The organism is Trichocoleus desertorum AS-A10 (assembly GCF_039962155.1).
Lineage (GTDB): Bacteria > Cyanobacteriota > Cyanobacteriia > FACHB-46 > FACHB-46 > Trichocoleus.
The window spans coordinates 115,343-173,013 of the sequence record NZ_JAMPKN010000006.1; the positions used below are offsets into that span (position 1 = coordinate 115,343).

General features: G+C 48.9%; 52 protein-coding genes (2 of these 52 running past the window's edge). 28 read left to right on the forward strand and 24 right to left on the reverse strand.

Features of this window, described 5'->3' with window-relative positions:
- From NDA01_RS11270 to ispF, 3 genes are all read right to left on the reverse strand, one after another.
- Positions 1-1,215, reverse strand: partial view of an ABC transporter substrate-binding protein gene (locus NDA01_RS11270; RefSeq protein ID WP_348228010.1) — the 5' portion only. It extends 567 nt beyond the left edge of the window; the window shows 1,215 of its 1,782 coding nt (coding positions 1-1,215); the start codon lies at positions 1,213-1,215; its stop codon lies off the left edge, out of view.
- Between the two features lie 123 nt (positions 1,216-1,338).
- The gene (locus NDA01_RS11275) at positions 1,339-1,752 is read right to left on the reverse strand and encodes a peptide chain release factor 1 (protein WP_348228011.1); all 414 of its coding nucleotides are present in this window, start codon (positions 1,750-1,752) and stop codon (positions 1,339-1,341) included.
- Between the two features lie 36 nt (positions 1,753-1,788).
- The gene (ispF, locus tag NDA01_RS11280) at positions 1,789-2,271 is read right to left on the reverse strand and encodes a 2-C-methyl-D-erythritol 2,4-cyclodiphosphate synthase (protein WP_190560923.1); all 483 of its coding nucleotides are present in this window, start codon (positions 2,269-2,271) and stop codon (positions 1,789-1,791) included.
- 220 nt (positions 2,272-2,491) lie between these two features.
- On the opposite strand from ispF, the gene NDA01_RS11285 reads away from it, so the two are divergent.
- The 3 genes from NDA01_RS11285 to NDA01_RS11295 all read left to right on the forward strand — a co-directional run bounded on the left by NDA01_RS11285 (position 2,492) and on the right by NDA01_RS11295 (position 4,680).
- Positions 2,492-2,689: a hypothetical protein gene (locus tag NDA01_RS11285; protein ID WP_348228012.1), complete on the forward strand. Its 198-nt coding sequence runs from the start codon at positions 2,492-2,494 to the stop codon at positions 2,687-2,689.
- A gap of 35 nt (positions 2,690-2,724) precedes the next feature.
- Positions 2,725-3,021 carry a cytotoxic translational repressor of toxin-antitoxin stability system gene (locus NDA01_RS11290; protein WP_199295808.1) on the forward strand — a complete coding sequence of 99 codons (297 nt, stop codon included), beginning with the start codon at positions 2,725-2,727 and terminating at the stop codon, positions 3,019-3,021.
- A gap of 72 nt (positions 3,022-3,093) precedes the next feature.
- Positions 3,094-4,680 (forward strand): glucose-6-phosphate isomerase, encoded by a 1,587-nt coding sequence (locus tag NDA01_RS11295; RefSeq protein ID WP_348228013.1) that lies wholly within the window; start codon positions 3,094-3,096, stop codon positions 4,678-4,680.
- Positions 4,681-4,927: 247 nt separating this feature from the next.
- Here the strand turns inward: NDA01_RS11295 and NDA01_RS11300 are convergent, their stop codons facing one another.
- Both NDA01_RS11300 and NDA01_RS11305 read right to left on the reverse strand, forming a co-directional pair.
- On the reverse strand, positions 4,928-5,392 hold the full coding sequence (locus NDA01_RS11300) for a CAAD domain-containing protein (protein ID WP_190439356.1): 465 nt from the start codon (positions 5,390-5,392) through the stop codon (positions 4,928-4,930).
- Positions 5,393-6,036: 644 nt separating this feature from the next.
- A complete protein-coding gene (locus NDA01_RS11305; protein ID WP_190439354.1) occupies positions 6,037-6,495 on the reverse strand; it encodes a hypothetical protein in 459 nt (152 codons plus the stop codon).
- A gap of 527 nt (positions 6,496-7,022) precedes the next feature.
- Here NDA01_RS11305 and cobS point away from each other — a divergent pair.
- Positions 7,023-7,802, forward strand: a complete 780-nt coding sequence (gene cobS / locus NDA01_RS11310; protein ID WP_348228014.1) for an adenosylcobinamide-GDP ribazoletransferase — start codon at positions 7,023-7,025, stop codon at positions 7,800-7,802.
- On the opposite strand, the gene NDA01_RS11315 is transcribed toward cobS, so the two are convergent.
- From NDA01_RS11315 to NDA01_RS11340, 6 genes are all read right to left on the reverse strand, one after another.
- Positions 7,803-9,800, reverse strand: coding sequence for a sensor histidine kinase (locus NDA01_RS11315; RefSeq protein WP_348228015.1), 1,998 nt, complete (start codon positions 9,798-9,800; stop codon positions 7,803-7,805).
- On the reverse strand, positions 9,731-10,612 hold the full coding sequence (locus tag NDA01_RS11320) for a transporter substrate-binding domain-containing protein (protein WP_348228016.1): 882 nt from the start codon (positions 10,610-10,612) through the stop codon (positions 9,731-9,733). Before NDA01_RS11320 ends, NDA01_RS11315 begins: the two co-directional genes overlap by 70 nt.
- Positions 10,613-10,682: 70 nt before the next feature.
- Entirely contained in the window at positions 10,683-10,991 is a 309-nt protein-coding gene (locus NDA01_RS11325) for a hypothetical protein (protein WP_348228017.1), read from the reverse strand.
- Between the two features lie 51 nt (positions 10,992-11,042).
- Positions 11,043-14,042, reverse strand: coding sequence for a DNA polymerase I (gene polA, locus NDA01_RS11330; RefSeq protein WP_348228018.1), 3,000 nt, complete (start codon positions 14,040-14,042; stop codon positions 11,043-11,045).
- Positions 14,043-14,080: 38 nt separating this feature from the next.
- Positions 14,081-15,025 (reverse strand): cation diffusion facilitator family transporter, encoded by a 945-nt coding sequence (locus NDA01_RS11335; RefSeq protein WP_348228019.1) that lies wholly within the window; start codon positions 15,023-15,025, stop codon positions 14,081-14,083.
- A gap of 88 nt (positions 15,026-15,113) precedes the next feature.
- Entirely contained in the window at positions 15,114-16,325 is a 1,212-nt protein-coding gene (locus NDA01_RS11340) for a chromate transporter (RefSeq protein WP_348228020.1), read from the reverse strand.
- A gap of 188 nt (positions 16,326-16,513) precedes the next feature.
- Between NDA01_RS11340 and NDA01_RS11345 the strand changes: the two genes are divergently transcribed.
- Positions 16,514-17,386 (forward strand): Cof-type HAD-IIB family hydrolase, encoded by an 873-nt coding sequence (locus tag NDA01_RS11345; protein ID WP_348228021.1) that lies wholly within the window; start codon positions 16,514-16,516, stop codon positions 17,384-17,386.
- Positions 17,387-17,654: 268 nt separating this feature from the next.
- Here NDA01_RS11345 and NDA01_RS11350 read toward each other — a convergent pair whose 3' ends face one another.
- Positions 17,655-18,518: a DALR anticodon-binding domain-containing protein gene (locus tag NDA01_RS11350; protein WP_348228022.1), complete on the reverse strand. Its 864-nt coding sequence runs from the start codon at positions 18,516-18,518 to the stop codon at positions 17,655-17,657.
- A 459-nt stretch (positions 18,519-18,977) separates the two neighbouring features.
- On the opposite strand from NDA01_RS11350, the gene NDA01_RS11355 reads away from it, so the two are divergent.
- Complete coding sequence (locus NDA01_RS11355; RefSeq protein ID WP_190439334.1) at positions 18,978-19,661, forward strand: Crp/Fnr family transcriptional regulator; 684 nt, start codon at positions 18,978-18,980, stop codon at positions 19,659-19,661.
- A gap of 117 nt (positions 19,662-19,778) precedes the next feature.
- On the opposite strand, the gene NDA01_RS11360 is transcribed toward NDA01_RS11355, so the two are convergent.
- From NDA01_RS11360 to NDA01_RS11380, 5 genes are all read right to left on the reverse strand, one after another.
- Positions 19,779-22,469, reverse strand: a complete 2,691-nt coding sequence (locus tag NDA01_RS11360) for a PAS domain S-box protein (RefSeq protein ID WP_348228023.1) — start codon at positions 22,467-22,469, stop codon at positions 19,779-19,781.
- A gap of 573 nt (positions 22,470-23,042) precedes the next feature.
- Positions 23,043-24,461, reverse strand: coding sequence for an ABC transporter substrate-binding protein (locus NDA01_RS11365; RefSeq protein WP_348228024.1), 1,419 nt, complete (start codon positions 24,459-24,461; stop codon positions 23,043-23,045).
- A gap of 6 nt (positions 24,462-24,467) precedes the next feature.
- Positions 24,468-25,544: a PstS family phosphate ABC transporter substrate-binding protein gene (locus tag NDA01_RS11370; RefSeq protein ID WP_348228025.1), complete on the reverse strand. Its 1,077-nt coding sequence runs from the start codon at positions 25,542-25,544 to the stop codon at positions 24,468-24,470.
- 9 nt (positions 25,545-25,553) lie between these two features.
- Entirely contained in the window at positions 25,554-26,987 is a 1,434-nt protein-coding gene (locus NDA01_RS11375) for a protein kinase domain-containing protein (protein WP_348228026.1), read from the reverse strand.
- A 25-nt stretch (positions 26,988-27,012) separates the two neighbouring features.
- Positions 27,013-28,020: a LysR family transcriptional regulator gene (locus tag NDA01_RS11380; RefSeq protein WP_190552188.1), complete on the reverse strand. Its 1,008-nt coding sequence runs from the start codon at positions 28,018-28,020 to the stop codon at positions 27,013-27,015.
- Between the two features lie 247 nt (positions 28,021-28,267).
- Between NDA01_RS11380 and NDA01_RS11385 the strand changes: the two genes are divergently transcribed.
- From NDA01_RS11385 to NDA01_RS11445, 13 genes are all read left to right on the forward strand, one after another.
- Positions 28,268-29,221: a hypothetical protein gene (locus NDA01_RS11385; protein ID WP_348228027.1), complete on the forward strand. Its 954-nt coding sequence runs from the start codon at positions 28,268-28,270 to the stop codon at positions 29,219-29,221.
- A gap of 29 nt (positions 29,222-29,250) precedes the next feature.
- The gene (locus tag NDA01_RS11390; protein ID WP_190439315.1) at positions 29,251-29,733 is read left to right on the forward strand and encodes a 2Fe-2S iron-sulfur cluster-binding protein; all 483 of its coding nucleotides are present in this window, start codon (positions 29,251-29,253) and stop codon (positions 29,731-29,733) included.
- A gap of 174 nt (positions 29,734-29,907) precedes the next feature.
- Positions 29,908-30,390: a globin family protein gene (locus NDA01_RS11395; protein WP_348228028.1), complete on the forward strand. Its 483-nt coding sequence runs from the start codon at positions 29,908-29,910 to the stop codon at positions 30,388-30,390.
- A gap of 367 nt (positions 30,391-30,757) precedes the next feature.
- Positions 30,758-31,441 (forward strand): V4R domain-containing protein, encoded by a 684-nt coding sequence (locus NDA01_RS11400; protein ID WP_190552182.1) that lies wholly within the window; start codon positions 30,758-30,760, stop codon positions 31,439-31,441.
- Entirely contained in the window at positions 31,438-31,758 is a 321-nt protein-coding gene (locus tag NDA01_RS11405; protein WP_348228029.1) for a hypothetical protein, read from the forward strand. Before NDA01_RS11400 ends, NDA01_RS11405 begins: the two co-directional genes overlap by 4 nt.
- A 113-nt stretch (positions 31,759-31,871) precedes the next feature.
- Positions 31,872-32,342: a globin family protein gene (locus NDA01_RS11410; RefSeq protein ID WP_190560957.1), complete on the forward strand. Its 471-nt coding sequence runs from the start codon at positions 31,872-31,874 to the stop codon at positions 32,340-32,342.
- Between the two features lie 90 nt (positions 32,343-32,432).
- On the forward strand, positions 32,433-33,089 hold the full coding sequence (locus tag NDA01_RS11415; RefSeq protein WP_190439303.1) for a V4R domain-containing protein: 657 nt from the start codon (positions 32,433-32,435) through the stop codon (positions 33,087-33,089).
- Positions 33,090-33,102: 13 nt separating this feature from the next.
- On the forward strand, positions 33,103-35,100 hold the full coding sequence (locus NDA01_RS11420) for a serine/threonine-protein kinase (protein ID WP_348228030.1): 1,998 nt from the start codon (positions 33,103-33,105) through the stop codon (positions 35,098-35,100).
- A 106-nt stretch (positions 35,101-35,206) separates the two neighbouring features.
- The gene (locus NDA01_RS11425) at positions 35,207-35,920 is read left to right on the forward strand and encodes an NnrU family protein (RefSeq protein ID WP_348228031.1); all 714 of its coding nucleotides are present in this window, start codon (positions 35,207-35,209) and stop codon (positions 35,918-35,920) included.
- A gap of 41 nt (positions 35,921-35,961) precedes the next feature.
- Positions 35,962-36,321, forward strand: a complete 360-nt coding sequence (locus NDA01_RS11430) for a thioredoxin family protein (RefSeq protein ID WP_190552172.1) — start codon at positions 35,962-35,964, stop codon at positions 36,319-36,321.
- 377 nt (positions 36,322-36,698) lie between these two features.
- Positions 36,699-38,783 carry an NAD(P)H-quinone oxidoreductase subunit 5 gene (locus tag NDA01_RS11435; RefSeq protein ID WP_348228032.1) on the forward strand — a complete coding sequence of 695 codons (2,085 nt, stop codon included), beginning with the start codon at positions 36,699-36,701 and terminating at the stop codon, positions 38,781-38,783.
- A gap of 80 nt (positions 38,784-38,863) precedes the next feature.
- A complete protein-coding gene (locus NDA01_RS11440; RefSeq protein WP_431193383.1) occupies positions 38,864-40,477 on the forward strand; it encodes an NAD(P)H-quinone oxidoreductase subunit 4 in 1,614 nt (537 codons plus the stop codon).
- A gap of 200 nt (positions 40,478-40,677) precedes the next feature.
- Entirely contained in the window at positions 40,678-42,438 is a 1,761-nt protein-coding gene (locus NDA01_RS11445; RefSeq protein ID WP_348228034.1) for a hypothetical protein, read from the forward strand.
- Between the two features lie 188 nt (positions 42,439-42,626).
- On the opposite strand, the gene NDA01_RS11450 is transcribed toward NDA01_RS11445, so the two are convergent.
- A complete protein-coding gene (locus NDA01_RS11450; RefSeq protein WP_348228035.1) occupies positions 42,627-42,860 on the reverse strand; it encodes a helix-turn-helix transcriptional regulator in 234 nt (77 codons plus the stop codon).
- 237 nt (positions 42,861-43,097) lie between these two features.
- Here NDA01_RS11450 and NDA01_RS11455 point away from each other — a divergent pair, with 237 nt between their 5' ends.
- From NDA01_RS11455 to NDA01_RS11465, 3 genes are all read left to right on the forward strand, one after another.
- The gene (locus NDA01_RS11455) at positions 43,098-43,394 is read left to right on the forward strand and encodes a hypothetical protein (protein WP_348228036.1); all 297 of its coding nucleotides are present in this window, start codon (positions 43,098-43,100) and stop codon (positions 43,392-43,394) included.
- Positions 43,395-43,473: 79 nt separating this feature from the next.
- Positions 43,474-43,758 (forward strand): hypothetical protein, encoded by a 285-nt coding sequence (locus tag NDA01_RS11460; RefSeq protein ID WP_190439278.1) that lies wholly within the window; start codon positions 43,474-43,476, stop codon positions 43,756-43,758.
- Positions 43,759-43,961: 203 nt separating this feature from the next.
- Complete coding sequence (locus NDA01_RS11465) at positions 43,962-44,744, forward strand: class I SAM-dependent methyltransferase (protein ID WP_190552162.1); 783 nt, start codon at positions 43,962-43,964, stop codon at positions 44,742-44,744.
- A 21-nt stretch (positions 44,745-44,765) separates the two neighbouring features.
- Here NDA01_RS11465 and NDA01_RS11470 read toward each other — a convergent pair whose 3' ends face one another.
- From NDA01_RS11470 to NDA01_RS11485, 4 genes are read right to left on the reverse strand one after another with little or no spacing between them, the layout of a single operon-like run.
- The gene (locus NDA01_RS11470) at positions 44,766-45,851 is read right to left on the reverse strand and encodes an ABC transporter ATP-binding protein (RefSeq protein ID WP_348228037.1); all 1,086 of its coding nucleotides are present in this window, start codon (positions 45,849-45,851) and stop codon (positions 44,766-44,768) included.
- Positions 45,852-45,864: 13 nt separating this feature from the next.
- Positions 45,865-46,767, reverse strand: coding sequence for a carbohydrate ABC transporter permease (locus NDA01_RS11475; RefSeq protein ID WP_348228038.1), 903 nt, complete (start codon positions 46,765-46,767; stop codon positions 45,865-45,867).
- Positions 46,764-47,678: a carbohydrate ABC transporter permease gene (locus NDA01_RS11480; protein ID WP_348228039.1), complete on the reverse strand. Its 915-nt coding sequence runs from the start codon at positions 47,676-47,678 to the stop codon at positions 46,764-46,766. Before NDA01_RS11480 ends, NDA01_RS11475 begins: the two co-directional genes overlap by 4 nt.
- A gap of 22 nt (positions 47,679-47,700) precedes the next feature.
- Entirely contained in the window at positions 47,701-49,011 is a 1,311-nt protein-coding gene (locus NDA01_RS11485; RefSeq protein ID WP_348228040.1) for an ABC transporter substrate-binding protein, read from the reverse strand.
- Between the two features lie 152 nt (positions 49,012-49,163).
- Here NDA01_RS11485 and NDA01_RS11490 point away from each other — a divergent pair, with 152 nt between their 5' ends.
- The 6 genes from NDA01_RS11490 (at position 49,164) to NDA01_RS11515 (ending at position 55,740) form a co-directional block, all read left to right on the forward strand.
- A complete protein-coding gene (locus NDA01_RS11490) occupies positions 49,164-49,943 on the forward strand; it encodes a sulfite exporter TauE/SafE family protein (protein WP_190439263.1) in 780 nt (259 codons plus the stop codon).
- A 90-nt stretch (positions 49,944-50,033) separates the two neighbouring features.
- A complete protein-coding gene (locus NDA01_RS11495; RefSeq protein WP_348228041.1) occupies positions 50,034-51,086 on the forward strand; it encodes an ABC transporter substrate-binding protein in 1,053 nt (350 codons plus the stop codon).
- A gap of 83 nt (positions 51,087-51,169) precedes the next feature.
- Entirely contained in the window at positions 51,170-52,045 is an 876-nt protein-coding gene (locus tag NDA01_RS11500) for an ABC transporter ATP-binding protein (RefSeq protein WP_348228042.1), read from the forward strand.
- 185 nt (positions 52,046-52,230) lie between these two features.
- Complete coding sequence (locus NDA01_RS11505; RefSeq protein ID WP_348228043.1) at positions 52,231-53,031, forward strand: ABC transporter permease; 801 nt, start codon at positions 52,231-52,233, stop codon at positions 53,029-53,031.
- 15 nt (positions 53,032-53,046) lie between these two features.
- A complete protein-coding gene (locus NDA01_RS11510) occupies positions 53,047-54,384 on the forward strand; it encodes a cytosine deaminase (RefSeq protein WP_348228044.1) in 1,338 nt (445 codons plus the stop codon).
- Positions 54,385-55,740, forward strand: a complete 1,356-nt coding sequence (locus NDA01_RS11515) for an FAD-binding oxidoreductase (RefSeq protein ID WP_348228045.1) — start codon at positions 54,385-54,387, stop codon at positions 55,738-55,740.
- Positions 55,741-56,235: 495 nt separating this feature from the next.
- Here the strand turns inward: NDA01_RS11515 and NDA01_RS11520 are convergent, their stop codons facing one another.
- Both NDA01_RS11520 and NDA01_RS11525 read right to left on the reverse strand, forming a co-directional pair.
- Complete coding sequence (locus NDA01_RS11520) at positions 56,236-56,997, reverse strand: hypothetical protein (protein ID WP_348228046.1); 762 nt, start codon at positions 56,995-56,997, stop codon at positions 56,236-56,238.
- A gap of 543 nt (positions 56,998-57,540) precedes the next feature.
- Positions 57,541-57,671: the 3' portion of a trypsin-like serine protease gene (locus tag NDA01_RS11525; RefSeq protein WP_348228047.1), read on the reverse strand. It continues 1,201 nt past the right edge of the window; the window shows 131 of its 1,332 coding nt (coding positions 1,202-1,332); its start codon lies off the right edge, out of view; its stop codon occupies positions 57,541-57,543.

Here is a 57,671-nt window from a genome sequence, read left to right on the forward strand (position 1 = left end):
GTATTTGAACCCCGCCCCTCGCAATAACTGTTTGGCTTTTTCGGGATTGTAGTTATAAACCTTCAACCCTTCCTCAGCCGAGAGATAGTAGGGGCTTTGCAAGGAGATGGGAGAGTTCTGCGGCTGACCGATTCCCCGAAAGGTGTTGTTGATCATGGTTTGGCGATCGAGCGCATAGGCAACTGCCTGCCGAAATGCCAGGGTATTAAACCACTTGGACCTAATCGGGTCTACAATCGGGCGACCATCTGCCCGCCGAGCTTTATTGAGATTAAAAGAAATAAAGTTGGTGCCTGCTGCGGGACCGCCATTGTAAATTGTGAACTTGCCACGCTTTTCTTCTCCCTTCAGCAGCGAGAAATTTTCGGGCTGAACTCCTAAAGCATCTAAGCCCCCAGAGCGAAACTGAAGCAGTGAGGTATCGGTAGACTCAACAATCTGCCAAATAAAGCGCTCAATATAGGGCAGCGCGTTGCCCTGAGCATCCTTACGCCAGTAATGAGGGTTGCGCTGAAAAATCACTCGCTGACTAGGAACATAGCCTGCCAGCATATAAGGACCATTGGCAATAATCTTGCTGGGATCTGTATCCACGCCCCAAGTCGATAAGAACTTTGGATTACCATCTGAACCTAGGGTTTTGACAGAATCAATCAGAGCGTGACGAGGCAGAATCGGTAAACCAGTGATGCGGAGGAACGGCGCAAACGGTTCTGGTACTGTAAATTCAATCTGGCGATCGCTCAGCTTGCGAACCGTTGGTAAAGCGCCACTCTCGCCTATTCGCAGAACATCCCTCGTATCAGTGGGGATTTTTTCGTTGAAGTAGAGGTCGTTGTAAGTAAACGTAATGTCGTCTGCTGTCAGAGGTGCTCCATCCGACCACTTCAAGCCCTCACGGAGCGTAAAGACAATCCGCCGCTTATCCTCCGAAATCTCCCAGGATTCCGCCAGAGCTGGCTCAATTTCACTGTTGCCGTTTTCGGTGACCAACCCTTCGTAGATGTAGGTGAAAACGTTAGGAGCTTCTTGGTTGAGGGGATAGTTAAAGGTTTTGGGGTCACTGAGGGTGCTGACCACAATCTGAGGCACCTGAGCTGCTTCAGTCTTAAAGTTGGTGGGGTTGCAAGCACTTAGAGCGATCGCTAACATAGCGACCAAGGCAACTAAACCCCAACGACGCAGCGGTACAGTCAAAAAAGCAGCAGAGAACATGTTGCACGAACATCAAGCTTCTTTGCCATCATAGATCCCAATTTCTCTGAAGTAGGTAGGTAAAGCCAAAAGTCAGATTTTCTGGCTGAAGTCTGCTTGAGGCTATCTAATGATGTCGCTGGTTTAGCGCCAGTAAGGGCGACCTCGCCAAAATACTCCCACAATGAAGCCCATAAACAGGGTTTCTCCAGGATTGACTAGGATGGCTGGCAACGGAATGAAGGAGCGAACCACTGATCCCAAAATCAAACACAGCACTAATGCCCACAGCACGCCAGCGTTGATGGATACTTGCTGCCATTTTGTTTCTAATAAAAAAACCGCTAACCCTCCAATGCCAATGCCAGCAGCCACCTGCATAATCACTACCCAAGGTGGACTAAATAAAGCGTTTAAGACCGCTCTGAGCAAACCCACTTGGGTGTAACCCATTCCTAAGGCCACTTCTATCACTGCCACGATCGCTAAAGTGGCAAGTGTCAGTAAGGCGAGCGATCGCCAAGGCAAAAACTTTAAGCGGCGCAATGGATCGAACATGTTTAAAAGGGCAGCTAATTGCCTCGATTCTACTTGCTACGTTGCTTGCTGCAATAGTACGACTGCATAAGAGGAAATCCCTTCCTCTCGGCCTTCTGGGCCTAACTTCTCGTTGGTTGTGGCTTTGATGCCCACTTGATTGGGGTTGAGTTCTAAAACAGTGGCAAGGCGATCGCGCATGGCTGAGATGTGGGGTTTGAGCTTGGGCCGTTCCGCCACAATCACCGAGTCAATGTTGCCAATCTGCCAACCTTCGTTCCGAATTAATTGATGCACTTGCTCTAGCAGCTTCAGGCTGTCGGCTCCCGCCCATTGGGGATCGGATGGGGGAAAGTAGAGGCCAATGTCGCCCAAGCTCAGGGCCCCTAGCATGGCATCCATAATGGCGTGGGTCAGCACATCGGCATCACTATGGCCCAGTAAGCCGAGTTCGTGGGGAATGTTGACACCACCCAGAATCAGGTTCCGTCCCTCTACGAGGCGGTGAATGTCGTAGCCGTTTCCAATGCGAATATTCATGAACTCTGCGATCGCTGCATTAAGCAATCTGCATCATCTCGGTGTCTTCAGTCAACAAGTGTTGCCAACAGGTGTTGTTAAAAATGCTTGGCATCAAGGTTTGGGACGAACAACATCTCTCAGGGTAGTTTCGCCATTAAATTGAGCCAATGCAGTATTGTGTGTTGTAAAAGTGGCGGCGCGATCGCTCGCTACTCGGTAACTACAGCAGATTTGAAGTATGAATCCTCTGAGAAGTAGGGTACATCGCTTAATTGATCAACTGTCGGATGAGGAGATAGAAAGTATATGGCCAGTATTAGAAGCGCTTTATTACGATTTTTATATGCTCCGGGCGATCGAAGAATCGAAGCAAATCCTGCAACCCGGTGACACGCTCACTCGTGAAGAAGCGTTGCGATCGCTGCCTTTGCTGTGAAAAACGTTGTAATCCAATGCTGTGGCAGTGCCAACATGCGTGAATTACCACTAAAGAGTAGATTGCATAAACCTTTGAAGCTGGAAATTCGTTACGAGAGGTCTTTTCTCTTAGACCTAAAAGAGCTAGAGCCGACTGTGTATCAGCAGGTGTGCCAATTTGTCTTTGTGGAGTTTTTACAGATAACGCAATTACAAGACTTGCCAGAACTTCGACAAATGGGTTCTAGAGCAATTTTCTATCGGTTCACCCTCGATCATCATTTCGTCGGCATCGAAGTCACAGGTCAAATTATTAAGTTTCTGCGTATCCTTCCAAAGCCGAATGTTTAGAGGACTCAGACAGACTCTAAACTCCATCGGTAAACTGATGAATGGTAAAGACAATAGGTGGAAATACTGTTTATGGATGCCGCTGCACTTTGGCAACGTTACCAAGACTGGCTTTACTACCACGAGGGCTTGGGATTTTATCTAGATATCAGCCGCATGCGGTTTGATGATGCCTTCGTCGCAGCACTACAGCCTAAGTTTGAGCGGGCCTTTCGGGACATGGCTGAGCTAGAAAAAGGCGCGATCGCCAACCCGGATGAAAATCGCATGGTGGGGCATTATTGGCTTCGCGACCCCGACTTAGCTCCCACAGCGGAACTCAAACAAGATATTGTAGAAACGCTAGGGCAGATTGAAGCGTTTACTCAAAAAGTTCATAGCGGGGCCATTCGTCCCCCCCAAGCTGAAAAGTTCACCGATGTCCTTTCCATCGGGATCGGGGGTTCGGCATTAGGGCCGCAGTTTGTTGCCGCAGCACTAGCACCAGATTTTCCGCCCCTCAACCTTCACTTCATTGACAACACTGATCCCGCAGGCATCGATCGCGTCTTGACTCAGCTTCAAGATCGGCTCTCTAGCACGCTGGTAATTACGATTTCCAAGTCTGGCGGTACTCCAGAAACACGTAATGGCATGCTGGAAGTGCAAAAAGCCTACAGCGATCAAGGGCTCAACTTTCCGCAATATGCGATCGCCATTACAGGGCAAGATAGCAGCTTAGATAAACTCGCCAAGTCAGAAGAGTGGTTAGCCACTTTTCCCATGCACGACTGGGTCGGTGGACGCACCTCCGAGCTTTCGTCAGTCGGCTTGCTACCTGCGGCCCTGCAAGGAATTGATATCCGCACGATGCTAGAGGGTGCGAAAGAGATGGATGCTGCGACTCGGATTTCCAACCTCAAAAGCAATCCAGCCGCTCTCCTAGCTCTAGCGTGGTATTACGCCGGGAATGGCCGAGGTGAAAAAGACATGGTGGTGCTGCCCTACAAAGACAGCCTGCTGCTGTTTAGTCGCTACCTGCAACAGCTAGTCATGGAATCTCTTGGCAAAGAGAAAGACTTAAACGGCCAAGTGGTACATCAGGGGATTGCCGTTTATGGCAATAAAGGCTCGACCGATCAACATGCCTATGTGCAACAGTTGCGCGAAGGCGTGGCCAATTTCTTCGTCACCTTTATCGAAGTACTACGCGATCGCCAAGGCCCTTCTGTAGAAGTTGAGCCCGGCGTTACTTCAGGTGACTACCTCTCTGGTTTGCTGCAAGGCACTCGCCGCGCCCTCTACGAAAACCAGCGGGACTCCATCACCGTTACTATTCCCCAAGTTGATCCCTACAATGTTGGAGCTTTGATTGCTCTGTACGAAAGAGCTGTGGGTTTCTACGGCTTTCTCGTCAACGTCAACGCTTACCACCAGCCCGGTGTAGAAGCAGGCAAAAAAGCTGCCGCTTCCGTACTTGACCTGCAAAAACAAGTGGTCAAGGCGTTGCAACAATCTGGTCAACCTCTGTCTTTACAGGCGATCGCTGAGAAAGCAGGTGCCCCAGACCAAATCGAGTCCATCTACAAAATCGTCCGCCACCTAGCCGCCAACCAACGCACCGTCACCCTCCACGGCAACCCTGCCCAACCTAACCAACTAGCCGTCTCAGCTCTCTAACCCCTTAACTTAATCGTTCAACTCTTTTCCTTATAGCGCCCGTTCTCGCGTCCCTGACCTGATATAGCAATCCTAAATAGGGTGGATGGAGGGGTGTGCTTCTCCAACCCGTCAATTTCATAAATCATTTAGGATTGCCACATAAAAAAGCCCACTATTAAAGTTAGTGGGCTTTTTAGCTAAATCAATGGATAAATCTTTGAAGTTAAACTAGCAGACCAAGCAGATTCAACACTGCTCAGGCTACCTATTTCTGACCGCCGACAACTTGTTGTTTCAGCACATCAATTTCTTGAGATAGCTCTTGGCGATTCTCAACCTTCAATAGATATCTGTAAACAAACCAAGCTGAGTAGCCAATTCCAACTAGTTCAAAAGTAGGAGCTAGAAGAGGGATATCGTTGATGGCGTCTAAAATCGCTAGGGTGATCTTGACAGTAACAATGCCCCCAAATAGAAGGCCTAAGTTAATCAGAAGGCGTTGATTCTGATTAAAGAAATCCGATAGCAGGTCGGGCAACTGTCCTAAATAGTAAGAAACGCGATCGCCAATTTGTGACCATTGCTCAGAAGACTGAGACTGCTGATGAGGTTGAACAACGAGCGGGGCAGGTTCAGTAGAAGTTACTTCAATGTCTGCTCTACCTTCTACGTCAGCAAACTCAGGGGTGCTGGAATCAGTATAATCAGATGTTTTCAGTTCGGGATTCATATGAATATCTCGAGAACGACAACCTGGGTAATATAGCTTTGGGAAGCTCCAACTAACGGCAGACAGTAGCAGAGTTAGAGAACTGTTTTTGCTAGTTTTCAAACATATCTGACACTAAAGCAGAGCTTCACAAATTGCAAGATAGTTAACAACTGCGACTTCAAAATTTGTTAAGTAAAGTTTCAGTTAAACGATTGCTTACAGCATCCCATAAGACTAGAATCAGAAATTTCTGCCTGAATCTGTCTTAGGTTGGGTTGTTTGGGAAGATGACTCGATTGGCGCTAAGTGACGGTATCACGGGTGATGGGCGCATCCAGCGTGATGATTTGGCCGCAGCGAGTAAGTCTGCTACGCGAGTAAGCTCGATGAATCTTGGAGCTGAGCGCCAGAATTAAAGCAACTGCATACTCTGCGATCGCATCAGGAAAGCAAGCAAGCGCTCGGACTATTGTTAAGCTAAGTTTCTCCGCACTGGTACATCTACATGGTTAAAGCCAGCACTATATGGAGCGATGATTGCCGCTCATGACCATGTAGATCGTTGGCAGTTGCTAGAAATGCTTGGTTCTAGATGCTTGGTCTAGATTTTGCTATTGAAGAACCGTAACCTTCATCCAGCAAGACCTAACAGTGAATAGAACTTAAAACGAAAAGTTTTCTTCATCGTCAATTCTGACATCCCAGTTAGCAGACAGTACCTCGGCCACGACTGCTTCTAGGGCAGCTGCATTTAAGGTGCGGGTAGTTTGCTCTTGCAAAGGATTGGAGACTGGAATCAACCGGAGCTGTCTTGAATCTTGAATTAAATCAAAACAAGGTTCCTGTTCAGCTGATTTCTTAAGTTCTAAATAATCGAAGCTACAAACGTTTAGATACAGGGCGTGATTGGCGACTAAGGTTGATTGTTGAGGGTCGGCAAAAACCTCTAACACGCACCCTTCCCCTTCGCTGAGGAGATTGTCATCTTGGGTGTAGATATAGCGAACTCGGCCCAAGTCAGCTAACAGCCGCTGCATGTCTTGTTTACTCACAATGATGCCAGTGTCAACAATGCAGGGCGCTGGCAACCTCATATCTCTAGGCAGGGGATCATGACTCATGGGAAACAGCCTCAAATGGGCCTTATAGCGGGATGCAGTGATCAAATTTGACGGTAGAACTTGGCAAGGACGGGGCAACCAAGGCTGGTTAACCAAAGTCAGAGAAGTTCTCAAGAGGCGCTAATGGGACGACTTCAGGACAGCTAACCCCTGAGAGGGTAATCGCTGGATGTAGAAAATGGTTGTGTACGAAACAATCTTAGCTCAAGATTTTCGGTTCGCTACTAACAAAATTTCAGGGGATGGACTGGTCTGACCTAGTTTAGCAACACCCTCTTGAGTGATTGATTAATATATTTCACTTTAATAAATCTATGCCTGTTTTAAGGCTGAGACTGGACCAGTTATGAATTCGGTCTCTGACCTAGCTGCACCGGGTAGATGGCGTTAAGGAATCTGTCACAGAGGCAAGATTTAGGCTGTTCTTTAATTGTGCTTGGTCTAGTAAGGTATGAGTTCGGTCAAAAGGCTGAAAATCTGCTCTCAAGCATCAGCTATCTGATTGGGACCATTGAAGGGTAAGGGCTATGGCACAAGTAAAGCAGAGCGAGAAAGCTATGGGAATTGGTTCTAGAGTCGCAGCGGCGATCGCCTTCTATACCTGTTTACCTGTTCCTCCAACTTGGGCGTTGGAGTTTCAAGGAGTAGCTCGTCTCGCACCTTACATAGGGTTGCTAATCGGAGGGCTGTTGGGTGCGTTTGATCTGGGGCTACAGGCGATCGCGATGCCCGTTTTGACTCGCAGTGCCTTGATTGTGGCAGCTTGGATGGCCGTGACAGGTGGCTTGCATTTAGATGGAGCGATGGACACCGCCGACGGTTTGGCTGTTTTAGACCCAGAACGTCGGTTGGAGGTAATGGCGGATAGTCGCTCTGGAGCTTTTGGGGTAATGGCGGCGATCGCGCTCCTCTTGCTCAAAACCGCAGCTTTGAATGACCTAGAAGGGGAGCGATGGCTGGCTTTAATAATGGCGGCGGGCTGGGGCCGTTGGGGACAACTCGTGGCGATCGCTCGTTACCCTTACCTCAAACCCACGGGGAAAGGAGCTTTTCATAAGGAAGCCATTCGTTCGCTCTGGGAGGCAGTACCTAGTTTGTTTTTGTTGTTGGGTCTTAGCGGGTTGCAAATTGTACTCAATCCAGCTCACTGGCCTGTTGCTTTGGGTATGGCTGCGGGGGGCATTGCGATCGCTTGGCTAACTGGCACATGGTTCAACCACAAGCTCGGCGGTCATACGGGTGATACGTACGGAGCCACCGTGGAGTGGACAGAAGCTGGTTTATTATGCTTACTGGCTGGACTCTAACTAATTTTGAGTAACGCCTTGAGTGACTAAGCTAGCAGCTTGTTTGATCGGAATCTCAACCCAGAATTTAGTACCTTCTCCTAAAAACGATTCACACCAAATTTGCCCTTGATGCTTCGCTGTGACGATTTGGTAGCTGATCGACATGCCCATGCCTGTGCCCTTGCCAACAGATTTGGTCGTAAAGAAGGGATCAAAAATTCGCTGCTGCACCTCTGGAGTCATTCCTAAACCATTATCAGCAATACAAACGGCAATACGATCTCTGCTCTGCTGGTGCGTAGTGATCCGAATCGTGCTGGGGGATTGCTGTAGGGTCGCTGCGTGGCTTTGGTTCTCCCGCTCTTCCAGAGCATCCAAAGCATTGCTAAGAATGTTCATAAATACCTGATTGAGCTGGCCCGCATAGCATTCTACGAGGGGCAGCGGGCTATATTCCTTAATGATTTCTATCGCAGGACGCTGAGAATTTGCCTTGCAGCGGTGTTGCAAAATCAATAGCGTGCTGTCAATGCCTTCATGAATATCCACATGCTTGACTTCTGCTTGATCGAGGCGAGAAAAATTTCTGAGGGAGAGGACAATCTGCTGAATCCGGTTAGCCCCCATACGCATTGAGGTAAGAATTTTTAGCAGGTCTTCAGCCAAAAAATCGATATCAATCGTGTCTGCACAGTCGCTCACCTCTGGGTGCGGATGAGGGTAGTGTTTTTGATAAAGCTGAAGCAGTTGGAGCAAGTCTCGCGCATACTCGTTGGCATGGCTAATATTGCCAGAGATGAAGTTGACAGGGTTATTGATTTCATGAGCCACTCCAGCAACCAAACTGCCTAGAGCCGACATTTTCTCGTTTTGCACGAGTCGGAGTTGCGATTGTTGGAGTTGGTCTAAGGTGGTGGAGAGCTTGGCGGTGCGTTCGGCGACCCGTTGCTCTAGAAGTTCGTTGGATTTTTTTAGTTGGCCTTGTTCGCGAGCCTGTACCTGCCAGAGCACGACAATCATGGCTCCGGTCAACCCTACAATCACTAGGGCAATTACATCTAGCGATCGCAGTTGTGACTCAATACTTTCGCGTGGAATCACCAGTGCCACTGACCAATTGGCTTCTTTGAGGGGGAGGTAAGCGACATATTTCCAGGTGCCATCAATGGGCAATAGCTTGATTCCCTCTTGTTGGCTCACCATTTGTTGAGCGATCGCGGCTAAGCTTTTGTCCGCTGACTTTAGCAGGTTGGCAGAGGGCTGCTCCGATGTAAACATCAGCTCTGAGTTGGGATGTGCGATGACTTGTCCTTTTGAGTCAAGCGCAAAGGCATAGCTATCGTCGCCATAGTTAAGGCTATCAACCACATAAGCAATGCGATCGAGCCGTACTAAATTATGAATTTCTCCAATGGGAGGACTGGTCGTATCCAACCCTCGTCGGATCGGAGTCGCCACTGAGATGGTGGGAATTTTGGCGGCTCGACTGATGAGGGGATCACTGACATTGGTCTGTCCTGCCATTGCCTTTTGGAAGTACTCGCGATCTTTGACATTTGCAGGTTTGCCGCCGATCACTTGGCGCTGACCGTCAGCCTTAGCGATCGCAATGGCATAAACATCGTTAAAGCGCAAAACTTCAGTTTTCAAGTACGGTTCGGCGATCGCCCAATCCATTGATTTGACGACTGTCGTATTGGCCAGCGTCTCTATATGAACCTTTAAAGTTGCCAGCCAGCGATCGATCTCGTCTACACCCTGCTCTACTTCCAAAAAAGCGTTTTGCTGCAAACTCTCCAACATCACATGGCGGACAAGCTGGTAGCTGTAATAGGCTCCTAAACTCACAATCAGGGTTGTGCCGCCAATTACAAGATTCATTAAATAACGTTGGGGCTTAAAGTATTTTCTAAAAATTTTCATTGTGCGCGGCAGCAGAGAATTGCTTATGACAGAGGGCGATCGCCGGGAAGAAGCGGTTGAGTCGGTAAATTGGCAAAGGTAATCTTGAACCACTTTTCCTGGAGGCGTTTAAGCTCTCCTTGGGTACGCAAATCACCCAAGAAACGGTTGAGGAGGTCGAGTAGATCTTGATTGCCTTTTTTCACCGCCCAGGCTGCATAAGATTTACGGCTGACTCGCTCACCTAACTCAAAAATGGCGGGTTTTTCGCTGACCAATACCGACAGCGAGACAATGTTGTGGAGGACTGCATCCAGTTGCTGGTTCAGCAAATCTTGATAAGCCTGGGCGAAGCCGCGATACTGCTTAACTTGACCCAGGGTGCCGCCCTGCTGCTTCAGTTGAGCGGCAAGGTCAGGGATGGCTGCTAGAGAAACTCCCCCTTGCTGGACTCCCAAAACTTTGCCTGAGAGATCTGCGAGTGTTTTGATGGTGAGATCATCTTTGCGTTTGATGTAAGCAATGGTGGATTCGGCGATCGGCATGGTGAAGTCTAAAGTCTTAGCGCGATCGTCAGTGATACCCACTGCAGTTAGGGCTAAGTCATACTTACCGTCCGCTACTCCCGGCAGAATGCCCTGCCAAGGCAGAATTTCTTGGCGAATCTCAAATGCAACGGTTTTTCTAAGCTGTGCTAGTAACTCGTGATCGAAACCAATCGGCTTTTCATTGACCAAAAACTCGAAAGGAGGATAGTCATCCTCAGTGGCAACTAGTAAATGTCCTCGTTGCTTGATTTGGGTCAGCAAAGCATTGCTAGCTTTGAGGGTTGAGCCGCTTTGTGGCGATTGAATACAACCATGAGCCGCTGAGGTCAGTAGCATTCCTGCGCCAGCTTGAAGGAAAAATCGTCTCCGAATGGTCATACCTTCAAAGCCACAGCAACATCCTTTATCAAGGTTCCCTAGGGCTGCTTGTGACGCTCATCACTTTATTTTATAGAACCAGGATTTTGAGCACTCCTGCCAAAACTGTCATCGTATCAACAGGATTTATCGCTCCTAAGTCAATCTTTTGATTCAGTTGAGGTACTGCATGAACCTGTAAATATTCCCAATCCAACTCAATGTCTTGAAGATCGTTAGAGTTAGCAATCTCCATTCTGTTCTCCCGCAGCAGGATGCGATATTTATAAGGCCACAGTGGTAAACCAACTTTGTGTTGCATCAAGAAATACATGTCCTGCTTGATGTTTTGCCACCACATGAGGCCACCCAAAGTAGTAATTGGTTTCCGGAAGGCCACGCTAACGCTCCTTGAGTGGGAAATGAGGAATTGCTAATTCAAACTAACTTGCTATTTGGTTTCCATCCAGTTCTTACCTGCATTAATTTCCACTAGAAGCGGCACGCTGAGTTGAACAGCAGTTTCCATAGTGGATTTAATTTGAGGTTTTAGTGACTCCCATTCTTCTGGAGGTAGTTCAAAGATCAGTTCGTCGTGGACTTGTAGTAACAGATTGGCTTGATGAGAGCGGAGAATCTCGTGCAGTTTTGCCATCGCGATTTTGATGATGTCGGCGCTGGAGCCTTGGATTGGGGCGTTGGCCGCAGCTCGCAGCAAACCTGCATCGTACTGACCGGGACGCAAGCCATCAAGATCAATCTCTTCTGGCTTCCGACCACGCAACTTCAATAAATTGTCATTCGTAAAGTTGAAATAGCGCCGACGACCAAAAATGGTTTCAACATAACCTCGCGCGATCGCCTGTTGTTGCATGGTTTGCAAATAGGCAAAAACTTTCGGGTAGCGTTGGTTAAAGCGATCGATAAAGAGCTTGGCTTCTGAGGCTTTTACGCCGGACTCACGGGCAAACCGTTGCGCTCCCATGCCGTAGATGACGCCGAAGTTGATGATCTTACCCAAGCGGCGTTCTTCGGAGGTGATGGTATCTTTTTCCAACAACAACCGGGCTGTGAGGGTATGGACATCTTCATTGTTGCGGTAGGTTTCAACTAGAACAGGTTCTTGGCTGAGATGGGCCAGAATCCGCAACTCAATTTGGGAGTAATCAGCCGCCGCGAGGAGCCAGCCTTCCTCTGGAATAAAGGCTTTGCGAATTTGCCGACTAAAGGCAGTCCGAATTGGAATGTTTTGCAGGTTGGGGTTGGAGGAAGAAAGTCGGCCTGTGGTGGTGCCTGTTTGGTTGAAGTTGGTATGGACTCGATGCGTGTCGGGCCGCACTAGATTGGGCAGCGCATCGACATAGGTAGACTTGAGCTTGGACAGAGTCCGAGACTCCAACATGGCATCGACGACAGGGTGATCACCTTGCAGCTTTTCTAATGTGGCGGCATCCGTGGAGTAGCCTGTTTTAGTTTTGCGGGATTTTTTGCGATCGAGACCGAGCTTTTCGAATAGCAGCTCACTCAGTTGCTTCGGTGATCCAAGGTTGAATTTCTCACCCGCAGCTTCGTAAGCTCGGGCCTCGATCAAAGCTAGCTCTTTTTCCAGCGATCGCGAAAACTCCCGCAAATATTCCTGGTCGATGCGAACCCCACAATATTCCATCTCGGCTAACACGGGTTCCAGGGGCTGTTCGATCTCTAGCAGCAAACGGTGTATTTCTGGAACGGGTGCTAACTCGTCTCTCAGCTTGGCGACCAAATGGAACGTAGTATAGACATCCATGCCACAGTAGTTGGCGACGCTCGCAATATCAATATCTGCGATCGTTTGGCCTTTGGGAACCAGCTCGGTATAGCTTTGTGGTGTGATGCCCAGATAGCGGCGGCTTAAGTCGGTCAAATTATGGCTGTTGTCTGGGTCGAGCACGTAGCTAGCCAGCATGGAATCAAACACTACACCCGCTAGCTCAATGCCTTGGCAACGGAACACCAGGCGATCAAATTTAGCGTTTTGTAGGGCTTTTGGGTATTTAGTGCTTTCTAGGAAGGGTCGTAATGCTTCTAAAACGGTGGCTTTATCCAGGTTGGCACCCGTTTTGTGCCCCACGGGCAGATAAGCCATGTCACTTTCACCCGCTCCCCAGCAGCAACCGATTCCCACTAGTTCAGCGTCGCGTGGCTCTAGGTCACTGGTTTCAGTATCCCAAGCCACAGGGGTCGCTGGATCGGTCAAGGCTTGTAGCCGCTGTACCAGTTCGGCTAACTGCTCTGACGATTGAATGATTTGGGGGTGGATTAGGGCAGGGCCTTGCTTTTGCTGCTGAGCTGCATCGGTTTCCTCGGCACTGAAGAAAGCCAGATCCTCGCTTTCAAAGTCTGAGAGAAACGGGTTATTAGGAGTTCCTGTAGCGATCGCTGATGCAGCCTTGGCTCCGTCGGTTTCCGAGAAGTCGGGGGTGGCATCATTGTCAGCCTCTGCGCCACCAAAGAGTTTTTGCAGTTGTAGCGTCTTCTTCATCAGAGACTGAAACTCTAGTTTTTCGAGCAATGGCACCACTGCTTCGCGATCGAACCCCTTGAGTTGGCAGTCTTCTAAGCTAATTTCCAAAGGCACATCCAGATGGATTTGGGCCATCCATTGCGAGTGCCGCGCCTCTTCCCGTCCTGCTTCCAGCTTTTGCTTTACGGCTCCCTTGATTTCGTCTAAGGAGGCATAGATCTGTTCTAAAGAGCCATACGTACTCAGCAACTGCACCGCAGTTTTCGCGCCAATGCCCTTTACCCCTGGGATGTTGTCGGAAGAGTCTCCACAGAGGGCTTTGTAATCGACAACTTGGCTAGGTAAGACGCCCAATTTGGCTTGCACTTGCTCAGCGCCAAATTCGTTGGGGTGGCCAGTGGTGCCGCGGGCGAAAGGATTGCCCAGATGCAGCACCTTGATTTTTTGATCGGGATTAATCAGTTGGAATAAGTCTTGGTCGCCACTCAAAATTTTGACAGGGTACCCCGCCGCACTGGCTCGCCGCGCTAATGTGCCAATCACATCGTCGGCTTCATAACCGGGAGCAGTGACTACGGGCAAGTTGAGGGCTTGGAGCAATTCCTTCAGGTTTTGCAAATCGGGCTTAAAATCTTCTGGCGTTTCCGGACGACCTGCCTTGTAGGTTTCGTCGGCATCGTGGCGAAACGTGGGCGCACTCAGGTCAAAGGCGATCGCCACATAATCTGGCTGCTCAGATTCCATGACTTCTAGCAACGCTTTGAGAAAGCCATAACTCACGCTCGTGGGAATGCCAGTGGACGTGCGTAACCCGCCATCTCGCCCTTTGGCGAAAGCAAAATACGAGCGAAAAGCTAAAGAGTGACCATCAATCAGGATCACTTTGGGGTGCTTTTCTGGGAGGGAATTGTGAGTAGACAAATCAGGAGCAGAAGTAGATTGAGCCATAGATCCCATTCTAGCGAGTTCCGCTCCTTACCCGATTCTCACCTGGGTTTGTCGTTGGGGTTGTTGGCCCCTAAAGAGTCGTAGGAATTTTCTGCCGATGATTGATCAGTATCTATATGAATAATGGTTTGCACCGGGCCGTAGCGTTCCCGAATTGTGCCCTCCACTCGTTCTGCAATCACACGGGCGGCTCCGAGAAATTCTGGGTGCAAGACCAAATACATTTCAACAAACACTTGCCGACCCACAATTCCACGCGACTGAATCCGGTAGCAATGAGTAACGCCTTCGACTTGCCGTGCCAGTTGTGCCAAGATCTCTGGGGCGATCGCCACTTGCCTTACTAGTAAAGGTAACTGCCAGTTCAGCACACGCCAGCAACTGCGGATCGCGACGAAGGTCACTATGACCGCCAGCAGGGGATCGAGCCACACATAACCACGCCAGACTCCTACTAAGCCGATCAATACGACCACACTCAGCCAAGCATCTTGCAAAATATGGTTAGCATTCAGCCGGAGAGCCGCACTCTCTAGCACCCTAGCTTCGTAACGCTCGAAAAACGCCAAACAAATCCCAATGGCGATCGCCACACCCAAAAGTTGAATCAGCGGCAAATTAATACTGACTTCAAAGGGAACAACGGCGTTGCGCGTCGAAGCTTCTAACTGTTTCAACGCCCCACCCAGCAAGCTCAGGCTAGAAAACCCTAGTAGGGCTACGAGGAGGAGAGCTCCGATTGACTCTAAGCGCCCATGCCCCCAGACTTCTCGCCCAGAAATGCGATGGGGAGAAGTGACTGCTAAGAGGCTGAGAAGCGTACTAAAACCATTAATTAAGGTATGTACCGATTCTGCTAAAAGACTAAGGGATTTAGCTGCCCAGCCAGCCCAAACCTTCACTGCAAAAATTAGCAGTGTCAACCAAAGAGTAGCCAATAAAACTTGATGAATCGCTCGACGGCGACTGTATGCCTCTGCCATAGACCCAAAGGCTATCACAATTTATTCCTGCCTCAGTGAATGATTCTAAGGACTTAGGGAAATTCTGTCTCTAGGGGTTTGAGCATCCTCAGCCGATAAACCCTAGTTGATGTGAGGCAAATCCGATCGCTCCTCCTGCTAGCACTAACCACATAGAGTTGATTTTGAAGCGAAACACCGCGATCGCACTCAAAATTGCCACGATCACTGTGAGCCAATCCATCAATGCCGCTTGCGCCAAGGTATAGGTCACTCCTGCCATGAGTCCCAAAGAAGCCACATTTACCCCATCGAGAAATCCGCTAGCGTAGGGAGATTGACGCAACTTGGGCACCCAAGGGTTAACCACCCACACCAGCAAAAAAGCAGGTAAAAAAATGCCAAGAGTCGCAGCGATCGCTCCTGCATTTCCTGCCAGCAGATAGCCAATGAACGTCGCCGTGGTGAAGACTGGACCTGGTGTAATTTGGCCAATGGCAACGGCATCTAAAAGCTGCTGAGATGTCAGCCAATGATTACGCTCGACTAAATCCCGTTGTAAAAATGCCAGTAAGACGTAACCACTGCCATAAAGCACACAGCCAAGCTTAAGAAAGAACAGAAAGACACTAACCCAACCCACTGAGGTGACGGTTGTTGTAGGAGTACTGATTTGGGACATGGCTCCCGACAACGGCAAGAAGAATGCTCCCCAAGGCTTGCCTTTACTTAGCCCGTTTTTCACGAGCATGACCGCAATACCTAGCGAAACGAGCACTAAAATCTCGTTCCAGCCCGCTAAGTAGGCCGCGATCGCGCTTACCCCTGCAACAATCGTAGGCCTGTCCTTAGCTGCCTTTTTACCTAGATTCCACACCGCCTGCATCACGATGGCAATAATGACCGGTTTGATGCCATAGAGTAGCCATGACACCTGGGCCACAGTTTGATAGCGAGCATAAATAGCAGCCAATGCCCAAACGATCAGCATGGCAGGCAGAATAAAGCAAGTTCCTGCCACCAATAAGCCCCGCCATCCGGCTCGTTCGTAACCGATATGAATGGCTAACTCTGTCGAATTGGGACCAGGAATCAAATTCGTGACCCCGAGTAAATCGAGCAGTTTCTCCCGGCTCATCCATTGACGGCGACTGACCACCTCATGGTCCATCATGGCGATGTGGGCAGCAGGCCCGCCAAAAGCGATCGTCCCCAGTCGCAAAAACACGATTGCGAGTTCTGTTAGTCGCTCTTGTTTCGTAGTTGGAGCGCGATCGCTCTCTACTGCCTGTCCCTGAAACTCCTCAGGTTCCTGCGTCACCGAAACTCTCCTGTGTTGATGGTTAGATCAGGATCGTGCCAGATTAAGCGCTGCATTTGCGTCAATCTAAGACGGGCGATCGCGCTTTCGCTGTTACCTGGAGGCAGGTTGGCTGAGCCTGATACCCTGAGGATTGAATACCAACACAACAGTTCAGCCTTTACCAGCTAGCACCGGAGGAAGTCACGATGCAGGAATCTACAGCCACTCCACCCGCTTCAGCAAAGTCTACCGAGGTAACGCCCAAAGACATCCAGTTATTGGTTTTAGATATTGATGGCACGATTGCTGGAACTTCCAACCAAGTTCGTGAGCCTGTCAAGCAAGCGATTCGGGCCGCTCAAGCCAAGGGTGTGAAGGTGGCGATCGCCACAGGGCGGATGTTTTGTTCAGCGGTGCGCTTCCACCAAGCTGTTGGCTCTGACTTGCCGCTCCTAGCTTATCAAGGAGCCTTGATCAAGGATGTATCGACTCAACAAACGCATCGCCATTGGCCTGTCTCTAAAGAAACAGCCCACCATTTATTAGATTATTTCGAGCAGCCAGAGTTGCGATCGCTGCTATCGGTGCATTTCTATATCAATGATCAGCTCTATGTTCGAGAACTGACGCCAGAAACCAAGATTTATGCTGAGCGCTCCGAAGTAGAGCCGATTGTGGTGGGAGATTTGCGTCGAGCGCTGACCGATGAACCCACAAAGGTATTGGCCTTGAGCGATGACACAGACGTAATTGAGCGATTGTTTGGTGGGCTGCGCCAGCGTTACACCCCCGCAGAACTTTACCTGACCAAATCAGTGGCGACTTTCTTTGAAGCGACTAATCCTTTAGTCAATAAAGGAGTCGCTGTGAAATACCTAGCCGAAGAGATGCTGGGTCTTAAAGCCGAAAATGTGATGACCGTAGGTGACAACTTTAATGATGTAGAAATGCTGGAATACGCCGGAATTGGTGTGGCGATGGGAGATGCACCGGATGACGTAAAAGCGATCGCGAGTTGGGTAGCCCCCAGTGTGGAGTTGGATGGAGCCGCCGCCGCGATTGAAGAGTTTGTTCTGTGATTCGGGTGGGGGAAATACTGCTTTAAAAGTCAGAAAGGGCACCGACGACTGGCCGTGTTTCGTCTCGGTGCCCTGACTGGTTCGCTCCTCACACAAGATTTAATATAACTGACTGACACAGCTTTGTCACCCCCTCTTCAAACAAATTTCATAAGATACTACATTTGATATCCACAATATGAAATTTTTATGGTAATGACCCTAGGGCTTGGGCGCTTTAGCCAACCGCTTTTGAGCCAAAATTCTGTCTTAAGTGATGATCCTACTTCTATAGTTCGGTAGGGGCTACTAAGCCCAACGCCTCTTGTATTAGTACTTGCAAGAGAGGCTGAGTCGCCAAGACTAAACCTAGCCGCGCTTGCACCAAAGCTTGATCGCTCTGCTGAACATCCCCCCAAAAGCGGCAAGCATCGTAGAAACTTAGAAACGCTTTTGCCAAGGCTGCGACTAATCGCTCAACCATGCAGTGCCCTCTAGGGTCTAAAGGCAACGCGATCGCTGCGGCTAACAGGCTCTGTAACTCATCGACTGTATCAATCAGGGCAAAAATCAAACTTTGTTCAGCGGGATGCACTAAACGTAGTTCGCTCTGTGAGTTTAACCAAGGATTCCTTGGGGCTGCGATCGCGCTTGAAGTCAAGCTATTTATATAGACAGACTCCTCAGCTAGTAATCCCTGCTCCCGGGCTAAACGTAGCAAAGAGCAACAGCGAGCGTGAGCATACTGAACTGCAAACGGGTCAAAAATATGACCTTGATTAACCTTTGATGACTTTTGTGGAGCTACTACTGGGCTCAGTTCTTGCCTAACCCCCTCAACTGACTGTTGCAATTGCGGGGTCGAATGATACGTCATGCACTGTAACCAATCAGCCAAGCCTTGGGGTATCAGTTCAAAATAAAGCCAACCAGACGGTTCAAGCTTCACCGTAAAATTCCTTAAGCCAAAACTCACGCTTGCTAAGGGAGGGTTACCAGGTAAATTTTGAGCGATCGCTGCTTGGAAAAAGTGCTCATTGATTAGCGTCGCAAGCTCTATAGCTGTCTTCTGACAAGGCTTGGCGAGTTGTAAAGCGATCGCCGAACTGTACAAAATCGGCATTTTCCCCTTGACCCGCTGTACAGAAATCACCAGTTTTGGCTCTCCATTTGGTAGCAGGCTAGGTTCTATCGTTGGTGTTGTTGAAGAGCAAACTTTTGGAAAAACATCACTCCGTAGGCAGATTACCTCTTGTAACTGCCTCAGTAACAATAATTGCAGCGCAGGGTAGGTAACGATCGGTAAACTCTTACTCACGTATGGTACGAGGATAACCAGGTTTAACCTGCTCACTTTAGGCTAATAGGTCAGCAGAGCGTCGGAACTTTCTTAAAAAATGAAAGTTCATGGCATTCGACCTGCTCCGTGTTTATACATTTCTTCATGTACGATTGTTAGTACAGAGATGGAAACACTGAACAGAGTCAAGCCAAGCTAGCTGTATAAAATTGACCTAGCCTGAGGAGTTGATTTGAGCTTAATCATCCGTGCCCCCTTAACAAGTTTGCTGTCTTAGGTCCTTATCTGTTTAGTCTTTAAAAGCCTGGTCTTATGTACTCAGTATCCTCACCTTCAGAAGCATCTCGACCTTTCCTAACCTGGCAGCGCATCTTAGATTGGTCTCAGGAGCACTACCGCTGTCGTGTCTTCAGCAAAGACGAGAAAATCCCTGCTCGTCCTGGTTTACTGTATCTAGTACAAAAGGGCTCTGTCCGCCTAGTAGGAAGCGCCCAAGTCAGCGCCACAGGCAATTCGCGCCTTCCCCGCATTAGTCCAGAAGAAGCTTTTCTAGGTTTTGTGGGTGCAGGACAACCATTTGAGATAGTAGCTCAGTCTCCATTCACACTGCAAAGCTACGCTCACGTAGACCAAACCTCGGTGGTTTGGATGTATTGGCACGATCTAGATAATTGGCCACATTTTCGCCGAGAAGTGCTAGACGCCTTCCGCTACCAACACCAACGCAAATTGCTGTGGTTGAGTACTTTGGGCCAGCGTCGGACCATTGACCGTTTGTTAGGGTTTCTGACTTTGTTAATTGAAGAGTTTGGTGAACCCTGCGAGAATGGTTATTTCCTTCCTTGGTCTCTTACGCATGCTCAGATTGGGAGTGCGATCGGATCTACTCGCGTCACGGTAACCCGCTTGATGGGTAAGCTGCGACAGAAGGGCTTGATCTACACCCAAGGCGATAATCTGCTGTGCTTGCCTGCCGAGTCGATCGCGCATCGCTAAAACTATTATTTCTGTTGACAATCTGTTCTTAGGCTGCTGAGTATGAGGGCTAACTAGCTCAGTTGGCGCTAGCTTAGTCGCTCATACTAGTTGTAGTTTGATCCCAATGCGGTCACGCTAGGTCATGGGCTTTATGGGTATGTAATTCAAGCCTAGCAAGGGCTGCGAAGACTGTTGTAGTGGCAAGGACAGGATAAAGCGCGACCCGTTCCCACTTTCAGAGTCCAGTGTAATGGAGCCGCCATGGAGTTCTGCCAACTTGCGGGTAATTACCAGCCCTAGTCCGCTGCCTTGGTGTTGCCGAGACAGAGAGTTGTCAATTTGTGAGAATGGTGTAAATAGCAGATCTTGCTCGGCTTTGGCAATGCCAATTCCTGTGTCCCACACCAGAAAATTAACGGTATCTGGGATACTATCGGATTGTCGCTGGTGAGAGCGATAGACTCTCATTCCCACTGACCCCGCTGGAGTGAACTTCACGGCATTGGTCAGTAGGTTAAGCAACATCTGTTTGAGGCGTCTAGGATCGGCCACGATATATTCTAGTTCTGGCTCAACTTCCATTTCTAAGCTCAGATTTTGATTCTCGACATGCTCTTGAATCAAACTAATGACGCTTTCACAAATATCATTGATAAAAATCTGCTGAGGTTCGAGTTCTAGGCGATCGGCCTCTAAGCGTGACAAATCCAAAATGTCATTAATTAAGTCGAGCAGGTGCTGTCCGCTCAGATGAATGCGCTCGATATAGTCTTTTTGCTTGGGATTAAGCTGGCCAAAAAATTCTTGCAATAGAACGTTGGAGAACCCCAAAATCGCGGTCAGAGGGGTCCGCAATTCATGGCTAGTAGTTGCAATGAATTCTTCTTTTAGCCGAGTTGTTTCAGTGAGTTGATGATTTTGAGTTTCTAAGAGTTGCCACTGTCTTCTAAAATCGCTGATGTCTCGACAGACTCCCACGACTCGCTGCACAACTCCGGCTGGATCAGCGATGGGTGTATAGATGGTTTCAAACAGTCTGGTGCCTGATGGTAGAGAAAGCTCGTGATCGACGAAAACGGGTTCTCCAGTTTTGAAGGCTTGCGCAATGAGTTGATCAAGCTCCTGCCCGGAGGAACCTAGCAGCTCTCGGTTGGTTTTACCCAAAACTTCGGGTAGCGGGTATCCCAACAAAGCGAGGCCAGCGGAATTGATGGCTATATACCGCTGCTCTTGGTCGTATTCGACAAAGATATCAATCGATTTCTCTAGAAATAAACGGAAATGCTCAGCGCTAGCGCGTTGCTCATGTTCTTGGCGATACAAATAGGCTTGGCGTAAGGCGATCGCGCATTGGTTGGCTACCTGCTCTATCAGCTTGATTTCGGCTGGCTCAAAGTGGCGGGGTTGAGTGTGGTAGACACATAAGGCTCCAATCAAACCTTGATTATCCAGGATGGGGCTAATCAGTTGGGTAATCACTGTTGAGTCAGAGTTTAACGGCTCTGAGGCAGCGCGATCGCTGCGAACCAATATGGGTAAAGGTAACTCTCGAAGGGATGCCCAGGAAACTTCATGAATACAGGCTTCGCCCGCTAAGAGCTTTTGACGGCATGGTTCTGGCCAACGTTGGATTGCAAAGCGCTGCCCGACTAAGGATTGATCTGAGGGAGGGAAGGAGTGTTCATAGCGAACTTCTAGCGATTGCTGACGGGGGTGAAACAGGCTGGCATAACAGCCATCGATCGCTAAAGTTTCGACTAAGCCTTCTACAGCGGCTTTGAGGACTTGATCTTCTGATAAGTCTTTGCGGAGGGTTTCGGTTAAGCTGCGGATGAGTTGCTCAAATTGCAGCGATCGCTCTAGAGATCGAGTGCGTTGGTTGACGTGATCTTCTAATTCTTGAGCATAGGTTTGCAACTGTTGCAGTAGGCTAGCTTGCTCTAGCGCGATCGTGACTTGGTCGGCGACCGCTTGAACTAATTGCTGCTCATCGGTCGTCCAGTTTCGCGGAGTTCGACAGTGGTGGACGACCAGCAAGCCCCACAAGGTCCGCTTTTGTGGATCTACTGTTTCCTGAATGCGTTGAATAGAAACGGCAATCATGCTGCGAGTCTGCACTTGTTTGAGCATGGCTCGATGGCAGTCTGCCAAGGGTTCTTGCTCTACATTGGCTACGCACCAAAGCTTGCCTAGACGGTATGCCTCTATATAAGGCGGAGGGATACACTCCGCTGGAAAACTTTGCCCCAGCATCGCTGGATAGCACAAGCTAACTGACTCGGCAATACAGGTGCCACTTTGATCTGGCAGCAATTGATAAGCTAAGACGCGATCTGTGTCTAGGGCCTGTTGTAGTCGGACTACGGCAAGCTGGACGATCGCTGAAAAATCAAAAGTAGTGCGAATTTGGGCCGAAATGTCACTTAATAAAGCCTCGCGTTCTCGTCGCTGTTGAATTTCTCCCGCTACACGCTGGCGATCGCTCAAGTCTGTGACAAAAATTATCAGGTAACTGTCTTCATCTGCTGGCTCACCAACTAAAGCCAGTTTCACTTCTGCCCAAATAATTGAGCCATCCCGAGAGAAAAAGCGTTTTTTTACTGTTGTTTCACTTGGCTGGCCTTGAATAATTTGTTGTAGTAAATCAAGTTCTAAGGGTAAATCTTCTGGATGGGTAATGCTACGATAATCCAGCCGTCTTAGTTCAGCTTCGCTATAACCAATCAATCGAGAAAAAGCTGAATTGGCCTTTAAAATACCACCCTCTAAACTTTCATAGAGAATGCTAATTGGCGCATTTTCTAGTAGCTGATTTATACTATCCATCGGCAGCAAAGCTAACCTGTAAAATTATTGTTTCAAGCTCTTGTTATTTTAATTCTCTGCAAAAGCAGTGGATTTAGTAAGGATGGCTTGAGAGTGGTGAAGTCCACTCATTCTAGTGTAGGAATAATTTTTTGTTCAATCAGGACTTTAATTAGTTCTTCAATAAAAAAATATATAGCTATCCTAAAGTAGTGAATGAGGGATGCGCCTAAAGGATATATCTGTCCCAAATCCTATTCATTCCCAAATTCTTGGAGACTGCTATACAAGAATAAAATGATTAATATTGTTAACTTATTTACTAAGTTAATTGGCAGGCGACAAGGTCCAGTTTTAGTATTATCTCGTACTGATTGCCACCGCAGTATATCTTTAGTTAAGCTAGAAAATATCAGTGTAAATCCAGTTGATTTCGCTAAGTTGACAGCGAAATCAAAATTAATTGCTTGCTATAACAGTCACAACCCATTTGGGATTGCTATATTACTTCGCCAGATTAAACTTAGGGTTCTCCTGGGCAGGCGAAGCCAAAATTAGTGGGGTGGAATACTACTGCGGGAAGTGAGTGGGCAACTACTGTGATGGCACAGGGACAAAATCATAACCCGTTCCCGATCGCAAGCCGGGGGCAATTTTGACCAGTTGGACCGAAGCATTGCGATCGCCAGAAGGCAGAAATCGAATGGTGCCTGAAGCGCCTGTGGTAGAGAAGTCGGCACTAGATAACGCCTGTTGGATACCTGCTCGGGTTGGGCTTTGCCTTAAGGCTGCAAAGAGTGCTTGCGTCGCATCATAAGCTAGGGCAGTCCGCCAGTTGACATCACCACCCCACAGTTTTTGAGATTCCTGGGGAAAGGGAGAAGTTGGATCAGTGTTAATATGCCACGGCACAGCCAAGACCATTTCTGCGGCGGCATCGCCCCCGATTTCTAAGGTTTTAGGGGTGTAAACATCATCACCACCTAAAACATCAAGGCGTTTGCGATTGAGCTGAACAACTTGGAGCGCTCTGTCTAGGCTATCGGTCGTAGCGGCTAACATGAGCACTTCAGCATTTTGCTTCACGGCTTGCTCAATACTTTTGGCCGCACTAAAGTTGGCCTCAGCCAGATCAAATTCTGCGGTCACTTGTCCGCCTCGCGTCAGAACCGAGCTGACAAATTCAGATTTGAGAGATTTGCTGTAGTTACTCTGAGAATTGAAGAAAACAGCAGCATTCTTTTGCTGTAACTTGCTCAGCATGTAATCTGCTAATGCTCTGGCTGCCACATAGTCGCTAGGGACAGTGCGAAAAACGTAATTGCTAAAGCCTGATAGCTTGACAGAAGTGCTGACAGGAGAAATGGCTACCAGCTCTTCAGCTTCGTAAACTGAGCCTGCTGCCAAGGAAGCGTCACTAGCAAAGTGACCCACCACCCCTAAGATTTGATTGTTTTCTACTAAGGCTGTAGCAACTCGCTTGGCAAGCTCTGGATTGTTGTCGTCATTGGCGATCGCGACCCTGAGCAATGTGCCGTTAATGCCTCCAGCCCGATTAATTTCAGTTTGCGCTTGAGCCACCCCGCGAAAAATTTCTAAAGCTCCATTTAGGTCAGTGTTCACAGGAGCTACAACCGCGATCGCATAGCTTTTGCGCTGACCAATGCGAGCATTATTCAGAAAAATTAAAGTCTCGGGGTCATTGCGCTGCTCTTTCAAAGCCGCCGTAAAACTACCAATTGCTTGGTCATAGCTTTCCTGAGCAAGGGCTTTCATGCCGTTCTCTTTGCGGAGGCTGGGTGCTCCTGGGCTCAGCGTCTGTTCCCCAAAACTAATGATGGGCTGCTGGGAATCCAGTTTGGCATCAGGAGACTCACCCGCTTTAGGATCGAGCAGCGTGCTGATGCCAGAACCAGGGGTCCGATGCGTCATCCACCAAGCACCAGCCCCTAGAAGACCAAGAGTGATTAACAATGAGGCAGCAAGAACGGCAGTTTCATTTTTGGGTGACATAGCGGCTTAGCGAATTCTGACAAAACCTGCTCTAGCAATTAGATTTTGGCCTTCTTCTGTCAATAAAAAATTGGCATAAGCCTCGCCTGCTTTTTCTTCAGCTTGACCATTTTGTTGAATCACCACGTACAAATTTCGGATCAAAGGATACTGTCCCTGTTGAAATCCATCTGTGTTCAGCCGATTTCTCTGAGCGGGGCATTGCGAGGGGGCAACCAGCGGCTCTTGATAGGGAGCGATGAAGCTGCTGCCCTGACGAGACAAAGGTAAAGGCTTAATTGTGCATTGGGGCACTACTTCGGGAGCGGAAGCAAAGTACACTCCCCCAGGATCTTCCGCCAACTTGCGAATCGCTTGTGTGGTCGTAGAAACAAATTCTACAGTAGGGCCGAACGTTTGCCCTCCCAACACATCTTCGACAAACAGTTCAACTGTACCACCTGAGTTCGTGGGGCGGGTGTATGGTGTGATACTAAGGTTAGGGCCTCCCACCTGATTCCAATTGGTAGTTTGGCCTGTGTAAATGGCTTTGAGTTGCGCCAGTGTTAGCCCTGGCAAGTTGAGTCCTGGATTCACCGCAACGGCAATCCCATCGATCGCAACTGGGATCTGCTTGAGTTCTTTCCCTTGTTGCTCTGCCTTATTTGCCTCCGATTCCAAAATCGGTCGAGAAGACTGAGCAAAGGCCAAGCGATCGTTGATTAACATGCGAATGCCACTACCTGAACTGGCCGAGCCTGAATCAGGTCCCAAGTAGCGCAGTTGAAATTCAGGTCTGGCTGCTTGAACTGCGGAGTCAACGGTTAAACGCAGAGGAGCCCACGAAGTGCTGCCCCCGTACTTAAAGGACCCAGAGGGTATATTTTGAACGTCTGCAAAGCCTTGAAGTTTGCTTCCTGGCTGGCTAGCAACGGCTGGTGGCAAATCACTACGTGAGTCAGATTTCTTTTGTGACGTTGGCTGTAGCAACCCACCTAATGGAGCGCCAGAGCGTCTCATGAGCCACACAGTACCCCCACCGACTAAACCAAGGGTAATTAAAAGCGCCAAGACGAGTGTAGCCGTTTCATTTTTCTGAGCCATGAATCCTGCCTACAGAAAACGAGACAATAGGGTGTAAACCAGACGAAATAGAGCGGCCACTGCGATCGCGATCAGCCCAGCAAAGGTCGCCACAATTAAAATGTTGGGGAAGAATGTCAGCGTCCAGAACCCCCTAAGCAGATACATTAGAGCCAGCGTAATTCCGGTAATAATCACCAGATCCACCTTTTCGATCACGCGCCGAGATTGAGCCCACACCAAAGCACTCAGCACAACTAGGGAGACTCCTGCCCCGATCCAAAGCGGTTGGAACAAGCTCGTAAGCGCGATCGCAATTAGTCCTCCCTCAAACCCTGTAAATGCCGCGCCACCTAGTAGTTCCAGCGTGGAGAAGCGAGGCCGAGTCATCGGGGGTGGGGCAGGAGGACTAACAACAGGTGGTGGCGGGGGAGTTGGGGAAGTGGAAACTGGAACAGGCGGTGGGGGAGTTGCTGCGGTACCTAGGGAAACAGGCGGCGGGGGAGAAGCTGACGGGGTAGCCCCTGGTGCCAGTGCTGCCGTCACCTCGGCTACAGATTGGAAGCGCTGGCTTGGTGTGGCTAAGAGCATCCGATCTAAAACATCAGCCAGGCGATCGCTAAGCGTTACCTGCGATCGCCAATTCCAAGAATTGCTGTAAGAGTCAAAGAGATCACCGGTTTCTTTGCCTGTCAATAAATGAATACAAGTGACCGCAAGGGCGTATAAATCTGTAGCGGGGTAGACTTGGCCGCCGGAGGTTTGTTCGGGTGGGGCATAGCCAGTGGAGTAGATTCCAGTTGAGGATTTTGAGGAAGCGCCTGCCGCCTTCTTAACCGCGCCAAAGTCTAGCAAATAAATACGACCATTGCGGTGCCTCATGATGTTGGAGGGTTTAATGTCGCGATGGATGGAATGATTGTCATGCACAAACCGCAAAATCTTCAGTACTTCCACCAAAACTTCCACCACCTCATCCTGGGAAAGCTGCCCCTTCTGAGCTAGCTCCTCCTCCATATTCTGGCCGTCTATAAACTCCTGCACCAAGTAGAAAAATTCGTCTTGCTTATTAGAAGTGCGGCTCGGCACCGTCAAGGAGAAAAAAGCAAATAGATCAGGAATCTGGGGGTGGTTGTTGCCTAGTTGCTCTAGAACTTCGGCCTCACGCTCAAAAAGATTTTTAGCTACTTCAATCTGATCAGCACTCAAGTCACCTGACGGCTGGAACTGCTTAACCACACATTGGCGCATTGCTGGGGTGTAGCGATCGCGAGCCAGAAATGCAGCCCCGAAGCCACCTTTGCCTAAGAGCTTCAGTGGCAAGTAGCGACCCAGCAAAATTAAAGACATGCCACAAGTGGTGCAATACTTTTGTGGCACTGTTTTCAAAACTTGGGTGTTATCTAAATCAGCAAACGAATTTTGCGGTCTTAGGCAGCCTGGACGGGTGCAGTAAAGATCCATGAGCTTTCAGGTGATGGCAATTGGGCTAATCCATACCACTAGAGCTAGGAACCACGGTTGTCAAAGCAGGTGATCCTAAAAGTTCAGCCTCGTGCTGCTTCATAGCCTGAGTTGGGTTGCTGAATCGAGGCAAAACCTCATTGAGAAACGCTTCAGCGGCTTTCGAGCGGTAACGATTGGGATTGAGAATGACAGAGAGCATCCGTTGAACGACGACCTCATCAATCCTGGCTCGATGCAGGACTCCCATCTGAAGTTCTTTCTCGATGGCAGAAACTGAGACGAAGGCAGCTCCTAAGCCCGACTGCACCGCATTTTTAATCGCTTCTATCGAATTGAGTTCCATCTCAATTTTGAGTCGACGAGTTTCAATGCCACACCGCGTTAAAACTTGATCAATCACCTTGCGAATCGTGGATTGCGAGTCTAAGGCAATAAATTGCAGTTTATAAAGGTCTTCTTTTTGAATTGTGCTCACCCTAGCAAAAGGGTGAAACACAGGTAAGATAAGTGCGAGTTCGTCTTCAGCGTAGGGAATAATTTCTAATGAATCTTGCAGTTCAGGAGGAACCTCACCTCCAATGATCGCTAGGTCAATTTGTCCATTCGCTACACTCCAGGAGGTTCGACGGGTGGAATGAACATGCAACTGCACCGAGACATCAGGGTATTGTTGCCGAAATAATCCAATCATGCGGGGAAGTAGGTAAGTTCCCGTTGTCTGACTCGCGCCAATAATTAGGGTGCCACCTTGAAGATTTTGCAGATCTTCGATCGCGCGACAGGTTTCTTGACACAGCGTTAAGATTTTTTCCCCATAACTGAGGAGTAGGTGACCTGCTTCGGTCAGTTGAGCCCGACGACCACCACGATCGAACAACGGCACATCAAGTTGCCGCTCTAGATTCTGCACCTGCAAGCTGACGGCGGGTTGAGAGACATATAAGCTGTCAGCGGCTCGCTTAAAACTTCCCTCAGCGGCGATCGCTTTGAGAATACGGAGTTGGTCCAAGGTAAAAGGAAGGTCAGACATAACGGCTAAACCTGCGAAAAAGGAGCCTAGTAGCACCAAGTCAATGAACAGAAATTAACAGAATTTACAGAATTTAGGGAAATGTAAAATTTGCGACGGTGGGTGCATGTATTGTATGGATTCTAGGATGATGCTAGTTAGGCAATCGGAAACCAAATTTCTTCCCCACACTACTTTGTGGCACAAATTAAACCGGATCCATTGCAGCGAAATTGAAAATAAATGAAACTTAGCGTTTGAAGCATTTATGAAGCGGGAGGTTGTCCGGGACTTTCTGAATTTACCAGGAATTGCGGGTGTTGCCCTAATGGATGGGCGATCGCGCCCCTACTTCTGTGGCGTCGATCAAACATTAAACTTTCAACAGAAAGAAGCACTCGCTCAAGGAATTCGGCAAGTAGTTGAAACGACCCCAGATGGATTTGAATCTTTCGTCTTTCAATTCACGGGGCACCAAGTTTTCATCTATAAACTTGAGCACGGCATTATTTTGTTGGTGTTAGCACGCTCACAGCTAATTTATGCAGACTATTTAGAAGCGATCGTCAACCTCAAAGCCGCTCTGCAAGAAGACATCACTACCGCGATCGCAACTTTCCGCTTATTAGCCAGCGATGTCACCATGTCAGGCCACAACTACTGGAAACAGAGGATTGATGGCAACCCCACCAGCACTCTAGACTCCAGCCTAACCACAGGTGCTCGCTCTTTTAGTCGCGACTCATCCGCTGCTATCAATCCATCCCTTTCAGGCTTAGAGCCTGCTGTTACACCCTTAAATGGTAAACAAAGTTCATCTACACCCCCGCAGACTCCACCTCCGGTTGGTCTAGAGTCCCATGCCCCTAGTTATGCCCCTGTAGACCTGAAGGAGCTACTGACAACACTCAATCACCTGAGCCAGTTCACCACTCAGTATCTTGGTACGGCAGTGATCACGAACTACTGGAAGTCTAGTCGTCCGGATTTGGATTGGTTGCATAACTTCCAGGTCGATCGCTCAGCTCAGCTCACCTTTTCTAGCCCACTGGCTCAAGGCACCAACCAACCAATTACGACTGAACAACAGCAATGGATTCAGCAGTGGGTGGTTGCGTTCATCAAACGGTGTTCTCAAGTTATTCGTGACTTTCCCACCATTGTTGAGCAAAGAGCCTTAAATGACCGCCAAAAACAAATCTTATTACAGCAATCTCCATAAGTTTTTCTACAGCATTCGGTGTTAAAAATATGGCTAAAATTGTTCGACTAGAACCGATCGCCCAGCAAACTTCGGTTGAAACCAACGGCAGTCTGCTCTCAATTTTGATCAACAAAGACTTAGACGTGCTCAAAGAATGCGGTGGGCGAGGCATGTGTGCCACCTGTCACGTTTATGTGAGCCAGGGAATGGACTCCCTCTCCCCCATGAACCGCCGGGAGCAGCGGACTTTAGAAATCATTACTACATGCAAACCTAACTCCCGCCTCGCTTGCCAATCGCGAGTGTTGGGCAATGGTGTGGTGGTGGAGTTACCACCTGGTATGTATATCAATTCGTTACAGGATATTGAGGCGCTAATCGGGCGACGAGCCGAGCAAGATTTACTCCACCCGATTACAGGCCAAGTCCTAGTTGAAGTCGGAAAATTGATTACTCGTTCTATGCTGAAGCAACTAGAAGACACGAGTTTCAAAGTCGGAGAATATTTCCCTCATACCACTGATGTTTAAGGGCTGTTCTAAGGGGAGTGAATCCGATCTTCAACTTAGTGACTCTATTGATCTAGCTTTTTTGCCTTAGCTTTTCCTCGCTTTAGCGCATGGGTTGAGGTTGGTTGTGTTCCTAATCTTCAAACCTGGGGCATTATTAAGAGAACTTAAGCCTTTGGCCAACGCTCCACACCCATGCTGAGTCAAATTCAATATCTGAGCCAAGCAGTAGATGGTCGATATGCCACGGATGAAGAGCTACAGTTCATCAGTGACTATCTTCAGTCTTTTAATCTTCGCCTGAGTGCTTATGCCAGACTCCAAGTAGCTGAGGCTACCATTGTTCAACAGGTACAAACCAAGCTGCGATCGCTCGACCCCGCATTGCTTCAAAATGGCTCGGAAGATGTAACTGGGAAATGGCGACGAGATACCATCCGAGTATTGCGTTACTCTGCGATCGCGATGTTGCTCAATGATGCCGATTGGCTACGCGATCGCCTACTGTATTGGATGCAAACAGTGATGAAAGCGTTTGGAGCCCAACGGAGTTGCGATGCCACCTATCAGATCATGCAAGAGGTGGTGCAGCAACACTTAACTCCTCCAGAAGCCCGTCTGTTTTGTCCCATCCTAGAGCTAAATCGTGCTTTGCTAGGGGGCTCGCCGGATTCTTAGGTGAGAAGCACAACTCTGACAAACTAGGCTGGTTTCCCAATGATTTAGGGCTGCTATAGATTTATAACTGTTAGATTTATAGTATTTAGGGAATATTGATCAGTGAGGAAGCTGGGATTTTCCCGGACCGTTGCAGACTGTTTCAGATTGGAATGCTCCGTGGGTGATCCTAAGAGACTAAGCATTGTAAAGACCCAACAACCTCTAGTTTCGCCAGCCCTTAAAATAGGAACGCAGTTTTGTTAAACATCAGCCTGCCGCATTGCTCTAGCCATTTTTGCGGATCAGTGAGCTGAGTGAGAGCGCAAATTAAAACCCTTACGTTTGTTTCTATTTCAGTCCATTTGCACTTTGCCAAGAGCATCCTATGGTGATCGCAGCTAACAGCTCCCAAACCCTTAAAAACAAAATTGCTAAGAAGCATAATCACTACGGCTTCAAAGACTTCTTTCAGTTTGATCCTGATCGCGGCACGATCGTAGATTGGAACGGTAGCCAAAATCTTCTGACCAGTGAAGACTTTATTATTGGCTTGGTCGAAGGTTTGGAAGAGGAAGTAGGTGATGCTTCTGCCGCCATCATGTACACCATTGGTTGTGAGTGGGGGCAGAAAGATTCTTTTTTCTTTGAAAAATGGTTTGAAAAAGAGTTTGAACGCAACATGCGCCAAACTAACTTATTGTTCCTTCTAGAAACTTGGTGGTGGCCTTTTACCTCTCAGGGTTGGGGGCGTTGGGAAGTAGACTTGGGCGATCGCAAACAGGGATTTATGTTCATCAACCTGTTTGACTCAGCCGTCGCTCGCTCCCTAGGGGACGTTGGCAAGCCTGTTTGTTATTTGTACGCAGGCTTATTTGCGGGCTTCTTTACAGAAATGGTGAAAAAGCAACTGAGCTGCATTGAAATTCAGTGCTACTCAATGGGCGAGACCTACTGCAAGTTTTTGTTGGGTGGACAAGATCGCATTGATGCAGCTGCCTTCTGGCTCAATGAAGGTGCTACAGCACGAGATATTGAGAAGCGTCTACGTTTGGGAGATAGATTGGGATGACTGCTATCACTGTTGCTCCACCCAATGGCACTAAACCTGAAACCCAATCCAAGAGTTGGTTGCAGTCCTCAGTTCAAGCTTTTTTTACAGGTTTTAATTGGGAAGATCAGTCAGCTGAAGTGCAAGAGCTGAAACTTCAGGGATTACAAGGAACCAACACTCCTTTGAGCTTGACTCTGAGTGTGAACCAATTCTTTGGTGCCATCAACTGGGAAGGTGTGGCGGCAGCGGCTCCTGTAGCAGTTTTAGCTCCCACATCGCAACCCGTATCGGTAGCGAATGACTTGACCCTGGATGATTTCTCTAGCCTTTTCTAGGCTACCGCTTTTAGCTTGTCCCTTTGGCTTGTCATGGTTAGCTTGGCTTGCCACTCTCAGCTCGCTTTTAGGTGAGCGCTTTCTTGCAACCTCTCTAAATCTGGCCTGTAATTATGCACCAACAAATTGAATCGCTTTTCGATGAAGCTGAGAGTCGTTACTTAAAACCTGAAGAACTAGGTGTCTTGAGCCAGTATGTGGACTCTTTGCCTCAACGACTAGAAGCCTATCGGCATCTGCGGGATCAGGAATTGGACGTGATGCAACAGGTTGCTAATCAATTGCAGGCAGCGCTGCCCCAGGAAGAAACAGAGACTCTAGAGCGGAGCATCAAGCATGCTTTGCTGCTGCTGCGTTACTGTGCCATGTCGATGTTGCTTAATGACAATTCTTTCGTGCAGAATCGCCTGCTGAGTTGGCTGACTCGCACGGTCCAAACCTATAATACGCAAACGGTTGACATGACGTTGTATCGGTTCCTAAATCAGCGTTTAAGCCAAGTTCTCACTCCCCAGCAGTTGAACTTGTTGAAACCGCCGCTAGCGTTGGCTCAAAATACGTTACTAAACCAGGTTAAGGCTTAAAGTTTTGGGATAGCCTGAAGCGATCGCAATTCTCTTCAACTTCGACAAACTTCTAGCCATTCGTCACCGAATTTCTTTAGAGCAGTTTTTATGATTTCTGTTGCTGATCTACTGATTGATAATCGTATTCCTGGCAATTATTTTGCGACCGATGCTTATGTTCAGGGCGACCTGGAATTGGGCCTGCTGGAAAACCGTCGGGGCGATCGCTTATTGGCCTTGCCTGAGACTCTGATTCAAGGCATTTATGCGGGCCTAGATAAAGAAACAGGCCAAGCAACTCGTTTAGTTTTAATGAACTGTGGTCGCTGGTGGGGGAAAAACTTTTATGCTCGCTTTTGCGAAGAGCTAAACGACTATTACGGCACTGCCTTAGCCGACATGGCAATGGTTGAGTTTTTGCAATCTCTACAGCAATGCTGGCTGACTCACGGTTGGGGCAAAATTGATTTAGATCAATCCCATCAAAACCGAGGATTTTTGGTGGTAGAGATCGTGAATTCTCCCTTTGCTCAGCATGCTCCTAAACTCAATCGTCCGGTCTGCTTTTTAGAAGCTGGAATTCTCAGCTCGTTCTTCAGCCAGCTAACCAATAAGGACCTTTACTGTGTGCAGACGACCTGTGAATCAATGGGCGCTGATCGCAATCGTTTTATCTTAGGCTTAGCCAAGCGGCTGGAGCCAGCAGAAGCTATGGTAGAGAATCAGCTAGACCATGAAGCGATTATGCAAAAACTTTGCGCTTAAATTGGCTTAACTTGTGTCAAATCGGTTAGCCCGTCCCGATCCACCTGCTTCCCAACCCCTAAAACGCTCCAAGTACCGATTGCTTGGGTTGGTAGGTCAGGGGCAATTTGGTCGTGTCTTTTGCGCCAGTCATCGTAAAACAGGTCGTTTGGTTGCGCTCAAAGAGCTAGATCATCAACGCTTTCCTACGCATAAATTCCTCCGCGAGTTGCGTTTTCTGCTGAGCTTACAGCATGCCAACATTGTGACCTGCCAAGCTTTGGAGCATACTCGTCGCGGTCGCTACCTAGTCATGGATTATTGCGAGGGTGGCACACTACGCAGCTTAATGGAAGGGTCGGCACCCCTAACTTTGGCCCAAGGTCTAAAGCTGATGCTAGATATTCTGGCGGGGCTATCTCATGCCCATCAGCGCAGCATTGTGCATTGTGATATTAAGCCAGAAAACATTTTACTCAATACCCAACCTCGCGGCTGGACGGCAAGGATCTCAGATTTTGGCATTGCTCGCTTAAGTCGAGAACTCGCTCAAGAAGCGGGGAATACGGGTTCGCCTGCCTATATGGCTCCTGAGCGCTTCTATGGGCAGTACTTTCTCTCTTCTGATCTCTACGCATTGGGTATTTTATTTTTCGAGCTGCTGCTCGGTTATCGCCCTTTTTCTGGCTCGCCTGTGGAGTTGATGTCGGCTCATTTGAACTCACCCGTCAATATTCCAGAGGTTGTCCCAGCCGAACTTAGTCAAGTCGTGCTGACTGCGCTACAAAAACTGCCAGCTCGACGCTTCCAGACGGCTGAAGAAATGTTGGCTGCTACTCAGTTGGCTGTGGAAGAACTAGGTGCTAGGTTGCCGCTAGAGTCGATTCACTTGCCGCTCGTGCCCTCTCCTCACTCCTCAACGCCCCAATGCGCCTTTCATAGCGTAGAGCAGGAGCCTTTAATCGCTTCGATGGCTAGCTTGGCAGTGATAGCTTCTTCCGCAGGCCAATGGCTTTATCGCAGCACAAACCTCGCTTGTAATGGAGAGATTATTGCTGATCAGTTGATGGCTTCTCCAACCATCCCTCTAGCCATTCGGAAACAACGGGTGGATGCGATCGCAGTTCCGGAGAGGATTCAGGCTTTGGTGGCTCGTCCGCAGGGCTGTTTTGCGATCGCGTCTCGCTCGATTTATCTGTTGCCCTTAGATCAGGCGATTCCTGTTGCTAGTAATGATGGACGGCTCTTAACTCGACCACTGGTGCAGCTTGATTCAGAATTTGTGGCTACTGTCGCACCCCAAGGCCATTGGTTGGCAACAGCGGCTCATCGACCTGAGGCGACGGCGACAGCAATCACGATTTGGCGTCATCAATTTAGCCAACCAGACCAACAATTTGTCGCTCAAGCGGCGATCGCGCATCAATCCGCTAGTTCCTGCCAAATCCTGGCATTAGATTCGCGACATCTTGCGGTGATCTCTACCCTAGGTAACAACTCCACAGAAAGCTTCTCCACAGGCGTACTCTCTAGCAGTAGCAAGCCATTAAGTGGAAGCGGCCAATCTGGTTTGTCTCCTGGAACCTTAATTGTCGGTTACACCCGACGGGGACAGCGGTTGGGCTCTTGGTTACTGCCTTTGGCGGTTGACTCACTCATTTCGAGTGCGATTCCCTACCGCGTCTTGGGAAAAGAGGCAGGTTGTACAGACTCAATGGTGCTAATCGATCTCAAGCCGCTGCGAGTACGGCGAATTAGAGTCAACCTAGAGCCAGCCATATTTGTTGCTACAGCTTGGGGTTATGTGTTGGCCGATCGCCAGGGACAACTAGTTTTATTAGACGAAGAAGGCCAACAATTAGGTCAAATCGCTGCCCCCACCGTTACTTCTGCGGATTCCCCCACGTTAGCTACAGCGATCGCTACTTTTAGCAATTTTGGAGTTTTGCTGGCGACCTGGCAGCAAGCGACTCAGCAAGGGCACATTCATACGATTGACTTGAGAGAGTTTGACCTAGATTTGATGTTTTAGCAGTTAAGGGGCACGGCTATAGAGGCGCAAGGTTAGAGCGTAAGTTAGTTGGCAAAAAACGATACCCTGTAACCTAGTAACTAAATTTGCTCTCTCCAACTTTAGAATGTCCTACGATTGGTTGACCTCTAGCCACCTGATTATGCTGGGGCTGCTCTTGGGATTTGCGATCGCCCATAGTGGTTTAGCAGCCCTGCGATCCCGTGGCGAGAAATTGATTGGCCCTCGCCTCTATCGAGTTTTATTTGCGTTGGTGAGTTTGCCCTTCGCCTCAGTGCTGATTATTTACTTCTTTAATCATCGCTACGACGGTTTACAGCTATGGCAAGTGCAAGGCGTGCCTGGAGTCAAGGAAACGGTTTGGATTCTCTCGGCTATTTCCTTTTTGTTTCTTTATCCAGCGACGTTTAACTTGTTGGAAGTCGCGGCCATCCAAAAACCTCAAGTCCATTTGTTTGAGACGGGGATCATGCGGGTAACCCGCCATCCGCAAATGGTAGGGCAGCTAATTTGGTGTGTTGCTCATACGCTTTGGCTTGGGACTACCTTTACTCTCCTAACCTCGGTTGGGCTAATGGCGCATCATCTCTTTGCCGTGTGGCATGGCGATCGCCGTCTCCAAGCGCGCTATGGTGAATCTTTTGAAACCCTAAAATCCCGCACTTCCGTAATTCCTTTTTTAGCGGTCTGGCAAGGTCATCAAACCCTTAGTTGGCGGGAGTTTATGCGTCCTGCTTATGTAGGAGTAGCAGGATTTGTCCTAATTTTTTGGTGGGCACATCCACTTTTAATGCGTGCCACGGGGAGCGTAGGCTGGTAGCATGATCCCAAACGAGATCAAATAACAAACCTTGAGGGATCATGCAATTGTCTGTGAATGAGCGGACGTTTAAACAAGAGGTTTTAGAATCTCCAACTCCCGTTTTAGTAAATTTTGGGGCTCCTTGGTGTGGTCTTTGCCGCATGATTAATCCTCTGCTCAGCCACTTCCAGGCGGAGTGGGGTGAGCAAGTGAAGTTGGTGGGGATCAACGCAGACGAAAGCCTCAAGCTATCTAGCACCTATCGACTCACTACCTTGCCGACCCTACTTTGGTTTGAAGGGGGCAAGGTGCTGCATCGGATTGACAGCTTTCATGGTCGTGACGACCTACGGCTGGCTCTAGAGAAAATTGCGCTGAGCCGAACCCTCTCTGCCAGTAAATTGCCGACTTCTTCATAACAACAAACCTTTGATACAGACTTAAACAGACTTAATTGGTAATATCAACAATTGCAAAAGCGCGTATAACAATCCAACGAGTCACATTAACTCAATTATTTTTTTCAAGTTAATTCTTTGCGTCAATCCCCATTCAGGATGCTTGAATGGGGAAATTTATGCTGAGATGAAAACTGGGAATACTGACGGCACCTTGACTGTTTTGCATTTAAGGCCGTAGATGTAGTCCAAAACATCTACTGTTAATTCTTGGCTAAGCCCTGCTTCAAGCTAAAGACGTTGATTTCTACTTGACAGTCTCCGTCCCAAGTGTATGCCAGAATGTTAAGGGCTTTGCCAACATAGAGTAGGTAGAAAAACTAAAGTAGGCGCGAGTGATGGAACCGATATATCAGTATGCCTGGCTGATTCCAGTGCTACCGCTGCTAGGCGCGATGATAGTGGGCCTAGGGCTAATCTCTTACGGAGAAACCACAGCCCGTCTGCGACGTGTCAGCGCAGTCTTCATCGTGTCGCTGATTGGAGCGGCAATGGTGCACTCCTTTGCGTTGCTTTGGAGTCAGTGGCAAGGACACGAAACTTATACCCAAATGATTGATTGGGCGGCGGCTGGAAACTTCCAGTTGGCGATGGGCTATACCATTGACCACTTAACAGCATTAATGCTGGTGATTGTGACAACGGTTGCCTTTTTGGTCATGGTCTACACCGATGGCTATATGGCTCATGACCCAGGATATGTGCGCTTCTACGCCTACCTGAGTTTGTTCAGCTCCTCTATGTTGGGTCTGGTCATTAGTCCAAATTTGGTGCAGGTCTACATTTTTTGGGAGCTGGTAGGGATGTGCTCCTACCTGCTGATCGGCTTTTGGTACGATCGCAAAGCTGCTGCCGATGCTTGCCAAAAAGCTTTTGTCACCAACCGAGTCGGTGACTTTGGTTTGTTGTTAGGAATTTTGGGCTTATTCTGGGCCACCAATAGCTTCGAGTTTGATGTGATTGGCGATCGCCTGCATGAACTCACGGCTTCTGGATCTTTGAGTGCAGGGCTAGCTGCTTTATTTGCGGTTTTAGTCTTTTTAGGACCAGTCGCGAAATCGGCTCAGTTTCCGCTGCATGTTTGGCTACCCGACGCGATGGAAGGCCCGACTCCCATTTCTGCCCTGATTCACGCGGCAACGATGGTGGCAGCGGGTGTATTCCTGATTGCTCGGATGTTTCCAGTGTTTGAGGGCATCCCCCTCGTGATGGACGTGATTGCCTGGACAGGAGCCTTCACAGCGTTCCTGGGAGCCACGATCGCAATTACCCAAAACGATATTAAAAAAGGTCTAGCTTACTCCACCATGTCCCAGTTGGGTTACATGGTGATGGCGATGGGAGCAGGGGCTTACACAGCAGGGCTGTTCCACCTAATGACTCATGCCTACTTTAAGGCGATGTTGTTCTTGGGTTCTGGCTCTGTGATTCATGGCATGGAAGCCGTGGTAGGCCATGATCCAGCTTACGCTCAGGATATGCGGTTGATGGGTGGTCTGCGGAAGTATATGCCGATCACAGGTTTAACTTTCCTCATTGGCACTCTGGCTATCTCTGGAATTCCCCCTTTTGCGGGTTTCTGGTCTAAAGATGAGATTTTGGGAGCTGCCTTTGCGGCTAACCCTGCTTTGTGGGCCGTCGGCTGGTTAACTGCTGGGATCACTGCCTTCTACATGTTCCGCATGTACTTCTCAACCTTTGAAGGCCCATTCCGGGGTGCAGACTCTGACATTCGCCAGAAAATTCGGATTGAAACACTGCAAGCTCGTGGTTTAGCGTTTGGTCCTGGTGCGATGAATCCTCAAGAGCTAACTCTAGGAGAAGCTGAGGATCATGAAGTGCATAGTGGGGACGAGCACGAGCATAGTGGCTCTCCCCATGAATCGCCGATCACCATGACGCTGCCGCTGTTGGTGTTGGCAGTGCCTTCGATGCTGATTGGTTTGATAGGGACTCCATTCAACAACTACTTTGAAGCGTTCATTCACCCACCCACGGAAGCGGCGCATGAGGTGATGGAGGCGGCAGAAGCTTTTAATTTGAATGAGTTTCTGGTGTTGGCAGGCGGCTCCGTTGGTGTTTCTCTGATTGGGATCACGCTGGCTTCGCTGATGTATCTGCGGCACCAAATTGATCCAGGGGCGATCGCGGCTAAGATTCCTTCCTTCTACAAACTTTCCAAAAACAAGTGGTACTTTGACGAAATCTACGACGCGGTCTTCATCCAAGGAAGTCGTCGTCTGGCTCGTCAAGTGCTAGAGGTAGACGTGCGGATTGTAGACGGGGTTGTGAACCTAGCTGGATTCGTTACCTTAATTACAGGCGAAGGTCTGAAATATCTAGAGAATGGTCGAGCGCAGTTCTACGCCTTGATTGTGTTTGGGGCGGTGCTGGGCTTGGTAATTCTCTCTGGCATTACCTAAAACGACAGGGGCGGGATGGTCCCGCCCTTTGCGGTTTAAAACTGAGTTTTGATTGATTGTGATTTGAAGCTGTTATGGATTTGACACATTTTCCTTGGCTCAGTACGAGCATTTTGTTTCCGATCGCGGCAGCTTTGCTCTTGCCCATCATTCCAGATAAGGATGGTCGCACCGTCCGCTGGTATGCCCTAATTGTGGGGTTGCTCGATTTTGCCCTACTGGTTTACGCTTTTTATACGCAATACGACTTCTCCAACCCGGGCTTGCAACTGGTGGAGAGCTATTCCTGGGTGCCGCAACTAGACCTGAAATGGTCGGTGGGCGCTGATGGCCTCTCCATGCCACTGATTTTGCTCACAGGCTTTATTACGACGTTGGCAACTTTGGCAGCTTGGCCTGTCACCTTGAAGCCAAAACTGTTTTACTTCCTGTTGCTAGCGATGTACGGTGGTCAGATTGCGGTGTTTGCTGTACAGGATATGCTGCTGTTCTTCCTGGTCTGGGAGCTGGAGCTGATCCCGGTTTACCTGCTGCTGGCGATTTGGGGTGGCAAAAAGCGCCTCTATGCCGCGACCAAGTTTATCCTTTATACGGCTGGGGGATCGCTGTTCATTTTGGTGGCAGCGTTGGCGATGGCCTTCTACGGCGATACGGTCACGTTTGACATGCGGGCGCTGATGGATAAACATCTGCCTGTCAACTTGCAATTCTGGCTGTATGCCGCATTCTTGATTGCTTACGCGGTGAAGCTGCCGATCTTCCCCTTGCATACTTGGCTACCCGATGCCCACGGGGAGGCGACGGCTCCAGTCCACATGTTGCTGGCGGGAATTCTGCTGAAGATGGGCGGTTATGCCCTGATTCGGATGAATGCTGAAATGTTGCCTGATGCCCACGCCTACTTCGCCCCGATCTTGGTGGTGTTAGGGGTGGTGAACATCATCTACGCAGCGCTGACCTCGTTTGCCCAGCGCAACTTGAAGCGAAAAATTGCCTATTCCTCGATTTCGCACATGGGCTTTGTGCTGATTGGGATCGGCTCTTTCACCGATTTGGGCTTGAGTGGCGCGGTGCTGCAAATGGTCTCCCACGGTCTGATTGGAGCCAGTCTCTTCTTCTTAGTGGGGGCTACTTACGATCGCACCCATACGCTGATTTTGGATGAGATGGGTGGTGTGGGTAAACAAATGCCCAAAATTTTCTCAATGTTTACCACTTGCTCATTAGCTTCCTTGGCTTTGCCTGGGATGAGTGGATTTGTGGCTGAGTTAATGGTGTTTGTCGGCTTCTCTACCAGTGATGCTTACAGCTCCACCTTTAAGGTGATCATTGTCTTCTTAGCCGCGATCGGGGTAATTCTGACTCCGATTTACCTACTCTCGATGCTGCGAGAAATCTTCTTTGGGCCAGAAAACAAGGAACTCACGTCTCACGAAACGTTGATTGATGCTGAGCCGCGTGAAGTGTTCATCGTGGCTTGCTTGCTGATCCCTATTATCGGGATTGGTTTCTACCCCAAGCTGTTGACACAGGTTTACGACGCTAAAACCCAACAACTCACGGCTCGCTTGCGTGATTCTGTGTTTACGGTGGCTCAAAGGCCACAATCAACCACAGCTTCGGCGCTACCTTCGTTCTTACCACTGGGGATCAAAGCGCAATCGCTCCAAGCTCCGACGCTGGGCGATCGCTAACCCTTAGCTCATTTTCTAATTCATTCGCTAAAACTTTTGCTAAGCCTCAGCTCCCCGCTGGGGTTTTTTGTTGGGCGATCGCTTTGGGAGTAGTTGGGCTCCAACAATAGAATTGAACCTGGAATGACTCCACGAAATTTCCGTAAATGTGTGGTTGCTTTTGTATCTGATGATGCAAGCTTTACGATGTCAGGGCCTTGATGAATTTGATGACCAGTGGGATTTTCGATGAAAACTTTTACCTTTCGCAAAATCCAGATGTAGCGGCAGCAGTCGCACAGGGTGTGCTTCCTAATGGACTAGAACATTTTTTACAATTTGGAGCCTCTGAGGGCAGAGATGCAAGTGCCTCATTTAAAGGGCTCTTTAACGAAGTGGTCTATCTTGCCCAGAATCCAGATGTAGCGGCAGCAGTCGCACAGGGCGTATTTCGGAACGGGTTAGAGCATTTTCTACAATTTGGGATTGATGAAGGGCGGAATCCTAGCGGGTTGTTCAATAACAACTTCTACCTTTCGCAAAATCCAGATGTAGCAGTAGCAGTCGCACAGGGCGTATTTCGGAACGGGTTAGAGCATTTTCTACAATTTGGGATTGATGAAGGGCGGAATCCTAGTGGGTTGTTCAACAACAACTTCTACCTTTCGCAAAATCCAGATGTAGCGGCAGCAGTTGCACAGGGTGTATTTCCTAACGCTTTCGAACACTTCTCTAACTTTGGGCAAGCTGAAGGGCGTGACGGCTCACCCACTGGCTTTAATATTCGCTTTGATTATCGCTTCGATACAAATGGCTTTTTTGCTGACCCTGCCCGAAGAGCGGCTTTAGAAACAGCAGCTAACGTCTGGGAATCTCTCATTCAGGATGAATTTTCTAATGTGCCTGCTGGCATTGACTTGCAGGTGCAAAACCCTCAAACAGGAGAAAGTGAAACTGTTTTTATAGATTCCGAAATTGACGATTTACTAATTTTTGTGGGTGCTAAACCTTTGGGCAGTAATGGTCCTAAGCGCATCCTTGCAGAAGCTGATGTGGGAGACAATTTAACTTTTAGCAATGTCTTCCATGTTCGAACCAATGCTCCTAATGCTTCTAATTTTGAACCTTGGGTAGGCCATATTTCATTTGATCCTTTTATTTCTTGGTTTTACGACTCGACACCTAATTCATCTACAGATATCCCAGATTTTTCTGTAGATTTTATTAGCCTTGCTATGCATGAGATTCAACATGTTTTGGGAATTGGTACAAGCTCTATCTTTGAGGAAATAGGAGCCGGAGGATTTTTTGATGGCCCTAATTCCTTAATGGTTAACAATGGTGCTCCAATCCCTCTTGATAGTGTTTTGGCGCACCCAGACCAGAGTTTCGTTGTTGATGGTCGCTCTCCTGTCATCTCTCCCACTTACACGTCGGGGCGGGAGGTTCCAACTAGAGCTGATTTGGCAATATTGGCAGATATTGGTTATCAAATCTCTAGCTTTCAAACCCAAGGTTCTACGCCTCTTTTTGCTACCGATGATAGTGACCCCGTTATAGAGGGCACAATCGTTGATGATGTCATTAACGCTTTGGGAGGCAATGACTATATCACCGCGAATGCGGGCAATGACACCCTACTGGGAGGAGCTGGCGCGGATACTATTTTGGGTGGACCTGGTGATGACTGGCTTGATGGTGGAACCGGAAATGATAACCTTGATGGTGAACTTGGAAGAGACCGATTTGTATTCAACACTGCCAGTGGTAGGGATACAGTTCAGGACTTCACCGTTGCGGACGACACAATTCAAATAGCGGCTGGTTTGGGTTTTAGCAATGGAACTGATGTTTTTAATGCTATCCAGAAACGTAACGACTACATTTTAGGGCCAATTTCTGAGATTGCTCTTGGAGGGGATCACAGAATAATCATTGCTCATGATGCCCCTCTGACACCTTTAGACTTTGTAGTTGCCTAAAACCTTCCATGTCAACTCTTCCATAAGAGAGCAGGTTAAGTCGCGTGGAATTGTGGACTAATAGGGTTCTGAGTAATTGTAGCTGCCTTGGTCCAAAATCCTAGATAGTTAGGCGATCGCTCAGAACCTCAACCGAGTATGGTCTTCAAATCAAACTTAGATTTTACGAACCTAATCATTTTCAAAAGTCATGATGGGCCGAGATCATCAGGCAAGTCTTGAACCGTCCAGTTTAAGACTCGACAAAGAGCTTTAACTTGAGACAGGGTGAGTTTGGCTTCCTTGTAGCGTCCGGTTTCCCAATTACTAACTGTCTGCACCGAGACATCGATCGCAACTGCAACATCTCTCTGCGTCAGGTCCAGTTCTTCTCGACGCTGCTTCAAAGGAGACTCTTGTTCAGTTGCTCGTTCTTCCGTCATGCTCACAGATTTATAAGTTGCTTATATAAGCAACTTGACACAAGAAATATAAGCGGCTTATAGTTTGACTGCACAGTAAACAAGCAGGCGACTCGAACATCCCCTTTTAAGAGGTTTGGCTACCAGTTCCTTGCTTCTTTCCAAGTGTCTCATCAATACCGCTACTTGTAGGCATTTCTCACCAGCGATCGCCAAAAATTTTGCTAATTGGCGACAGTTTAGGCTGCGTTGAGCTAAATGCCTGCTCATATCCCTATTCAAGCGCGATCGCGAAAAAGCCGATCGCAAGGAGTTTTTATGGCTTATAAAGACCAGTTGCATCCGTGGTGCATCATTCGGTGTTTGCCTCAGGCGCGATCGATCACCGTGGCTCGATTTCGGTGGCGGAGTGAAGCAGAAGCTCATCTGCAAATCTTGCGGCGAATTTTGCCCACAGCCACTTGCACCATTATGTTTGATGCTGTTACTTCCAACTTAAGTATTTTGGAGCCTGAATCTAGCCCTTGTGTAAGCAAAAATGGAGAACCGGAGTGAACCGCAAAGGTTTACAGAGAAGGGGTTCTGGGAGGCGATCGCTTAGCTTCGTAATCTAAATCACCGACACCCACTCAAATTGTCACATTCCCCCAGATTGCACATCACCTGTGGCAACCGAGGGATCACCGATATTAAATATGTCGATGTTCCCCACACGCAGATGTCAGTTGAACTTGTTGCCCCCCAAGCCACCCTCGAACAAATCATCGCTAAAATCATCGCTTCCCGCCAAATCAGCCGCCTCGACCAGCGCCTGCTCATGAAGGCCTCTTGCCAAGCTGCTCTAACCACTCAAGAAGAAAACCTCCTCAAGCAAGTTTATGAACTGCTGCACCGAGGCTTGCTAAAGGTTGTCAACTGAACTAGTAAGGCATGGTTTGAGCCTTGGCAATTTGGGAAAATAACTTAACACAGGTCAGAATTGAATTCCGTCAGATATGATCCGTATGGATCAATTCATCTACGTCTAGGCCGAATCTTATGTCTTTTGATGCTTCTAAAAGACAAGCAAGTGGAAGTTCAAAAATCCTCAACCGCAGGATATTACCCCCCGTCAAGTTGATAGTGAGCGAAGCTGCTAAAATCGAAGCTTTGTCACGGGATTTACTTCACACAAAGCTTGGTATCAAAGAGAACTTTGATGTCCAGATTGATGAATATCCGAAGATCCATAACCTCAATAGCTTTGGCAAGCAAATCGTCATTCAAATGATGAGGAGCAATCCTAGCTTTAAGGGATTCAAGATTGATCTAAAAGACCATATTCTGAGTCCGCATATTCTATTTTTAGCTGGGACGCTATGTGGCAATTTTGACCACATGAACACCAGCCCTTTGTATGGCTTTAAAGTTCTAGATATTGGCTGCGGTGCCCTCTCCTCTTATGCACCTTCTCCAGATGATGAAGACTTACTAGTGCACTTCTACAACGATCACCCACCGATCGCCGCCGAAATCCTGCAAATTCTAGGGGCACAAGTCACTGGAATTGAACCCAGACCACACAACAAACAGGAGTACTCACACCCTCTTTCCTACAAGCACAAAGTCATGGAGTTCTCGGAGATTGGCGACTGGCTGCCCTCTGCCGAAGAGAAGTTTGATGTCATTGCTTGCCTGCATCTGTTTAGTCGTTCCGATTTTCTCTATACCTACAGCTCACCCGAGCAGATCACCGACTTCTTCCGTAACTTCAGAAAAGCAATTTCGCCCCAAGGATTGCTATATACCAGCGTGCCTCTCCTGCCTGCCTCGCCAGAAAATCAAGAAACCAATCAGCAGATTTTCCGGGAAGCTGGCTTCAAAGTGATTTATGAGGGGTATTACTGGATTTTGGAACCTGTTTAGACCTACGTTGGGTTTGAGAATTTAAGGATTGAGGCGATCGCCCGTTTCCACATCAAACCAGTGAATTCTATCCAAGGGCAAAGCGAGACTTACTACCTCACCATCCCACTTATGATCTGCGGGTAGTAAAGCCCGCAGCTTAATTTGGTGGGCTTGCTGATGCTGCACCTGGACACTTAGCAAATTCTGCATTCCCAGATTCTCTACTAGAAAAATCTTGCCCTGCACCGTTACGGCTTGAGGAACTTCGTCCCCAACTAAGGCCACATGCTCTGGTCGGATGCCCAATGATATGTGCTTGGGGGCAGTAATACCTGCGGGTAAAGGGATTTTGGTATCTCCCAACAAAGCATAATGGCCCTGACAAGGCAGCGTCAGCAAATTCATTTGGGGACTACCGACAAACCCTGCGACAAACTGATTCGCTGGATGAGTGTAGATGCGTTGGGGAGAGGCAAGCTGCTGCACACTACCGTTGGAAAGTACGGCAACCTTGGTCGAAAGCGTCATGGCTTCCGTTTGGTCGTGGGTAACGTAAACAACTGGCGTGTTTTGGGCTTCAAACAGTTGCTTCAGCTCAGCTCGCACATGCTCGCGCAGCAAAGCATCTAAATTACTCAGCGGTTCATCTAGCAAAAACACATCCGGTCGGCGCACCAAAGCTCGTCCTACTGCCACCCGTTGTCGCTGCCCCCCAGAGAGTTGCCCTGGCTTGCGGCTCATCAACTCATCCAAACCCAACACATGAGACACCTCACTAATCCGTTGGCGAATTTCCTCACTAGAGAGCTTGCCCCGGAGTTTTAGGCCAGAAGCAATATTGTCGTAGACGCTGAGGTGCGGGTAGAGGGCGTAGCTCTGAAACACCATTGCAATATTGCGATCGCCCGGACTCATGCGACTGACATCTCGACCTGCGATCGTGATGCGACCCCGCGTTGGTGCTTCTAGCCCCGCAATCAACCGCAAAATCGTAGATTTGCCGCAACCCGACGGCCCCAAGAGTGTCAAGAATTCACCATCCTCCACACTCAAGCTGACATCCTTAACCGGAACAACTTTAGAAGTATAGGTTTTGTTTAAATTTTGTAGTTCAAGTTTAGCCATAACGATTTTAGATTTATCCTTTCACCGCTCCCGCAGTGAGTCCTTGGACAATTTTGCGTTGGAACAACAGCACTAGAATGACGAGGGGTAAGGTGCCGAGAACGGTGGCAGCGGCGATCGGACCGTAGGGAATTTCAAAGATGGAGGCACCACCGAGCTGGGCAGCGGCGACAGGAATCGTTTTCATGTCCTCACGGGTGATGAAGGTGAGAGCAAAGATAAATTCATTCCAAGCGGAGATGAAGGTGAGGATGCCTGTGGTAACGAGGGCAGGCAAGGTCATGGGCAGCACGATCTGGGTCAGCATCTGCCAGGTGTTGAAACCGTCTACTTTGGCAGCATCTTCTAGGTCACGGGGGAGCTGCTGGAAAAAGCTCCGCATCACCAGAATCGTCAAAGGCAGGTTAATCGCGGTGTAGGGAATGATCAAAGCTAAGTAGTTGTTGCCTAGATTTAAAGCCCGAACTACTTCTAGCAGACCTAAGAACAGCAGAATGTAGGGAAACAGAGTCACGATTAGGACTGCGGCGAGAACTACCCGTTCACCAGGAATGCGGAGACGTGCTAAGGCATAGGCGGCGGGTGCTCCCAGACCTAACGCTAAGAGAGTAGAGAGGATCGAGACCAAAAAACTATTGCCGACATATTGCAGAAACGGGCGGCGGGTAAACAGTTCTGTATAGTGATTGAGGGTGAAACGGGTGGGGAAATAAACCGTAGGTACGGCTGAAATATCAGCATTGACTTTGACAGAAGTGAGTAGCTGCCACAGGATGGGAGCCAAGCAAAACAGCGTAATCAGAACTGCAGCGATCGCGACTCCCAAGCGTCGCCGAGAAAAACCTGATTCTGGAGGTAGCTTTGCGACTTCTACTTCCTCGGATGGAGTACCAGTAGGACGATCAGTAGTTGTCATCTTGATTCCACTCCTGCCGCTCTAGCTCTGAGTTTACTGAGCAAGAAGCTGGCGATCGCGACTGCCAACACCAGCAGCAAAAAGGTGACGACGACCAAAGCCGCACCATAACCAAAGTCTAAATAGCGCATGACGGTGGAGTAGACATAGAGAGAAACAGTTTCGGTTGCCCCTCCCGGTCCCCCTCCAGTCATGACGGCAATCAGGTCAAAGATCCCGAAGGCTTGAGCAAACCGGAACAGTGCAGCAATTAGAATCTGCGGCATCAGCAGCGGCAGAGTAATTTGCCGAAAGCTTTGCCAAGCGCTAGCTCCATCGAGAGCATGAGCTTCGTACAAATCATTGGAAATAGATTGCAATCCAGCCAACAACAGAATGCTAATGAAAGGAGTGGTTTTCCAAACATCGGCAATAATCACGGCAATCATAGCCAGCGTCGGTTCGCCTAACCAGTTGATTCCCGTCTGGATCAGCCCTAAGCGCAGAAGGATGTCGTTGACCACGCCGTACTGATCGTTGAAAATCCAGGTCCAAGCAAGGGCAATTAAGGCAGTTGGTAGCGCCCAAGGCAGAATCGCGATCGTGCGGATGGCTCCTCTACCGCGAAAAGACTGGTTCAACACCAGCGCAATGCCCATACCAATCAGCAGTTCTAGGATTACAGAAGCAACTGTAAAGATAGTTGTGTTTTGCAAACTTTCCCAAAAGCGGCCATCAAACGCCATGCGGGTGTAGTTTTCAACACCCGAAAACACAGGCTGGAGTTCGGTGCCGAGATTTTTGGTGAAAAAGCTTTCCCAAAACGCCCGACCAATCGGATAAGCAAATACTAATAGCAACAACAGGAGTGCAGGAATAGCTAGAATCCAGCCTGTCGTCTGTTCTCTTCGACGAATTGTATCTGTCGTCATTGGGCCTTAGTGCTCCTACAGCTCAAGCAGTTCCTAGCAATCGACGAGTTTCATTAGCAGCGGCTTGCATGGCTCGTTCTGGGGTCATTTGTCCGGTTAAAGCTGAACTCAAGTAGCGCTGCAAAATATCTGAAGCTTGAGCATATTGAGCGATCGGGGGCCGCAATGCCGCATTGTCAATCACATTTAGCATGGCGGGGAAGAAGTTGTATTTGCGGACAATTTCGGGGTCGTTGTAGAGCGATCGCCGCGATGGTAAATAGCCCGTGCTGAGCGTCACATTACGCTGGGTTTGGATACTGGTGAGATATTGCACTGCTTCCCAAGCTTCTTTGGGGTGTCTTGTAGTTTTGGCAATCCCCCAGCCCCAGCCACCTTGACAAGCCGCACTCTCAGCGCCAACAGCATGGACCATTGGCTTAATGGCAATTTTGCCGCGAATGGACGAATCTTCGGCATTCGCTAGCGGCCAAGCGTAAGGCCAGTTTCGCAGAAAGGCGACGGTACCGCTTTGAAACAATCGTCTCGTTTCTTCTTCCTGGTAAGTCACAACCCCCCGAGGGGAAACGCCCGTGTTAATAGTGTCTAGTAAAAATTTCACAGCCTGAACTGATTCGGGCCGATCTAAGCCAACGGCTTTGGTTTGGGGATCAATCCAGAAACCACCGGAACCCGCAAGCACTTCTACAAACATGGCGGCAGCCCCTTCATATTGGCGACCTTGCCAAACATACCCCCAAGTGACAGCTCCGCTTTTTTGTAGCGCTTGGGAGATTTTCATCAACTCTGTAAAAGTTTCCGGCGGCTTGAAACCTGCTGCGTCTAGTAAATCTTTGCGATAGTAAAGCATGCCCGCATCCGATCGCACAGGCATTCGGTACAGCCCACCTTGATAGCGCCCTCCCGCCACGTCTCCTTCCAAGAAGTCTGCGAGGTCAGTACCCGCAACTTTATCGGACAAATCTGTTAACCAACCAGCAGCGGCAAACTTGGGCACCCAGACAATGTCCATGTACACCAAGTCGTAGGGAGAGCTGCCTAAAAGAAAGGAAGATGTGTATAGATCTTCAACCGCATTGGTAGCGTTCGGGCCTTCCACAAAGTTGAGCCGAATCCCTGGATGGCTTGCCTCAAATTCTTTAATGATCGGTTCCCAGGTGGGTCGCTCTGGGGCTCCAATCAGAAAGCTGAGAGTAACGGTTGGCTGGGAGAACGCAGGCACGACGACCAACAAGGTTAGAACTAAGCCAGCGACCCACAACGCGATGAAGCGCGATCGCCGAAATTTCTGAAAAACAGGTTTCAATTTGCTAAAGAATTTCTGGAATGTCATGAATCATTGAACACTTAAATAAACTTGAGCTTAAAAATATAGGTCACCATAATCGCGTAGCCTACATCCTAGTGATATCTCGATTTCACAATTGAATAGATAAAGCTTTGAGTATATGAAAATAAATTAAAAGTAAGTTCAACTAAGTTAATATGCCAGCAAATTGGTTGATTCTTGCCAGTGGCGGTCTGTTCTCCGGGATTCTAGCTGGGCTCTTAGGGATTGGCGGCGGCACTGTTTTGGTGCCATTGCTAGTGGCTTTAGGATATAGCCCTGTGCAAGCAGTGGCGACGAGTAGCTTAGCGATTCTGATTACGTCTATTTCTGGAACTGTCCAGAACTGGCGGATGGGGTATTTTAATGCCAAGCAAGTGCTTTACTTGGGGTTTCCCGCCTTGGCAACCGCCCAAATTGGGGTTTACTTGGCGAGCCGCATTGCCCCGTACATCTTGCTGGCAGCCTTTGGACTGTTGCTGTTACTAAATATTTACTTGGTCGATCTGCGCAAACGCCTCGTTGCCAAGGAGCCTCATGCTACCCAGACTCGGATCAACCCACTCATGGCGCGTTTGGGAACTGGGGGAGCCGCTGGCATCTTGGCTGGCTTGTTTGGTGTCGGGGGTGGCGTGATTATGGTGCCTTTGCAAATCTTGCTGCTGGGAGAGCCGATCAAAACGGCGATTCAAACCAGTTTGGGGGTCATTGTGCTTACCGCTATCTCAGCTTCCGTCGGGCATACGCTAGCAGGCAACGTACTAGCAACGGAAGGTTTGCTTTTAGGGCTGGGGGGGCTAGTAGGAGCCCAGATCAGCACTCGGTTTCTCCCTAAACTCCCAGATGCGATTGTCAGCCTGATCTTTCGGGGATTTTTGGGGATTCTATCGCTTTATATTTTTTGGCAAGCTTGGCAAAGTTACAGTAGCTTGTCCTAAATTGACAGAACCCTGGCTCTAGCCAAGGAGTGCTAATCTCCTGAGAGTCAAGGTTGATTTTTAAGTTTTCGGGGACAAGGTAGGGTGATCATGGGGCAACTGAACCGCCGCAAGTTTATTTGCTATAGCACGCTGGCACTAGGCAGTGGTATTGTGGCCGCTTGTGCCAACAACCAGCCAACTACTTCTAGCGGTGCAGGTTCAGCGGCGGGGAACGGCCAGCTTGATAAAGTCAACTACGGAACAAATTGGTTTGCTCAAGCTGAGCATGGGGGATTTTATCAAGCCGTGGCGGCTGGCATCTACCGAGCACACGGCTTGGATGTGACGATTCAAATGGGAGGGCCGCAGGTCAACGGGACTCAACTGTTGATGGGAGGAGCTGTTGACTTTTTTATGGGATATGGCTCAGATGCCATTAAAGCGATCGCAGAGGGCATCCCTAAAGTAACGGTGGCTGCCATTTTCCAAAAAGATCCTCAAGTGCTGCTGGTTCATCCTGGAACAGGCCGTGACTCTTTAGAAAAACTCAAAGGCGCTCCTATTCTAATTTCTGCGGCAGCTAATACAACCTTTTGGCCATTTCTCAAGTCCAAGTATGGCTTCACAGATGACCAAAAGCGTCCTTACAACTTTAATGTGGGGCCATTTCTAGTTGATAAAACCTTGGTGCAACAAGGATATTTAAGCTCTGAACCCTTTGAAATCAAGCAAGAAGGCGGGTTTGAACCAGTCGCATTTTTGTTGGCTGACTACGGCTACAGACCTTACTCCACTACGATCGAAACCCGCAAAGACCTGGTAGAAAAGCAGCCTGATTTGGTCCAGCGATTTGTGGATGCTTCGATCAAGGGATGGTATAGCTATTTTCAAGATCCGGCGCTGGGTAATGAGTTGATTAAAAAAGCTAACCCTGAAATGACTGATGCTCAGCTGGCTTATAGTTTGGAGAAAATGAAGCAGTATGGCATTGTGGTGTCTGGTGATGCTGAGAAGTTGGGAATCGGAGCGATGACAGACGATCGCTGGAAAGTATTTTTTGACAGCATGGTAGCGGCGTCTGTATATCAGCCCAATACTAACTACAAAGAGGCTTATACGCTTCAGTTTGTGAATAAGGGAGTCCAAGCTTATCAAGCTTAAAGAGCCTGAGCTGTTCCTACAAGCAGTGATATTTGCCAAGATATCTTTAAGGCTGTGGTCATACGATAAGGAGATTGCGGGGAATGGATACGCCCTCAGCGCAGGAGTGCCCTGAATCCTGCCACCAGCCAGACTTGTCTGAGTCTCGTTTTGCTAAGAATTCTTGTGCGATCGCGCTCCACCAAGTCAGTAAGGTCTACTCCAATGGCACGATCGCCTTGCGGGAGATGAACTTAAAGATTGCGGAGTCTGAGTTCATTAGTTTGGTAGGGCCGTCGGGGTGTGGCAAAAGCACAACGCTGCGGATTATGGCAGGCTTGGGGGAGGCAAGTTCTGGGGAGATTGCGTGGGGCGCAGTTCAAGCGGAGGCTAAGGCGGCGAGGAAGTTTTGGCAGCGTCCATCTAGTTCAAAATTGGCCCCGAAGTTAGCCTTTGTGTTTCAGGAAGCGGCGTTGATGCCTTGGGCCACGGTGCTGGAGAATGTCCGGTTGCCGTTGCAGTTAGCGGGGATGTCGAAGTTGGCGGCTAGGGCAGCGGTGGCGGAGGCGATCGCGCTGGTAGGGCTGGAGGGCTTTGAGCAAGCCTATCCCCGTGAGTTATCGGGCGGCATGAAGATGCGGGTTTCGATCGCGCGGGCGTTGGTGACGAAGCCTGATATTTTGTTGATGGATGAGCCGTTTGGGGAGCTAGATGAGATGACGCGGAGCAAGCTCAATAGTGATTTGCTGAGTTTGTGGAGTCAGAAGCGCTGGACGGTGGTGTTTGTAACGCACAACATTTATGAGGCGGTGTATTTGTCAAATCGGGTAGTAGTGATGGCGGCGCGTCCGGGGCGGGTGGTGGTTGAGGTGGAGGTTGCAGTTCCTTATCCCCGTACGGAGGAGTTTCGCTTGTCGTCGCTGTTTAATGAGTACTGTCGAGAGGTGTCTAGTGCTTTATCTTTGGGAGCGGGGTTCTGAGTTATGTTTTTGGAAATCCGAGCCTTGGGGGCACTCGCCCCCAAACCCCCACTGAGGGACGCAACCGTCCCTCAGACCCCCTCCAAAAAGTGTTTTCAATGATTTCTCCTTTTGGGCTACTTGGTATACAAATCTGGCTCCCCTTCCCTACAAGGGAAGGGGCTGGGGGTTAGGTTTAAAGTGAAATGCAGAGATTAAAAGTGCTACTGGGCGTTGATATTCTGCCACCGTTGGCGATCGCGGTAGTCGCTCTATTCGGGTGGGATATCTTTGTGCGCGTGACGGGGATACCACCTTATCTTTTGCCTGGGCCGCTTTTGGTGTTGCGGACACTGGTTTGGGATTGGCCTGAGTTATTTCCGGCGTTGTTGGTGACGCTGCAAATTACGCTGGTGTCTTTTCTGGCGGCGGTGGTTTCTGGGGTGGCGATCGCGGTTTTGTTTGCCCAAAGTAAGTGGATTGAGCGGAGTCTGTTTCCTTATGCGGTGCTGTTGCAAACCACGCCTGTGGTGGCGATCGCGCCGTTAATCATTGTGTGGTTGCGGAATAACACATTTGCGGCGTTGGTGGTCTGCGCTTGGATGGTGGCGCTATTTCCCATCATTGCCAATACGACGTTGGGGTTAAATAGTGCCGACCATAATTTGTTGAATCTGTTTCAGCTTTACCGAGCTTCCCGCTGGCAAACTTTGTGGTATCTGCGTTTGCCGAGTGCGCTGCCTTATTTTTTGGGCGGTCTGCGGATTAGTGGGGGGTTGGCGTTGATTGGAGCGGTGGTGGCTGAGTTTGTGGCGGGGACAGGTGGGGCAAGGGCAGGAATTGCTTATCAGATCTTGATGGCGAGCTATAACTTACAGATTCCGCGCATGTTTGCGGCGTTGCTGATGACGACTGGTTTAGGCGTGGGGATCTTTGTGGTGCTGACGCTGTTGTCTGATTTCTTGCTGCGCCACTGGCATGAAAGTGCAATAAAACGTGAGAATTAAATCTTTAGCCCTTGCATGTTGCCAACTTCTGATCATTACTGGCTCCTGAATGCCCACGTTCCAGTTTGTTTGATAGCAGGCGATCGCCCTGAGATTGCAGCTCAGCAGAATGCCGATGGTTTGGTGTTAGTTGATCTGGAGATTCGCACTGGGTTGGTGGAGTTGATTCAGGTGGCGCGATCGCGGCCTAATCCCACTCAGGAAACATCTCCCTTACCCTCCTTAGACCTGCAAGGTGGGCAGGTTTGGCCTTGCTTTGTGGATATCCATACGCATCTGGATAAAGGACATATTTGGGAACGAGCAACAAATCCGGATGGCACGTTTGCCAGTGCCCTGATCACTGTAGAAAAGGATGCCGCTCAACATTGGAACTTGGAAGATGTGTATCGGCGGATGGAGTTTGGTCTCAAGTGCAGCTATGCCCACGGCACGCGAGCTATTCGGACTCACATTGATGCGATCGGGGAGTTTTCCCAGCAAAGTTTTGAAGCGTTTCGGTTGCTCCAGCAGGAGTGGCGCGATCGCCTAATACTGCAAGCGGTTTGCCTCGCTCCTCTAGAAATGTTTCTCACCCCCGAAGGAGAAGCTCTGGCAGACAAAATAGCAGAGTTGGGAGGAGTGTTGGGAGGATTTGCGCCTGTTCATCCAGAACTGGATGCTCAATTGGATCGCGTATTCGTTCTAGCTCAGGAGCGAGGACTGAATCTAGATTTCCATACGGATGAAACCGACGACCCAGACAGCAAAACACTGAGGCAAGTGGCAGCAGCAGCCCTGCGTCACGAGTTCACGGGGCAGATTGTCTGCGGGCACTGTTGCAGTTTAGCGGTGCAAAGTCCAACAGAAGTGGCGGAGACATTAAATTTGGTGCAACAAGCGAAGATTGGCATTGTCAGCTTGCCGCTGTGCAATTTGTATCTGCAAGACCGCGTGCCTCAGCGGACTCCGCGTTGGCGAGGGGTGACTTTGCTGCATGAATTACGGCAACAAGGTATTCCGGTGGTGATCGCTAGTGACAATTGCCGTGACCCATTTCATGGCTTTGGCGATCATGATTGTCTGGAAGTCTTTACACTCTCAACCAAGATTGCCCACCTAGATCGCCCCTATGGTGACTGGCCCCGTGCGATCGCCACAACTCCCGCTGATTTGATGCAATTGCCTGACATTGGGCGCATTGGCGTGGGCTTACCCGCTGATTTAATTTTGTTCAAGGGTCGCACCTTTAGCGAGCTACTGTCGCGATCGCAGCACGACCGGATTGTCTTGCGATCGGGCCGAGCTATTGACACCACCCCACCCGATTATGCTGAATTAGATCATCTGCGCGGCTTTACGGAGATTGGCTAGATGACCACGACCCCTGTCAAACCTATGGATCTCGATGCTCTGATTGCGGAACTGGCAGGATTGGAACTCATCACTGACCCAACGCAGGTCGCGAAGCTGTCACAGGACTACTACAACTTCAGCCCAGTGCTACAGCCGCAATTAGCGGGCAAAAAGGGCGATTTAGTCGTGCGGGCGGCGGGTGAGGCAGAAGTGTTGCGCGTGGCCGCAGCTTGTGTCAAGTTCCGAGTTCCCTTAACGGTACGGGGAGCGGGAACTGGCAACTACGGGCAGTGTGTTCCTCTCAATGGTGGGGTGATTCTAGATTTGAGTTCGATGCAAGCGATTCGTTGGATTAAACCGGGATTGGCTTGTGTAGAACCAGGGGTGAAGCTAGCCAACCTTGACAAGAAAACGCGAGAAATTGGTTGGGAGATTCGCATGGCTCCCTCGACTTACCGCACCGCTACCATTGGTGGATTTATTGCAGGAGGCAGCGGCGGCATTGGCTCGATTACCTACGGGCAACTGCGCGATCGCGGCAATCTCCTGGCAGTGCGGGTCGTGACAATGGAAGATGAACCCCGTGTGATCGAGCTACGGGGCGATGAGGTGCAGAAGGTAAACCATGCCTATGGCGTGAATGGCATTATCACCGAATTGGAGATTCCTCTGGGGCCTGCTTATCCTTGGGCCGAGTGGGTTGTCAGTTTTCCTGACTTCATGACGGCGGCTCGCTTTGGGCAAACCTTGGCAGACTCCGATGGCATCATCAAGAAACTAATTAGTATCCACGCTTGGCCAGTTCCTACCTACTTTGCAGCGCTCCGTTCCTGCATCCCAGAAGGCTCTCACTGTGCGTTGCTAATGGTGGCGGAGTCCTGCTTGGAATCTTTAGCAGATTTAGTTAAAGAATATGGCGGTACTGTTTGCCAGCAAAAAACAGCCCAGGAAGCCAGTCACGGCATGCCCTTGGGAGAGTTTTCCTGGAATCACACCACACTTCATGCCCGCAGTGTTGATCCCTCCCTTACCTATTTACAAACTCTCTTTCCTGACGACAAAAATCTTAAGTTGGTAGAGCACATCTATCATTATTTCGCTGATGAGTTAATCATGCACCTGGAATTCTTTCGCGTTGGGGGCGTGGCCCGTCCTGCCGCTCTCCAGTTGGTGCGTTACACCACAGAAGCTCGCCTCAACGAGATTATTGCCTACCACGAAGCACAGGGAGCCTTCATCTTTAATCCCCATACTTACATCCTGGAAGATGGTGGCATGAAGACGATCAATGTGGAGCAATTGAAGTTTAAGGAGATGGTAGACCCCTACGGCTTGCTGAATCCAGGTAAGATGCGAGCTTGGCTAGAACGCTAAAGGCGATCGTGCCTAACTATATCAGCACTTTAATCACCACTTGCTCAAGTCTGGTGTATCAAAATCCTAAATTCGCCCGCTGGCGAGCTACTCTAAACGCTATTCTACGATCGCCACTGAACTATCCAGGCAAGTCAATGGGTAGAAACGGGGCAGGCATGTTGTATCCCACACTTCTCTCTCTCCAGAATAGTGTCCTAAGGCAGTTACGCAGGTCTATATACCTTGATTCTACAAGGCCTGTAAGAGCAACTACATTCAGACAAAAGCAGCTTTTCTGCACATCCCAATCCAGAAATGAGTTCAACTAATGAGCACACTCAAATTCAGATCACTAATCAAGGCATTAGTATTTTTCTGATAACGGTTCGGCTGAGCGGCTGCAAATAACATATAGTAACAAACCAAGGATGTTTGACAGTTCGCTCCAGCCGAATTGTTAGACTATCTGGGGTGGGAAATATCTTCCAAAACTCAATTGTAGCTGTAACTACTCTAGTTCTTCTGACCTCGCTTGCCATAACGCAGCATCATGATACTAGATAGTATGACTGCACCAAGTGTACCTGGCTCTGGAACTGTTTCAGTTTCCGGAGTTGGGGTGGGTGTAGGTTCTGGAGTAGCTGTTGTCTGATTATCGCTGGTAAGACGGAAGTTATCGAAGGTAAATGCTCCACCACCTGTGCTCGTGCCACTTGCAATTTGCAATCGAATGCCTAAAGACGACAAACTCTGGGTAAGAGCGTTGTTGTAGATTGAGGAAATGTCAAAACTCAGGGTATTGCCAACTACAAGAGCCGCTGCATTAAATGTGCCAACAGTCCCAACTGATGAAGCTTGAAAGTCTGAAACATTCTCAGCGTTATTGCCAGCATAGGCAACAACGTTGATATTGCCTGTGAATGGGAAATCATTTTCACCACTGAATAAGCCTCCAAGACTGAAAAGATCGAAGGTTACAAAGGCAGGTCCGGAAGCCAATCCAGCAAGGTTATACTCCGATAATCCGCGGACTTGCTCACTGAAGAAATTTCCTACCTCGGCTTTTCCCTGAGGGTTACCAAAGTCACCACCAGTGCTGGAATGGAAGTGGTTACCAATGCCGTTTCCACCACCATCAGCTACTGAAAATGTGAAGCCATTGGTAATAGTTGCAGCTTGAGCAGTAGAAGTAATCACGTCTGCTGCAAATGATCCAATAGAGAGAAACGCTGCTCCGGCTACAGCCAAAGATGTTTTTTGAACAAGTGAAACCATTGTTGAACTCCATAGTCAAAATATTTTGTGCATGGTAAAAGCATCCTAAAACTCAATCTCGCTCAGCGTGATGCAAACAAACACTATAAAGGTGGCAAGTCTATAGAAAATGCCTAAATCACTGCTGGGGGCAACAGTTACACCCAGACAATTCACAGTGGAGTCAGTGTTTTTGTTACCTCAAGACACCCTAAATTCTTGCGAGATAGATACATAGCTTCGATCTCGATGCACTCCAAAGTGTATCCTTGTATTGCTAAGTGCTATACCAGTAACGGTTTCAACATCCTTATGGAAATAATCTAAGTATTTTTTCTACTGTTCACCGAAACTTCATCTTTGAGGAAAGCAACTATAAAGCTATCCTTTATAGGAGATATGCAAGATTGAAAGATGAGAATTTGCCGCATAACAGTTCGGCTGAACGACTGCAAATAACATCTAGCAACAAACCAAGAATGTTTGACAGTTCGCTCCAGCCGAATTGTTAGACCGTCTGGGGTTAGGAGTATCTTCCAAAACCCACTTGTAGGCGTGACTACTCTAGTCCTTCTGACCTCGCTTGCTATAACGCAGCATCATGAGACCAGATAGTAAGACTGCACCAAGTGTGCCTGGCTCTGGAACTGTTTTAGTTTCCGGAGTCGGAGTCGGAGTTGGGGTTGGAGTTGGGG

Coding starts and splice junctions, on each gene's coding strand:
- NDA01_RS11275 (WP_348228011.1), bottom strand. CDS start 1,752: ATGTTCGATCCATTGCGCCGCTTAAAGTTTTTGCCTTGGCGATCGCTC.
- ispF (WP_190560923.1), bottom strand. CDS start 2,271: ATGAATATTCGCATTGGAAACGGCTACGACATTCACCGCCTCGTAGAG.
- NDA01_RS11285 (WP_348228012.1), top strand. CDS start 2,492: ATGAATCCTCTGAGAAGTAGGGTACATCGCTTAATTGATCAACTGTCG.
- NDA01_RS11290 (WP_199295808.1), top strand. CDS start 2,725: ATGCGTGAATTACCACTAAAGAGTAGATTGCATAAACCTTTGAAGCTG.
- NDA01_RS11295 (WP_348228013.1), top strand. CDS start 3,094: ATGGATGCCGCTGCACTTTGGCAACGTTACCAAGACTGGCTTTACTAC.
- NDA01_RS11300 (WP_190439356.1), bottom strand. CDS start 5,392: ATGAATCCCGAACTGAAAACATCTGATTATACTGATTCCAGCACCCCT.
- NDA01_RS11305 (WP_190439354.1), bottom strand. CDS start 6,495: ATGAGTCATGATCCCCTGCCTAGAGATATGAGGTTGCCAGCGCCCTGC.
- cobS (WP_348228014.1), top strand. CDS start 7,023: ATGGCACAAGTAAAGCAGAGCGAGAAAGCTATGGGAATTGGTTCTAGA.
- NDA01_RS11320 (WP_348228016.1), bottom strand. CDS start 10,612: ATGACCATTCGGAGACGATTTTTCCTTCAAGCTGGCGCAGGAATGCTA.
- polA (WP_348228018.1), bottom strand. CDS start 14,042: ATGGCTCAATCTACTTCTGCTCCTGATTTGTCTACTCACAATTCCCTC.
- NDA01_RS11335 (WP_348228019.1), bottom strand. CDS start 15,025: ATGGCAGAGGCATACAGTCGCCGTCGAGCGATTCATCAAGTTTTATTG.
- NDA01_RS11345 (WP_348228021.1), top strand. CDS start 16,514: ATGCAGGAATCTACAGCCACTCCACCCGCTTCAGCAAAGTCTACCGAG.
- NDA01_RS11355 (WP_190439334.1), top strand. CDS start 18,978: ATGTACTCAGTATCCTCACCTTCAGAAGCATCTCGACCTTTCCTAACC.
- NDA01_RS11360 (WP_348228023.1), bottom strand. CDS start 22,469: ATGGATAGTATAAATCAGCTACTAGAAAATGCGCCAATTAGCATTCTC.
- NDA01_RS11365 (WP_348228024.1), bottom strand. CDS start 24,461: ATGTCACCCAAAAATGAAACTGCCGTTCTTGCTGCCTCATTGTTAATC.
- NDA01_RS11370 (WP_348228025.1), bottom strand. CDS start 25,544: ATGGCTCAGAAAAATGAAACGGCTACACTCGTCTTGGCGCTTTTAATT.
- NDA01_RS11375 (WP_348228026.1), bottom strand. CDS start 26,987: ATGGATCTTTACTGCACCCGTCCAGGCTGCCTAAGACCGCAAAATTCG.
- NDA01_RS11380 (WP_190552188.1), bottom strand. CDS start 28,020: ATGTCTGACCTTCCTTTTACCTTGGACCAACTCCGTATTCTCAAAGCG.
- NDA01_RS11385 (WP_348228027.1), top strand. CDS start 28,268: ATGAAGCGGGAGGTTGTCCGGGACTTTCTGAATTTACCAGGAATTGCG.
- NDA01_RS11390 (WP_190439315.1), top strand. CDS start 29,251: ATGGCTAAAATTGTTCGACTAGAACCGATCGCCCAGCAAACTTCGGTT.
- NDA01_RS11395 (WP_348228028.1), top strand. CDS start 29,908: ATGCTGAGTCAAATTCAATATCTGAGCCAAGCAGTAGATGGTCGATAT.
- NDA01_RS11400 (WP_190552182.1), top strand. CDS start 30,758: ATGGTGATCGCAGCTAACAGCTCCCAAACCCTTAAAAACAAAATTGCT.
- NDA01_RS11405 (WP_348228029.1), top strand. CDS start 31,438: ATGACTGCTATCACTGTTGCTCCACCCAATGGCACTAAACCTGAAACC.
- NDA01_RS11410 (WP_190560957.1), top strand. CDS start 31,872: ATGCACCAACAAATTGAATCGCTTTTCGATGAAGCTGAGAGTCGTTAC.
- NDA01_RS11415 (WP_190439303.1), top strand. CDS start 32,433: ATGATTTCTGTTGCTGATCTACTGATTGATAATCGTATTCCTGGCAAT.
- NDA01_RS11425 (WP_348228031.1), top strand. CDS start 35,207: ATGTCCTACGATTGGTTGACCTCTAGCCACCTGATTATGCTGGGGCTG.
- NDA01_RS11430 (WP_190552172.1), top strand. CDS start 35,962: ATGCAATTGTCTGTGAATGAGCGGACGTTTAAACAAGAGGTTTTAGAA.
- NDA01_RS11435 (WP_348228032.1), top strand. CDS start 36,699: ATGGAACCGATATATCAGTATGCCTGGCTGATTCCAGTGCTACCGCTG.
- NDA01_RS11445 (WP_348228034.1), top strand. CDS start 40,678: ATGAATTTGATGACCAGTGGGATTTTCGATGAAAACTTTTACCTTTCG.
- NDA01_RS11450 (WP_348228035.1), bottom strand. CDS start 42,860: ATGACGGAAGAACGAGCAACTGAACAAGAGTCTCCTTTGAAGCAGCGT.
- NDA01_RS11455 (WP_348228036.1), top strand. CDS start 43,098: ATGCCTGCTCATATCCCTATTCAAGCGCGATCGCGAAAAAGCCGATCG.
- NDA01_RS11470 (WP_348228037.1), bottom strand. CDS start 45,851: ATGGCTAAACTTGAACTACAAAATTTAAACAAAACCTATACTTCTAAA.
- NDA01_RS11475 (WP_348228038.1), bottom strand. CDS start 46,767: ATGACAACTACTGATCGTCCTACTGGTACTCCATCCGAGGAAGTAGAA.
- NDA01_RS11480 (WP_348228039.1), bottom strand. CDS start 47,678: ATGACGACAGATACAATTCGTCGAAGAGAACAGACGACAGGCTGGATT.
- NDA01_RS11485 (WP_348228040.1), bottom strand. CDS start 49,011: ATGACATTCCAGAAATTCTTTAGCAAATTGAAACCTGTTTTTCAGAAA.
- NDA01_RS11490 (WP_190439263.1), top strand. CDS start 49,164: ATGCCAGCAAATTGGTTGATTCTTGCCAGTGGCGGTCTGTTCTCCGGG.
- NDA01_RS11495 (WP_348228041.1), top strand. CDS start 50,034: ATGGGGCAACTGAACCGCCGCAAGTTTATTTGCTATAGCACGCTGGCA.
- NDA01_RS11500 (WP_348228042.1), top strand. CDS start 51,170: ATGGATACGCCCTCAGCGCAGGAGTGCCCTGAATCCTGCCACCAGCCA.
- NDA01_RS11505 (WP_348228043.1), top strand. CDS start 52,231: ATGCAGAGATTAAAAGTGCTACTGGGCGTTGATATTCTGCCACCGTTG.
- NDA01_RS11510 (WP_348228044.1), top strand. CDS start 53,047: ATGTTGCCAACTTCTGATCATTACTGGCTCCTGAATGCCCACGTTCCA.
- NDA01_RS11515 (WP_348228045.1), top strand. CDS start 54,385: ATGACCACGACCCCTGTCAAACCTATGGATCTCGATGCTCTGATTGCG.
- NDA01_RS11520 (WP_348228046.1), bottom strand. CDS start 56,997: ATGGTTTCACTTGTTCAAAAAACATCTTTGGCTGTAGCCGGAGCAGCG.